Below are 57,671 nucleotides of genomic sequence, written 5' to 3'. Positions count from 1 at the left end.
TTACGCTCAATCAAGTTACTGAAAATTGTAATTTTTATGTGCTATACCTAATGGAAACAGGAGGATACATGCCTAAATCATTAAGATATCCATTAGCGGTGATTCTTGGCTGGATTATTGCCATCTTTATGGTTTATTCCGTAGAGCAGCTGGGACACCTAATTTATCCACCGCCGGCCGATTTAACCAGTCAGCAGCAGGTCAATGAATACATGAAAACTGCGCCAGTAGGGGCTTTGGTTTTCGTCATCATTGCATGGTTTGTAGCGACCTTTGTCGGTGGCATTGTCAGTTGCTTTATCGCCAAAGGCGCGAGCATGATGATGGCCTTCTTTGTTGGTTTGCTGATATTTTTTGGTGCCATCAGCAGTTTGATGATGATAGATCACCCTATTTGGTTTTCAGTGATCACTATGGTGGGTATCCCTATTATTGTCGCTTATACGGGACGGTATGGTAAACGTTTTGAGCAGCAGGTAGTGCTGTAGTAGGGTTAAAAAGTAACAAGGGAAGCTGATGCTTCCCTTGTGTTATTGGCTATTTTGACGCTGCGAGGTATTAATCACCAACGCTAATTAGGTCAATGTCGTTCAGCTCGTCAACGCTGTCGGTTAGACGTTGTTCAATATCATCCAGCTCTTTTAAGTTATGACAAAGATCTTCCGCTTGTTTCTCTAGTTCTTCGGCTTGCTCTTCGACGGTGCTTTCGATATCTTCACCCATTTTTTCCATTTTCTCGCCAAAAGCTTCCATATTTTCTTCAAAGCTACCATCACCTTCGGTCATTGCCGTACCAGCGGCAATAAGGATATCACCGACAAAGCTCGACACAACGCCTTCAATTTCGGCTTCTAATTCATCTTCTATAAAGCGATCAAACTCGTCAAAGTCTTGTTGCGCGACATAGTAACTGCCTTTGTCTTTATTAAAACGTTCGGCAACTTTTTGTTCAATACGAGCAAAGATTTTCTCCAGCTTTTCACTATTATCTGTATCTTCACCACTGAACGCCGTGGCGACATGGCTGATGGCGGTGAAGGCAATGCCTATGGCTTCGTTGGCCAAATTGACCACGTTCGGTACTTGCTCGTTGATTGCATCGGCGTAATCTGACAGTAATTGTTTTTGCTCACTGGTTAGACGAACCTGTTTGCCTTTAACAAATAGTTGGTCACCGTCATTGATTTGAATAATGGTTTGGTCTTTATCAATAAAGCGAATGTGTTGCTCTTCAACAACCACACCATAATTAACATTGACAGAGCAATGCTCTGAGCTGAAATTGTAGCTATCATCGTCATGGGCAAATGCACTACCCGAAGTCAGGGCAATGCTGGTCAGTCCCGCTAGTACAAATTTTTTCATGCTAAATATCTCTCCCGTGAGTCATTAATTATATTTATATACAGTAATTAATGAGCAATATCAGTGCCATAAAGTGAAATGTACTTATAAATCATGTGCTTACAATGTTTTTAAATGTAAGTTATATAACCTTATAGACAAATGACTGGTGATATTTACCAACTATTAGTCATTTTCATTAACATTTATTTTTGTTTCGGTAATTGACGTTCAGTAACGTATCTAGGCGTTTCATCAATATCGAGCACGTCGCGACGAATTAAATCTAATGCGGCATTAGCAACATAGGCTTGAAAGTAAGCTCGACCAGCTGGAAAATACAATTGAGTGGTTTGCAATGCATCTTTGTTGCCCCAAGCAAGCCATACCGTGCCAACGGGTTTTTCATCGCTGCCGCCATCGGGTCCGGCAATGCCAGAGACGGCAACGGCATAATCGGCATTACTTTTAGCTAACGCACCCTTAGCCATAGCAATAACCACGGGCTCACTCACCGCGCCATGCTGGGCTAAAAGCTCGGCGTCGACATCGAGCATAGCTTGTTTCATTTGATTCGAGTAGGTGACATAACCGGCTTCAAAAACCTGTGATGAACCAGCAACACTGGTCACTTTCGCCGCTATTAGGCCACCGGTGCAGGATTCTGCCGTGGTCATGCGCAGCTGTTTTAGTTGTAACAGCTGTACTAATGTTTGTTGTATGTTGGCACCATCTGTGTTGATTAAATGCGAACCAAATAGTGTTTTTAATTTGTTAAACCAGATTTGTCTTAACGTATTTTGGCTTTTTTCTCTGCTGGTAAGCTTTACTTCAAGCAGCGGCATACTGGCTCTAAAGCCCAACTCTAATGATTCCGGCCAATCGGGAAATGATTCATTGATCATTTTTTGTAAGCCTGATTCGCCAATGCCAAATACTTGCATTTTGTCGGTGACCACGTGTACTGAGTCTGGCAACATTTGCTTTAAAATTGGCTCTATCTGTTCGTTAAACATGGCTTTAAGCTCACGAGGTACACCTGGAGTACAGATGATCAAGCAATCGTTATGACGCAAGCTAAAACCTGGCGCGCTGCCAATTGGATTATCGACAATGTCACATTCCATCGGCAATAGGGCTTGCTTCATATTAGGGCCGGTGAGGCGGTAGTTACGTTTAACGCACCATGCTTTCACTTGCTCTAATGCGATGGGATGAATCGTTAAAGTACGACCACTCATCTCGCTTAACGCTTGTGCGGTCATATCATCTACAGTGGGTCCTAAGCCACCATTAATAATGACAACGTCGGCGCTTTGCGACAGGGTTTTCATCTGCTCGACCAACAGTGGCAAATTATCACCTACCGTTGTTTTTCGCGTTAACTCAACACCCATAGATTTGAGTTGTTGAGCTAGGAAAACCGAGTTGGTATCGACAATATCACCGCTCATTAATTCATTACCGGTGAGTAATAACTGCACATTTAACATATCAGCTTCCAGAAAATTAAAATTGTTTTTAAACCTTTTTCAAACTTACTGCATCATAACAGACAAAGAGATAGATTAATTGGAAAAATCAGATGAAAACAATCAATAAAATAATCCTACCTACTTTGTTACTTGCGTCGTTTGGCAGTATCGCTGCGGCCAATGAAACCAAAGAGCAACGCTTTGATTTAACGGGTAAAGGTCAGTTGTTACTGGAGAATGTTAATGGCGATGTTGAAATCACTTCATGGTCAGAAAAAGCGGTATTAGTCACCGCTAACATAACCGCAGATGATCAAGACGATCTGGACAACGTTAAAGTTATTATGAAACAAAATGGCAATCGCATCATTGTTGAGACCGAATACCAAGAAAGCGATGGTGGCTGGGGTCGCAATAGCAATAGTGGCAGTGTTGATTACAGCGTAAAAGTGCCAGAGAACATTGATTTACGTGAAATAGATTTAGTCAATGGGTCATTATTGGTAGAAAACGTTGCTGGTGAACTAAATGTCGATATTGTTAATGGTTCGGTAGAAGCAACTGGAATGGCTGCTGACGTTGAAGTGGATTCTGTTAATGGTGGCGTTGAGTTAACCTTTGCCGATGATGCCAAGAATGTGGATATTGAAGTAGAAACGGTTAACGGCGGTATTCGTTTGTACCTTCCAGAAAACTTTGGCGCAAATGTTGATGCCAGTACAGGCAATGGCTCAATAAAAACCGATTTTGGTATTAAATCCGTTAAAGGCGAATATTGGGGCACCGATTTAGAAGGCAAAATTGGCGATGGCTCAAGTGATATCGAATTAGAAAGCGTTAACGGTTCGATTCGACTGTTGAAAAAATAAATTTACAGTTGCTTACCTAAGCGCAAATAAAAAAGGGCTATGTTTCACATAGCCCTTTTTCTGTTTGTAACAAAGCTTAGTCGCTGATTTCCATTGTCATCAACGAGGCATTACCACCCGCTGCTGTGGTATCTATGGTAACGGTTTTTTCGGTTACCAAACGCTCAAATAAGTTGGCATTACTTTGTGCGGTAATGACAGGTAATATCGCGCCACTGCGAGCCGCAAGCTTCTCACTCACTAATTGTTTTAGGCGAGAGTTACTAGCGATAACTGCACCGGTCAAATGTGGATTTTCCAATACCGTTGGCAAGTGGTTCAGTGATACCGCTTGGAATATACCTGTAACAAGACCCAACTCAGTGAATACGTTCTCGCATTGCTGCGCTTGTTCAAGGTATTGTTCTTCAACCATAGCGATAACATTGTTACCGGTAGCCAAAGCAGAGACCACAGACAATAGCCAATATTCGAAACTGGTATCTTGATCACGGATTACAGTAAGTACGCCGCGCGATTCCATGTACAGTTTATTTGATTCACCTGTAGGACCTGGTAGCGTAATCGGCTTACTTAACGCTTTTTCAATCATGGTTAATTGTTTGCGTGCCGCTTCAACAACATTTTCTATTTCGCTCTGTTCTGAGGTAAATAGTTTATTCGCTGCAATTTGTGCCAATATTTGTCGACCAACAGAGATACGCACGGTAACGTCGGTATCACGCCACTTTAATTCATCGTTTTTGGCATTTTGCAATTTTGCACCAATTTTCCACGCTGACGTTGAGTAATCATTAAATTGATTCTCAAGTTGCGCTTTGTCGCTTTCGCTCAGCACATGTTCCGCAGCAGATGACGCTTCTTTAACCAAACGAGTTAAGTACATAGGACCACCAGCTTTAGGACCGGTACCTGATAGTCCGCGACCACCAAATGGTTGCACACCAACGACCGCACCAATCATGTTACGGTTTACGTAAACATTGCCGGCACGAGAGCGTTTTGCTAAATATTCACTTTTTTCTTCGATGCGCGTATGTATACCCATGGTTAAACCAAAACCGGTACCATTGATTTGATCAATAACGTTTTCCAGTTCATGGGCTTTGTAACGGATAACATGCACACATGGGCCGAAAACTTCTTGTTTTAGAACCGATAGATCGCTGATTTCATATAAACGAGGCGCAAAGAAGTAGTTACCGTGTTCGAGATTTGGCAACTCGCATTGATAATGCAACGTCGCTTTATCTTTTAAGTATTCTACGTGGCTATGTAGGGCGTTAAAGGCTTTCTCATCAATAACAGGACCTACATCGGTGCTTAGCAATGCAGGATCACCAACATGCAACTCTTGCATTGCACCGGTGATCATCTTGATGACTTTGTCGGCGATTTCGTCTTGCACAAACAATACGCGCAATGCCGAACAACGTTGACCTGCCGATTGGAAGCCTGAGGTAACAACATCGTCAACCACTTGCTCTGGTAAGGCTGTAGAGTCAACGATCATACAGTTTTGACCACCTGTTTCGGCAATAAGAGGCACTGGGTCGCCGCTACGTTCAGCCAGTTTTTGTGAAATCCAAGTACCTGTTTCAGTTGAGCCAGTAAACATAATGGCTTGAATACGTCCGTCAGGTACAATGTTGGCACCAACTTGACTACCACGAGCAATAACTGGAACGACAACACCTTTAGGTAGGCCAACCTCATGCATCAATTCAATGGTGCGTAAGGCAATTAAACTGGTTTGCTCTGCTGGCTTGGCAACCACAGTGTTACCGGTAACCACGGCAGCTGCAACTTGACCAAGGAAAATAGCAAGCGGGAAGTTCCACGGGCTAATACATAGCACAACACCGCGAGATTGCAGTCGCTCATCACTCATCATTTCTGTTGCGCGAGCAGCATAGTAGCGACAAAAATCGACCGCTTCACGTACTTCGGCAACACCGTCAGCAGGAATTTTACCGGCTTCTTTGATACACATGGCGATTAACTCGTCACGGTGTTCTTCAAGTTTGTCTGCCGTTTTCAAGAGAATGTCGGCACGAACTTGCACATCGACTTTTGACCAGCTAGTGAATGCGTCTTGAGCTTGCGCAAGAATGTCTTGCATTTTGTCAGCGCTAGCATGTTTAAGGTAACCAATCACTTGTTCGTGGTTCGCAGGGTTAGTGACCGGTTGAGCATCATCAACAACCTCACAATCACTGGCTTGTTCGAACCAAGTATTTAGCTGTTCACGCATTGCTGTGATCTGATCGATATTGGTTAAATCAATGCCTTTAGAGTTGGCACGTTCTGCACCATAAAGCTCAATTGACTGAGGGATCATTGGGTTGTACTTGTTTTGCCAACTGCGAACTTCTTCCACTGGATCGGTCAATAGTGACTCAACAGGAATGTTTTCATCAACGATGTTATTCACGAATGAGCTATTTGCGCCGTTTTCAAGAAGACGACGAACCAAGTAAGCTAACAGATCTGAATGCTCACCAACCGGCGCGTAGACTCGACAAGCGACACGATCACTAGTGACTACTTGATCGTATAACGACTCACCCATACCGTGTAGACGCTGGAATTCAAAACCGTGCTTGTCGCCAGCCATTTCTAAAATGGTTGCAACGGTATAAGCGTTATGTGTGGCGAATTGCGGGTAGATCGTGTCGCGGTATGACAATAGACGCTGAGCACAAGCGTGGTAAGACACATCCGTAGATGGTTTGCGACTGAATACTGGGAAGTCTTCAAAACCTTCAACTTGACTGATTTTCACTTCACTGTCCCAATAAGCGCCTTTTACCAAACGTACCATCATTTGACGTTGTGCTTTTAAGGTTTGCTCGCGCACCCAATCAACAACGTATAAAGCGCGTTTTTGATAGGCTTGCAATGCAATACCAAAACCATCCCAACCATCAAGATCTTTATCTAGGAATACTGCGCCAATCACATCTAACGATATATCTAGACGATCAGCTTCTTCGGCATCTACGGTAAAACCGATATTGTATGATTTGGCCAGTAACGCCAGTTCTTTCAAACGTGGAACCAATTCGCTTATAACACGTTCACGATGGGTAAATTCATAGCGAGGGTGAATGGCAGAAAGTTTAATCGATATGCCAGGGCTTTTTTGCGGACCTCGGCCTTTAGCGGCTTTACCAATGGCGTGAATAGCAGTGACATAGCTATCGAAATAACGATCGGCATCACTCATTGTGCGCGCACCTTCGCCTAACATATCATAAGAATAGGTATAACCTTTGGCTTCGGTTTTAACCGCACGGTCAACCGCGCCGTCGATATTGCGACCCATAACAAATTGAGTCCCCATGATTTGCATCGCGTATCTTACCGCTTTACGAATCACCGGCTCACCTAAGCGACCGACCGTTTTCTTCAATAGGCCAAATTGTTGTTTTTTCTTATCGTCAGAATAGTTAACGAGCTTACCGGTTAGCAACAAGCCCCATGATGAGGCATTAACAAAAATTGAGTCAGAGTTACCAATATGTGAACTCCAATCGCCTTCCGCAAGTTTGTCGCGAATCAAGCTATCGGCTGTCTCTTTATCTGGAACACGCAGCAGTGCTTCAGCAAGACACATAAGTACTACGCCTTCTTCAGTAGACAAAGAAAACTCATTTAATAAGGCATCTACACCGCCTTTACCGACTTGGTCCTTACGGATTTGGACAACAAGTTGACGTGCTTTTTCCCAAACTCGTGAACGGGCATTAGCGCCGATTTCGGCTAATGGTAATAACGTGTCAAGAACGTCATTTTCGTTTGCTCGGTAGTGGTCACGAATTTGTTGACGAATTGGATCGTCAGTGGTCAAGGTTCCGTTAAAAAGCATATTGCAAACCTATATAATAATTAATTGGAAATTTTTCGAATAATCGCAGATTCACCACAGAATGTGCTGATGAAATTTCAATTTATTTAGTGTAATATAGGGGGATATTAAAAAATAACCCTATTAAATTCTGAATGAGTTACAAAAGTAGAACACTTGACCGTATTGATTTAACAATCCTTGATACTTTGCAACGAAATAGCCGCATTTCTAATGTTGATTTGGCTAAGCACATTAACCTTAGTCCAAGCCCTTGCCTAGATCGAGTCAAACGATTGGAAAGCGAAGGCTATATAAAACGCTATGGCGCGGTGTTGGATGCCAAGAAGCTTGAACTTGGTATGTCTGCCTTTATTCAGGTAACGCTAGATAGAACAAAAGCAGAGGTGTTTAACCAGTTTCGCGACAACGTTGTCGATATTAAAGAAGTGGCTGAATGTCATATGGTTGCTGGTGGTTTTGATTACCTCGTAAAATTGCGGGTAACCGACATGGATAACTATCGAGAGGTGTTAGGTAAAGTGGTTGAATTGCCAGGGGTAAGTCAAACCCATACCTATGTGGTTATTGAAAAAGTCAAAGAAGACTTAGGGTTACCTGTTTTAGGCAAGGCAATTAACTAGCGTATTTGTTCCAAGTCTCTAAATAATAAAACAAAATATGCAATATTAAAATTTTATGCCATACTCAGGTTTGAGTTGTAAACTCATTGTTAACAATAGTATCAAATCGGAGTCGACAGAATGAAAAAGTTAATGACACTAACCGGTGCGGTTTTGACCCTAGCTTTGACAGGGTGCGTTACCTCTAGTGAATTAGAAAGCCACAGCAGTGATATGAACGCGAAAATTGACGGTCTTGCTGCACAGATGGAAGCTCTTTCTGGTGAGCATGCAAGCCTAAAAGCTGATCATGCAAAAACCATGGCTGAAGTACAAGAAGCAAAAGAAATGGCTGCTGCTGCCGCTGCTGAAGCGCAAAAAGCTAATGAGCGCGTAGATAACGTCGTAAGCTCATACAAGAAATAAACAGATTTAAACAAAGATAAAATAGCCGGCTAAGCCGGCTATTTTTTTGTCCGTAAGTAAATGGGGTTCAGTTTATATTGTCAGTTAAGCTTGTCACTCAATCATGGGGACAATAGTGGCTTAGACCGCAGATTATTCTGATCTGATCTCAACCGGCAGGCCGTTAGGGTCTAAAATCAATTCTTCCAATATCTCTAAATCTTCAGGATTATTGCCAATAAAGCGCTGTACGCCATTGGATATTGGCAATAAGCTCGGGATATTGCCTTCGTTATCGGTTAGTGGGCTATGAATTTCAATAATACGAGTATCTGGCTCAATATAAGTCATTTTAATCGGCGTATTGATGATTTTTACTCGTGTACCTGACGCTGATTTTTTAAATAACCATTCAATATCTTCGGGATGCATACGAATACAACCGGCGCTGGCGCGCATACCAATACCGAATCTTTGATTGGTACCATGAATTAAATAGGCACTGGTACCTATGCGCATCGCGTAATCGCCTAAAGGGTTATCTGGCCCCGCAGGGATCATCTTAGGCATTTCTTTACCGTGCTTTTCTAAATACTCTTCACGATGGTCCGCCGTCGGAAACCAATTTGGGTTTTTCCGTTTTTCGGTAATTTTATCGATTAAAGTTGGTGTCATATGACCAATGCGGCCAATGCCTACTGGAAACACATGAACTTTTTGTTTTTTAGTATCAAAAAAGTACAAGCGCAATTCGGATAGGTTGATGACTATACCCTCATGTTTGCCATAAGGCAGAATCATTTGCGTTGGAATAAGCAATTCGGTGCCAGGCTCTGGGCGTAAAGGGTCGACGCCTGGGTTTGCTTCCATTAGAGCAAGGAAGCCAACGTTAAACTGTTCGGCCAGTTTTTGAAAATAATCACCTTTTTTGGCAGTGTAATAAGTTAGTTCACCAACCAAACGACTTTTGTCTTGTGGTAAGTTAAATTCAAGGGCGTTGCTAGTAAAGCAGGTCAACAAAAGGCATACCTTTGTGAACCAAAAAGCGATTTTATTCATTTGTGTGCTAACTTAATGCCAAATACGATAGACGTAGGTCGTTATTTAAATATAAAGTAAGTTTACTCTGGCCTTTTCTGGATTACCAGTTTTGAGAAGCAAGCTGCCAAGTTTTAGTGGAAATTGCTGTTAATAAAGAGCAAAAAGAACATTTTTAATCATGGTATATAGGACGATTAAGTGTACAAATTAGTCGAGCGCAATTTACAAACAAAAGTCAGCGATATCGAGTGGCAAACGCGCCTAGATTTAGCCGCCTGTTATCGATTGGTCGCGGATATGGGTTGGGATGATTTAATTTATACCCATATTTCTGCCCGCATTGGTGATAGTGAGGAGTTTTTGATCAATGCCTTTGGTGTTGCCTTTGATGAGGTAACGGCGTCCAATCTGGTTAAAATTGATATTGACGGCAATATCCTTGATGGTGGTGAGTTTCAGATTAATCCTGCAGGCTTTACCATTCACAGTGCCATACACCAGGTACGCCATGATGCCGCATGTGTGTTGCATTTGCATACCCCAGCGACAATCGCCGTTGCATCACAATGCCAAGGGTTGCTACCTCTTAGCCAATACGCCATGTTTTCACTTCCAAGCCTAAGCTACCATAATTATGAGGGGTTAGCGGTAAATCCGTCGGAAAAGCAACGATTACAGCAAAACCTTGATAACAATAATCATATGTTACTGCGTAATCATGGCGGTTTAACTTTGGGCCCGTCTATCGCCGATGCTTTTATGCGCTTTTATGATCTTAATCGAGCCTGCGAGATTCAATTGCAGTTACAAGCCTCTGGGCAAGACTTGATCAATATTCCACAGCGCATTATTGATAATATTTATAAGCAGGCAAATATTGTTCATTCCGGTAAAACCGGTGGTCAAAAAGCCTGGCCAGCAATGATGCGCAAAGCCTACCGACTTGATCCAGGTTTTGCTAAATAACCTCGCAACTATTATTTGGATATCCTAAAACATGAAAATTAATCGAGTAGAAATTTTTGATATTGAGTGCCCTAAACGAGATGTATGGAACCCAGTATTCATTCGTATTCATACCGATCAAGGTATTAGTGGCGTCGGTGAAGCAGGGCTAGCCTACGATCTCGGCCACAGTGCCGCGGCACATATGATCAAAGAGATCGCCGAGGCCATGCTAATCGGACATGACCCATTTCAAACCGAAGCATTATGGACTCGCATGTTACGTGAAAGCTTTTGGGGCTTAGGAGGCGGACCGGTTATTTATGCGGCGATGAGTGCCATCGATACAGCGCTTTGGGATATCAAAGGGAAAGCACTTGGTGTGCCTGTTTATCAGTTGCTCGGCGGCAAGGTAAACCACAAATTGCGAACCTACGCGTCACAATTGCAGTTTGATTGGGATAGCGAAGTTAATCGACTATTTGCACCTGAAGATTATGGCAAGGCGGCACAAAAAGCGATAGGCGACGGTTATGACGCGGTTAAGGTCGACCCGATTATGTATGATGCTGAAGGCACCTGCTTTTTTGATCGCACCAAGTTATTCACTAATAAAGAAATGAAACTGTTCCGTGCGCGTTTGCAAGCGATTCGCGATGCTATTGGTGAAGATGCTGATATTATCTTTGAATGCCACTCGCTGCCGGGGGTTACTAGCGCGGTCCAGTTGGGTGAGTTAGTTGAAGAGTTTCGTTGTATGTATTTTGAAGAGCCGGTTAATTACCTAAATCCGGACTTGCATCGTAAAGTCGCGGATAAGGTCAATGTACCGATTGCCGGCGGTGAACGCTTATACAATCGTTGGGGCATAAAACCATACATGCAAGACATGTCGATAGATGTGTTACAACCCGATATTGGTTTGTCAGGTGGCTTCACGGAAACCAAAAAAGTCTGTGATTATGCGGACACATTCGATGTTCGAATTCAGGCTCATGTATGCGGCGGCCCTGTTGCCACGGCCGCATCGCTGCACTTAGAAACTGCGATCCCTAATTTTCTTATTCATGAACATCACACCTACGCCATAAAAGATTGGAACCGTGAATTGTGTGTTCAGGATCCGCAACCGGTTAATGGCTTTTTTGAGGTCTCAGAGGAACCGGGATTAGGCATTGAGCTGAATGATAAAATCGTCTATCGCTCACCACATATGGAAGTGAAATAAACTTAATCAAAGCGATATATTCGCTTAGCATTATCATGGCAAATCGCATTTATCGTCGTTTCCGACACGGGGATGGTTAAATAGCTTTGCCATAGTTGCTGATAACTGCGCGAAAATAAGGTCAATGGAAAGTTACTGGCGAGCATCACTTGTTGTTCGCCAAAGATGTCAAGCAACTGCAACACGATCTGCTGCATCTCGGCATCTTGCCATCGGCGATCACGCATTTCCCAGCCAGAGCATTTAATCGCAACCTGGCCAGTATTTGCTAACGCCCTTAAATGTTGATGCATTGTTGGCGTCAACTGATTTTCCTGTAAACCACAATGATTAACAACGACCTGTAAATTTGGGGTTGTGGACAAAACGTGCAACAAGGCGTTAATGTTTTGCTTATTATGCAGCGCCGCCTGACATTCAAAGAGCAGGTTTTGTTGTGCTAAATACGTCAAATTTTGCTGGCTAATGTTTTGTCCGAGAATGGCATGCGCCTGATCGCCAAGAATATGGCGAATGCCAACAACACTGCCTTGATTTAGCAACGTCTGGCACTGCTGAGCAAAACTTTGCGTGCTGAGATCAGCGAAGGCGATGCTTTTAAATGGCTTGTGCAAATGTTGTTGCAACCATTGAATTTCACGTTCTGGTTGGTTATTGTCGAAACCCGCTTCGAGATGCACCAACCCTGTTAACTTAATACTCGCCGGCAGCTGTAAATCATCTTCACTAAAATTTTTACGGATAACTGATTTATCAGGCCAGTGCGGTGGCTGGTCGGCATTAAGCCAGTGATAGTCACCAGCGCGTAAATCAAATAAGTGCAGGTGCGGGTCAATAATATTCATATTATTTGCTGGTGTAACCACCATCGATGACCTGCAGCGAACCGGTAATAAAGCTGGCTTTTTCGGATGCTAAAAATAGCGCGAAATCGGCAACTTCTTGCGGTTGACCAAGACGGTTTAATGGTTGCAGTGCCGCTTCTTCGGCGTGAACCTTATTTTTATCGGCACCACTGCTTTGGCAGTAGTTATCAATAGCCTTGTGATACAACGGGGTTTCTATGGTGCCAGGGCAAATGGCGTTGGCGCGAATATTAAAGCTGGCGTAATCCAGCGCCGTGGTTTTAGCCAGAGAGGCCAAGGCATGTTTTGATAAATTATACGCAAATGACGATGGCTTACCGACAATGGCTTGGTCTGAGGCGATATAAACAATGGCACCATTATGTTGCTGTTTCATCATCGGCAGCACCGCTTGTGTTGCCGCGATAGCGCCTTTAACATTGAGCGAAAACAGCTGCTCAAAGGCTTGCTCTGATGTGTTTTCAATATTGGCTGTGTAATGCATTCCAGCATTTGATATCAGCACATCAACGCGGCCATGGCTATTGATGATGTTGCCAATTGCGGTATGAACCTGTTGACTGTCGCGCATATCGCAATCTATAAAATGGCCGGTGTTTGACGTGCTAATATCGAGGTTGTAGACAATATAACCTGCATCAATAAATGATTGGCAAATGGCAAGGCCGATACCTGACGAACCGCCGGTGACAATGCATACTTTGTTTTGTTGTTGAAGGCTATCGTTATTCATTGTACTTTCTCACTTTTGACCCGTACTGATGTTAGCTGGCTTGACCATTAACGTGAAATCGTTGTTGATCGTTGATATTGCCCTGACGATCATATGTTTGCTCAAAAAAGCGTATATTACCGGATGTGTGTTTTAATACTAACGCACTGGAGCGGGTACCATAATCACTGGACGTGATAAAAATACTCGACAGCATTCGTTCCCAATCAAGACCTACGCCGGTATCCGGCAGTAAATGTTCTGGTGCTTGTTGTGTATCTTGTAATAAGCGCAACATTTGTTGGCAATCCGGAGCTTGTTGTTTGGCTTTAGCCTGTTTTACTAAAGCCTCTAGCGCTTGCTCACCGCGCGCCATTTTGGGCCAAACATCATCCATTTTGCCATTGCAAACCGCATGAAATCCTGCATTTAACGCACTTGAACGTGCCGTCATACTATTAAAGCAATACAGTGTGTTATTGGCGCTATATATCAAGTTAAATGGGTTGTATTGTTGATGATTCTGAGCAAGCCTTTGTGGCGTTATTTGCTGTACTAACGCTTGGCTTACCAAGTGACCACGAGAGAGCGCGTCATCTCTATGGGCTTTGGGCGCGCGAATGTTGGTCAGTGCAGCAAACTGTCCTTGTTTGTTTAAACCAAGCCAAGTGCCACCTTGTTGTAAATCTTTGCCGGCGATTATTCCGTCTGGTTGCTGCCAATGGTGCGCTGCTTGGGTTGGTCGAGCATGAAATTCATCGCGATTGGCAGCGATTATCAATGGATAATCTGGGTGTTGGTCAATGGCAATGAATAAAATACACATACGTGAGTTACAACGAACTTTTCGGTCTTAGCGCTACATTGGCAAATATCAACCCAGCGACTAGTGACATAAATATTAAAAAGGTTTGTGAACCAATTTGCTCGGTGCTGACAATCTGGCTACCGGTGATCATCGCATTAAGGCCGATATAAACTTTTGAACCCGGAACCAAAACGACCAAGCCTTGCAGCATCACCACTGTCGCTGGCGCTTTTATATAACGCGCGAATAAGTTTGAATAGATACCAATGGCAAAAGCACCGACAAAGGCACCTAAAGCGAAACCTAGGTATTTACCAGCCCAGAGGCTAGCAGCATAGGCAATAAAGCCACTTAAAATTCCCCAAAAGGCATGGCGTGGACGTGCATTAAAGATAATCACCAAAGACAGTGACAAAATAAATACTGCTAACCACGAACTCCATTGTGGCACCATGACAGCATCGATTTTATCTGCAGTGCCCCATAACAAGTTGCCCAAGGTTAGGCCCAAAATAGCCCCGAAATATAGTTTGAACATGACCATGGTGGCATCCATTATTTTTGCCGTACCCGAGATCAGGTTTTTTTCTGCCAACTCACTTAAGCCTGTGGTCAATGACAAGCCCGGTATAAATACAATGATACTCGACAGTATCACTAGCGGTGCATTAATAGAGGGGTCAATTAGGGTAATAACGCTCGCCAATATGGCGGTAACGATACTGGAAAGCGGCTCTAGAGAATTGGCGATTCCGCTGGAACGTTGTGACCACAGCACCAATAAAAACACCACAAAGCCTAACATCGTCGACCAAAACACATCATTCCAAGAGGTGTGCATCAACAACGCAAAGGCACCACCTGAGGCACCGAAACCTAAAAAGGTTAGTATGGTTGAATAGGGAGATGGCTTTTCTTCAATTTCGCGCAGTCGTTCAATGGCTTCGCTAAGGGTTCGTTGTCCTGAAGCCAACTCTTCAACCACATCATTGGTGCGCGACAATGCGGCCAAGTCAATATCGCCAGGGTTAACACGAACAATAAAGTTGTAGTCTTGCTGATCTTCAGGGTTGTAGAGAACAAAGGTCATTGATGTTGGCGTTAGAACGAAAGACGCCTGCACTTCGAGTAATTTAGACACACTTTTGAGATGATTTTCCAGACGATAAGCGGTTGCACCGAACTTATGCAGCATTTTACCTAAGGTAATAATAAAGTGACGTTTTTGTGTAAACGAGTCTGGTTTCAATGACGGAGCCCTGTATAACAAATAGTAATAATGAATTAGGCTAATTTTACTATCTATTTGCTAACTCTGTTAGCTTTTTTTGGTGCTTTTTGTGTTCTGGTAAAAATTGCTCGGTAATTTATATGTTGTTGAGCTGGTTAGTTTTATTAATTAGTTGCTGTGTTTTATATTACAGCTATAGTATGATTATTGACCAATTTGCAAGGAGCACACAAAATTGAAAAAATTGATCACCATTCCACTTTTATTTAGCTGTATCATTCCCATCTGTTTTGCCAACAACTCAATTGGTTTTGATAGCGTTGCTGACGCCTTGTCATCATTAAAAGAAAAGCAAGGTACCAGCTTTCGTACCTACAGCGGTTGGACCGTGGTCAACTACACCGAAGATAATTACTTTGTACTCTGGTCATTTACGCCAAAGTCTCATGCGGCGCATCCGAGCGCGATCAAAAGGGTCTTAATAGAAAATGGCAATCGTTTCTTTATTAATTCGTCAACCTTATGTCAGGCGGAGCAACAAGCTTGTGAACAACTGAAAACACAAATTCGTAATTCAAATAATGATATTTATAAAGTCATGGATGGCGATTTATCCGGCTAAATATCGGCAATAAATTCATTAAAAAGGGTCGCTTATGGCGACCCTTTTTAATGAATTGGTTAGCAACAATCGATTAATCGGCTAACATCATTTGGCGAATGATAGGTACCGGTGAGCTACCATAACTTAAAAATTTATTATGGAATTCGGTTAAATTGAAGTCGTCGCCCATTTTTTGCTTCATCTCTTCACGTAAATCATAGATCTCAGAGTAACCGGTAAAGTAACTGGTTAATTGTACCTGTGACAATGTCGCACGACGCCATTTACCTCGAGCTTCCGCTTCTTGTTGGAATGCTTGGTTGATCATTAAGTCCAATGCTTCTTCTTCACCGATGCCTTTTACTTGAATCGAGTAATCAATGATAGAATTCATAATGACACGCAGGTTCCACTTGTAGTACATCAACCAAAGTTCAGGCTCAAAACTGCCGTAGCCTTCTTCAAGCATCATGCGCTCTGTGTAAACCGCCCAGCCTTCGACCATGGCGCCATTACCAAAGATCGATTTAACCAAAGATTTTGATTTATTACTGTGTACCAATTGGGTGTAATGACCCGGTACCGCTTCGTGAATGTTCAGTATCTGCAAGATCCAATGATTGTATTCGCGTAAGTAACTCTCCGCCTGCTCATCATTAAAGTTATCCAATGGGGTAACGTTATAGTAGGTGTTAGCACCACTGTCATATGGCCCTGGCGCACTGATTGATGCACCAGCAAAACCACGCATGTAAGCCGGAGTTTCACGCACCACCAACGGCTTGTCGGCATCCATTTCAATCAGGCCTTTTTCCATGACAAACTGTTCAAGCTCTGGGATTTGCGCCTTGATTGCGTCAACAAAATCGTCGCGCTTAACGTGTTTTACGGATAAGTGATCAATCAGTTGTTTCACGGCGACCAACTTGTCTTCTGGCATTGCTTGCTCGGCAAAATATTTTGGCCATAACTCTTCAGTCAGCTTAATGACCTCACCATGAACTCGCTCTTTTTCCGCTAGCGCTTTTTGGTAAAGTTGTTTTGCGGTTAAGCCTGAGTAAATATCAAATTTAAATTTCTTCTCATATAAGTCTTCACCGATACGAAAATCACGGGCATTGCCGGAGGTCTTCATCTCTTCAAGTTTATTGCTTAAAAAGTCAATATAATCGTTTATCGCCGCGGTAGATTCAGCAAGACGCGCATTGAAATCAGCCTTTTCCTGCTCAGATAATCCTGAGTCGGTAACCGCTTGCAAAATGGAGTTGTTAAACAGAGCCGCGGCACCTTGGTTTTGCTGAATTGCTAATTCGGTATGAGTAATGGTTGGATTCATTAGGTTGTCTTTTGCCGCTTGATAAAACGCAGGTACGTTTTGCATGCGACGGTAAATGGTGCGTAAACGCTCCTCCATCGGTTTGTAATCGGTGTTAAGAATCACGCCAAAAACACCGGCTACATTGTAGTTGGATGGGTCCCATTGATAGCTTTTCAGCTCTTCAAAGGTAAAGATTTGAGATTCTAAGTGGTTTTTCAGTATGTAGTAATCACTGGCGTTACTATCGTTTAGCTGGTTGACATCCATTGCCAATAATTGTGCTAATTTTTCTTTCGCGACGGCAATTTCACTTTTTAATATGTCTTCACTTGGAACCGTCATTTTGTCATCGTATTTGTAGTAACCGACATAAACTGCGTAACCTGGGTTAAGCTCCCACAACTTTTCAATTAAGTCTTCAGAAAAACGACTAAACTGCGGATTCAAATCTTGCTTGGCTTGGCTGTCTTTTGGCGCAGCTTCGCTGACTTGTGCTTCAGCTGTTGCTTGCGGCTTTTTTTGCTCATCAGCAGGTGAACAAGCGGTTACAGCCATAATGATGGCGCTGGCGAGTATGTGTTTTTTCATGGTAATCGACCCATTGAGTTGGTTTTAGTGTTCCTACCTTGCCAATAAAATACTGGCAAATCAATATGAACAACTGAATCAGATTGCATTATAATAACGCCAATACAAATGTTTAGGAGTTAAAATGCGAGTTTGTGGCGTAGAAATAAAAGGCGATGATGCCATTATCTGTTTGGTGGCACTTGAGAATAATTTATACGATATCCCTTATATGCGTGTACCAAAAATCAGTTTACAAAAAGGAACCGATGCCGAAAATATTCGCAAGTTTCAGTTTACCTTTGCCAAGTTGGTAGAAGATTACAAGATTGATGCAGTGGTTATCAAAGAGCGCGCGACTAAAGGTAAGTTTGCAGGTGGTTCACAGGGCTTTAAAATTGAAGCGGCGATCCAGTTGATTGATGATCTGCGTGTTGATCTGGTGCGTGCTAACGTAATTAATGAAAAATTAAAGAAATCACAGGTGAGTATTGATTTTAGAGATACTGGTCTAAAGCAATATCAGCAAGCAGCGTTCGAGACAGCCTTCACATCGTTTAATCCTTAGTAACACTGTTGCTTACTTAAACCTTAAAAAGGTCCCTATATAAGGGACCTTTTTTACATTCTCTTTTACATTTGTAGGATTGCCGTGAGCTTATTTTAGCTCGATGCCGATATGATAAAAGTGTCGCTCCGAGGCAAAACTATCATTAACATGTTGCTCTTCTAAGGCATCTTTGCCAGTGGCGTAGTAGTCGACATAGTCGTCATAATCACCGCTATCATAACTTCGAATCAAGTCGACGAAAGTACCTTTAATACTGGTATCAGTGCCTATGATATCTTGATATCCTGGTAGGCCATCAATAATCGGTAGGGCACCTGCAATTGGTGCATAGATTTTCCATCTAGCTGGCATATCTAGCTCTGTTTGCGGATCTTTCGCGCGATACACAAAGGTAAATACCGCCATTTCATGGTTATTCACTGAACCGTAATCGTATAAACCATCGTCTTGAATTTCAGTTAAGCGATCAAGATCGATATCGGGCTCACTTTTACTTGGCTTTAAGTCCAATGCATCGTTGTAGTTATCGGAATAAATACTATGTTCTGAATAAACGCTGACGTTACCGAAAATAGACGATGTATCATCAAATACAATCTGTGCGTTACCTGAGTAAACCGACTCCGCACTGTATTCATGGTTGTCAAAAATCAGTACTTCACCGGCATCTTCTTCGACGGTGATGGCAAAGTGACGAACCCCATTAAACACCTGATCTGTGTATAGCTCTGGATTACTGGATGATATTTGAATCATAGCGGCTGATTCAAAGGCATTGACGTCTTCTAAGCCTGTGCCAAATCCGCCTAACGCCACCAAGTTACCGTTGTTGTCGCTACCTTGCACGGTAAATGAGTGAGTCGCCCAAGGTTGTGAACTGTCACGACAAACTTTAACATCTTTAAATATGGTACTGGTACCACTGATAACCTCAATATCTGCAAATTCGGCGCTGCTGTTGGCTTGTGTTAGGGCATCGATACGCGGGTGATTTAAGGTTAAATCTTGGCTATTGCATTGACAATTTTCGTTAGTGGTTTGGCCGGCATGGGTTGCGTAATAGGTGGCAGCAACATCCGCGTCGACTTGATGAAAGCTTACCGCTTCAATGCCTTCATCATCATCACCTTGTTGATAGTTGGCAACCAAGGTGTAATTGATACGTTGGTTAATCACGTCTACAGCAAAGGCACCTTGTGCGTCGGGATCGTGTCGGCTAATCACCTGCCAATTTTCATCTTGCAGGATCAACTCTACATTGGTAAATGGACTTTCGCTGCCACAATCATTAATGACTTTGGCTTGCAAATTAAAGGTTACCGGCACGGGTAAAGGTTTATTTTCGATATCTTTGGAGCCGCCACCGCCACCACAAGACATCAACAAAATAGACGAAGCTAATACAGAAAAAGAAAATTTTTTCGACATGTGTTATCCGTAATATCGATTATTATTGTCATTTCTGGGCGAAGAAATAGTCGATAGCCCAGTTATTTAGCGCATTTTTGTACGTTACAAACTATCTTACCTTGCAGCCATATAGGAAGGAACAATAAAATCGAAATTTTTTGTTAACAACATGATTTACATTACTTGAGCTTTTTCAATTCTTCTTTATCAGCCTTGTCGATTACTTCTTTGGCAGCCTTCTCTGGATCGGTGCTGTCCTTGCTTGCTTGTTTTATTTTTTCGCTTGAATATGCGCCGGCAACGCCCTCACCAATAGAGGTTGCTTGTGCTTGCAGTTTTTTGCCTTCGGCTTCTCCTGCTAGCCAGCCTTGCTTGTATGAATCATCGCTATTGAACTTTTCTTCATCGCGAATATAGCTTTCATAATTATTACCAGCTTCTTGCAAGCCACTGTGTCGGCCATCATGGAATCCTTGTACGTATGATTGGTCATAGCCAGCCTGACGTAATTCACTATCCGATGTACCACAGCCATAAAATAGGGCGCAACACAGCGCCATAACGATTAATCGCGTCATAATCTTCACTTTTCATTTGTTAGTTTAGATATATCAAATATAGTAGATATTTGCGCATAGATGAATGCGGCTGCTGTGGCATTGACTACAAAAAAACGGTTACCTGAGGTAACCGTTTTTGTTTTAGGGCATTGCAGAGTCGGATTTGCAGACTACTTTTGCGTGGCTACCCATGCATCAATTTTGTTGGCCAAAACAGGCATTGGCAAAGCGCCATCAATCAAAACTTGGGTATGAAATTTGCGTACATCAAATTTATCACCAAGATCCGCTTGCGCTTTATTACGCATATCACGAATTGCTCTTTGACCGGTTTTATAAGCCAGAGCTTGACCTGGTATCGAGATATAACGTTCTACTTCAGCGGTTATATCAGATAAAGCCATAGATGAATTGTCGGCCATAAATTGGATCGCCTGTTCGCGGCTCCAACCAAAGGCGTGCAAGCCAGTATCGACAACCAAACGCATAGCACGCAATTGTTCATCCACTAAACGGCCATACCATTGGTATGGGTCACTGAACATCCCCATCTCTTTACCTAAACTTTCAGCATAAAGAGCCCAACCTTCAGCAAATACCGTGTAACCACCAAATTTTCTGAATTTAGGTAGGCCTTCAACTTCTTGTTGAATGGTGATTTGAAAGTGATGTCCCGGTGACGCTTCATGAATGCTCAGGGTTTCTAACAAGAACTTTGGCTGCGCTTTTAAGTTATAGGTGTTGATATAAAACACACCAGGGCGCGAACCATCCGGTGCTGGCGCCTGATAGCTGGCACCGGCGCTTGATGCGGCACGGAACGCTTCTACGGGCTTAACAACGTAATCAGCTTTTGGGAAAACATCGAATAGCTGCGGCAAGCGAGCATCTATTTTTGCTTTTACATTGACATAAGCGTCAACGACTTCTTGTTCCGTTTCCCAGTAAAACTGCGGATCATTTTGTAGGAAGTCGAAAAATGCTGGCAAATCACCTTCAAAGCCAACCGTCTCTTTCACTTTGGTCATTTCACCTAATATACGGGCAACTTCTTTTTGTCCATATTGATGAATATCTTCAGCAGTCAAAGGTAAAGTGGTGTTTACTTCAATTTGATGTTGATACCAAGCTTTACCATTTGGCAATGCTGATAAGCCAACGCTATCTCGAGCCACTGGCGCATATTCATTTTCTAAAAATTCTGCAAATCGAGTAAATACTGCTACCAGATCGTTTTCAATCATCGCCTGATAGGCACTGCTTAATTGTTGCTTTTGTTCGTCACTGAAGTCTTTATCTTGTAATTTATTAATCGGGCCCCAAAATACGCTATCACTGGCGGCTTCAACCATGTGAGCCTGCATTTGTGGTAGGACTTTGGCAACAATGGCTTTTGGTAACACCATATCGTTTTCCATACCCTTGCGCATCGCTGCTATGGCGCTGTCCATGTAAACCACAAAACCTTCAGCACGTTTTAGAAAGTCTTGATAGTCTTTTACGGTATTAAATGGTTGAGCACTTTCTCCTGAACCAAGCGCGGCGAATGTATTGTGGATACCGTACATTTGGTTTAGTGGCATCATGTAACCATTAAACTGGTAACCTTTAATATTCAGTTCGCGGTCACGCTCAAAGATTTCAAAGCTAAGTAGGTCTTGACCTTGCAGCTTGCTTTTATCGATAGCCCGCAGTTTGTCCAAGTATTTCTGTTCTAGCGCTTTGCCCGCGGCTAGGCTTTGCTCAGAAATCGGCGGGTTAAATTGGTCATTATATTGGTATTCACCGACATACACCGCGTACAAAGGGCTTAACGCTAAACTGTCGTTAAAGTAATCTTCAAATAATTGATTTACTTGTTCAGCGGCAGATACCTGGCGGACGGCGTCTGTTTGGCTTTGTTGTTGCGCTGCGGCATCTGTTGTTGCCGGCTTAGGCGTTTCTTGTTGACCACATGCTGCAAGTACTGCAACAAGCGAGGCGGCGATGGTTGATTTTACCAAAGGTTTCATAGTCACTACCTGTAATTTACGGATTGTTAAAATTTCGCCTAACAGGGTAAACCATCTGAAAATTTTTTTCAGTGAGTGTGGCTAAATAGTGATTATTTTTTGAAAAACGTTTTATTCTTGATCTGGATCAGTATAATGCAAATGAGAATTATTGCTATTTAGCTTTTGCTCTTCTATTATCAGAGCAATAAATAGACTTAAACAAAAAAATTAATACAAGGTCAGAGCATGTTAACAAAAATGAAGTGGATTAAATCGACATCGGCCGCGGTGCTAACCCTGATGGCTGGTTCAATCTTTGCCAGCGCCAACGCTGAAGAAGTTAATATATACTCCTATCGTCAATCGTTTCTAATTGAACCTATTTTAAGCAAGTTTACCGAACAAACGGGCATCAAAACCAATGTTGTGTTTGCCAAAAAAGGTTTGGTTGAAAAATTGAAAAAAGAAGGCCAATACAGTCCAGCTGATGTATTGCTTAGCTCTGACTTTTCTCGCCTTATGGAAATGACATCAGCAGGCTTAAGCCAACCGGTTAACAGTGATGTATTAAATAAAAACATTCCAAGCCAGTTTCGTGATGTTGATCAACATTGGTATGCATTAACCAAACGCGTACGTAATGTCTATGCCTCAAAAGAGCGTATGGGTGAACTTACCGGTATCAGCTATGAAGCTCTAGCCGCACCTGAGTACAAAGGCAAAATCTGTATGCGCAGCTCTAAGCACCCATATAACATTGCCCTTATTGCCTCAATGATTGCACACCATGGTGAAGCACAAACGAAAACTTGGTTAGAAGGTTTAAAAGCTAACTTAGCACGCAAGCCACAAGGTAATGACCGTGCGCAAGTTCGTGCTGTGAAAGAAGGTGAGTGTGATTTAGCTCTGGGGAATAGCTATTACTTTGGTGTTATGCAGTCTATTCCAGAACAAAAAGTGTGGGCCGATGCGGTCAATATCTTGTTCCCTAATCAAGGCGATCGTGGTGCTCACGTAAATGTCAGTGGTATCGCCATGACCAAATACGCACCGAATAAAGACGCTGCAGTTAAATTGATGGAATTCTTGTCATCTGAAGTTGCCCAACAATCTTATGCGTCAGTGAATATGGAATACCCGGTAAATCCGCAGGTAAAACCATCTGAGATTGTTGCCAGTTGGGGCGAGTTTAAAGAAGACACTATCGCATTGTCAGAGATATCTAAACATCGCAAAACCGCAATTAAATTATTGGATCAATTGAAGTTTGATCTTTAAAAGTACGACAAGGCGCAAAGATTAGAGGTATAATTGCGCCTTTAATTTTTACGATGAACAGAGTTTATTTTGCTCACTCCTAAATGGTACTCACCCTGGTCGGTGGCTAGTTATACAACAGCGGCAATTCTGGTTTTGCCGTTGCTGGCATTGATAGCTCAGTCATTACTACCTGATACCGAAGTCTTCTCTCATCTGTTTGATACCGTATTGCTTGATTATGTCATCAATACGGTTTCTTTGATCTTACTGGTCATCGTTTTTTGTTTGCTGATTGGTGTGCCATTGGCGTTTTTACTCGCCAACTATTCTTTTACTGGTTCCCAGTTTTTCAATTGGGGTCTGTTGTTACCTTTGGCAATGCCTTCGTATGTGATGGCGTATATATATACTGATTGGTTAGAGTATGCCGGTCCGGTACAACGTGTTTTACGTGATGTATTTGCATGGCAAACAAAACAAGATTATTGGTTTTTTGAAATACGATCGTTATTTGGCGCCGCTGTGGTGTTGTCGTTTGTGCTATTCCCTTATGTGTATTTAATTGTTAAGACAGCGTTTAAAGAGCAGTCGCAATCATTAACTCATGCCGCGACCATGCTAGGTAAATCGCCAATAACGGTATTTTGGCAAGTGTCTTTACCGCTTGCCAGACCGGCGATTGCCATTGCTGCATCACTGGTGGCGATGGAAACCTTGGCTGACTTTGCTGCGGTGAGCTATTTTGCGGTGAATACCTTGACCACCGCGGTATACGACACCTGGCTAAGTTATGGCAGTTTGACGGCCGCGAGTAAAATATCGGTGTTGATGCTGCTGATGGTGTTTTTGTTTATTTCTCTCGAACGCTTTAGCCGTAATAAACAACGCAGCTATCAAACTGCAAAACAAGCACAAAATAAACGCTTAACAGGTTATCGAAACTGGTTAGCTTTTTCCGCTTGTTTACTGGTGCTGGTATTGGCATTTTTGTTACCGGTTATATACCTTGCCAAGATGGCATTTACCTACCAAGAGCAAGCACTAAATAGCGATTTCTTTCAGTTTGGCTTTAATAGCTTGAGCTTATCTTTGATTGTTGCCTTTATTTGCGTGGTATTGGCGTTGGTGGTGGTGATTGGCAAACGGTTTAATCAACGTTTAGCTGGTGTAATGCCAATGCGTTTTGCCAGCAGTGGCTATGCTATGCCGGGTACCGTGTTAGCCATAGCGGTATTGATACCGCTGACGATAATGGATCACTCGCTTAACGACTATCTGGTGTCGCTTGGACAAAAGCCGATAGGGCTCATTTTTACCGGCACTATTTTTGCGATAATTTTTGCTTACGTGATTCGTTTTATCGCCGTTGCTATTGGTTCTGTAGAGTCAAGTTATGAACGTATGCCGCCAAGTCTTGATCAGGCCTCGTTTACCTTGGGGCGAAATCGTTATATCACCATGGTGAGAGTACACTTTCCATTACTAAAACGTGGTGCGTTTACCGCGGCGTTGTTAGTATTTATTGAGTCAATGAAAGAATTACCGGCAGCCTTATTGTTAAGACCGTTTAATTACGATACCTTGGCAACGTATGTCTTTCAGTATGTCTCTGATGAACAACTGGAATTAGCCTCGATGGCGGCCATTTCAATCGTTATTGCCGGGTTATTGCCAATTATATTGCTCAATCGCAGCATGGAACGCTATCAACATTAAAGAGTAACGCTTTACCTATTATGAGTTTATTGACCGTTAATCAGTTAAGTTGCCATTATCATAAAACCTCGGTTTTAGAAGGCTTATCGATCGAATTAAAGCAAGGCGAAATCTTGTGTTTACTTGGCCCGAGTGGTTGCGGAAAAACCACCTTGCTGAAAGCGGTTGCTGGATTGATTGAAACCGAGCAGGGGTCAATAACCTTAAATGAGCAAACCTTACTTGATCATGAAAATAATATTAATATCAGTGCCGACAAACGTGGTTTAGGGATGATTTTCCAGGACTATGCATTGTTTCCGCATTTGTCAGTTAAAGACAATATTTGTTTTGGTATCAGCGAGTTAGATAAAAAAGAGCAGCAGCGTATAATCAAAGAACTGCTGACTTTGGTTGATCTTGAAGGACTTGAACAACGTTACCCACATCAATTGTCCGGTGGTCAGCAACAGAGGGTCGCAATTGCCAGAGCCTTGGCGCGTAAGCCTAAAGTGTTATTACTGGACGAGCCGTTCTCAAATATTGATTCTCAGCTACGAATGCCGCTTATCAAAGACATTCGGGAAATATTAAAACGCAGCGGCATTGCCGCCATATTCGTGACCCATGCTAAAGACGAAGCGTTTGCCTTAGCCGATACCATGGCCTTGTTAAATGAAGGTCGTATTATGCAAAAAGGCCAACCGCAACACTTGTATCGAAATCCGCAAAATCGATTCGTCGCGGACTTTCTCGGTCAAGGAACGGCTTTGTCTGGTACCTATCTTGGCAATGGTACGGTGCGCTGTATTCTTGGTGATGTTGCTATTGATCAACAGCAATTTGATAGTTTAGGCGTGTCATTGAATGACAAGCAGGCGGTTGAGGTGTTTATTCGTCCGCATCAATTTGATATCAAGATGGCAGATGATGAGCAGCCTGATTGCGCGGAAATATTGCAACTGCAATTTCATGACGATGGCTTTCGAGCTCAGGCATTGTTAGAGCAAAACTTGCTTGATGTTTGGATTCCAGGCCACCTACCGGTATCGGTAGGTAGCAAGGTTCAGGTGAGATTGACGCCACAACCTGTGGTGATGTTTAAAGCCAGTTAAGCTGACTCGCGTCGCTTTAAAAGCTGGCGGTTACCTCGTATGAGGTGAATTTTCGAATATTAATTACGCCGCTATCGAAATATAAATACTGACCTTTAATACCCATTAAAGTGCCACTCACTTCTGGGTTCTTATCAAAGTTAAATGATGAAATCTTGGTTGGGTATTCCAGTACAGGAAAATCAATTTCGACCATCTCTTCATCTAATAAAGTTACCGCATCTTCACCAAACTCCAACTTGATACCGGCAAGCTTTTCTTCGATTTGCGGAATCAATAGTTTGGCTCGCTCTTGCAAATCGATAGGATCGGCTTTGCCTTTAAGCATATTACGCCAATTAGTTTTGTCGCTGATAAATTCTGCAAGGGCTATTTCAACAAGGCCAGACTGTAAGCGAGTGTTCACTTTGAAAATTGGTAACGCCTGATTAGCCCCTTGATCTATCCAACGTGTTGGTATTTGCGTATGTCGGGTAATACCGACTTTTATGGCTGTGGTATTGGCTAAGTATACGTAATGCGGCACCATGCAATGTTGTTCTGCCCAGTCTGGTTCACGACAGGTACCTTGGGCAAAATGACAGGTTTCAGGCTTCATGATGCACATGTCACACTTAGCTAGTTTGATCATGCAGGGATAACAAAAACCTTGCGAGTAACTTTTCTTGGTTTTTTTGCCACATTCCTGACAATTGATATTGCCGGTAAATGTCAGTGATAAATGTTTGCCAATCAGCTCATTCATATCAATCGATTGTTCACCAACTGGCAGTTGATAATGGGCTAGACCGTCTTCGAGTTTGCTGGTCATCTTACGTAAGTGACCGGTTAGGCTATTTGTCATAATCGTTGTGTTTATTCAGCTTAAATTCGTATTTTGCCACGATTAGATTTTATCTGACCGCGTTGGGTTTTTTTATCCATGCGCTTGCGTTGTGAGGATTTGCTCGGCTTAGTCGCTTTACGCACTTTCGTTACTATGGTGACAGGGGTGATCATTTCCCGCAAGCGTTCTATCGCATCTTGACGATTTTTTTCCTGAGTGCGGTGGCTTTGTGCCTTAATGATTATCACCCCATCTTTGTTAATGCGACTGTCTTTTAAGGCAAGGATTTTTTCTTTGTAATAGTCGCTGATGCTGGCGTTTTTGACATCAAAACGCAAATGGATCGCAGACGATACTTTATTGACGTTTTGACCACCGGCGCCTTGCGCTCTTATCGCCTGTAATTCGATTTCTTCTTCTTTAATAATCAGTCGAGGGGTTATTCGGATATCTGCCATAAATTACCATTGCTGTTATGCGAGTGATTGCATATAAACACTAATGATATTAACCTGCCTGAGTGTGCAATCCCAGAAAAACATCAACTTATGAATCAACCATGGTACGTCTATATACTCAAGTGCGCTGATGATAGCTTATATGCTGGCATCACTACCGATCTCGAGCGCCGAGTAAAAGAGCATAATCAAGGTGGTAAGCTTGGCGCTAAATACACTCGAGTGCGTCTGCCAGTTAGCGTGGTTTATCATGAAACGTGTCAATGTCGTTCTAGCGCCAGTAAAAGAGAGGCGGCGATAAAAAAATTAACGCGCAAACAAAAATTAGCGTTGATCGGCTAAACTGGTCTTATATGTTGATAAGTTCATGAATAGTGCGGCGAAGATTGGTAAACTAGCGCCCGCGTAAATCTCAAGACAAGGTAAGTTAAGTCAAAAATGTTTATAGAGCAATTTTATAGTGAACAAAATCAGAAAGTTAGTTTTACTCGTCAACAAGCGAGCGATTTTGCCAAACAAGTAGCTGATGATTTCAATCCAATTCACAACCTAGATGCCAAGCGTTTTTGCGTACCAGGCGATTTATTGTTTGCAATTATTTTGCACAAGTCAGGCTTAAGCCAGCACATGCATTTTGATTTTTGTGGCATGGTTACCGATGGTATCGAACTGACATTCCCACAACAACACGTTGATGCCGCTAAAGTGGTGGACGATAATGGTAAGGAATACCTCAAGGTGAGCGCTAACGGTGATTATAACTCGTGTGAAACCTTGATTGAGTCATTAATCCGCTCTTATGTTGGCTTTTCAGGTCACACCTTCCCTGAGATATTAAACGACCTGATGAAGCGTAATAACGTGATGATCAACCCAACACGACCAATGATCATGTATGAAAGCATGGAAATAAACCTGAAACGCGTTGATATGAAAGATATTTCATTGCGATTTGACGCCGAGCAAACGGTTCTTAATGTTGATGGTAAGCGTGGTCAGGCTAAGTTGAAGTTTGACTTGCTTAGTGGTGATGAAGTCGTTGGCGACGGTGTAAAATACATGGTATTAAGCGGTTTACGTGAATATGACCAAGGTGTTATCGACCAAATCTGTGAAGATTATCAGCAAATGAAAGCCGACTATAAAGTCGCTAAAGTGTAGACACACAACAAAGCGGATTTAACACCGCTTTATTGAACACGTCTAAAGCAAATTATTTAGATAAAGCCCGTCTAATATCATCGCGGGCTTTTTTATGCTCGCATTTTACGATTACGCCAGTGGTATCTGCCCGCTTTGATCATATCATCCGTTTTATTGGCGGCTTTTCTGCTATAACGTTGATATTTTCGTAAATACACTTTTGCCACTGGGAACTGAGCGCTTAATAGCACAAGCCCTAATGGGATAAATAAAATTGCCGGACCAGGCAGGACGATAAATAGAATACCGATAAACAAACATATTGCACCTAGCACTGTTTTGGCATGCAATTTAAGCGTTTCCATGATTCTCTCCACTTGAATATTTAATCATAACCATTATTGCTTAATACAAAGCAATGGCCGTGCCATAAAATTAATATTATTAAAAACAGTGGTTTATGATTTTTCTAGCACTTTTTTGAGCATGGGTTTAGTGAATTTAACTAAGATTTAGTCATCCTGTTCACTTTTTTCTTCCATTGTTTTAACTGTTTGTTATCAAGTTTGTTGTTGATACATAGCCACCAAACACGCTTAATTTGTTTTTCTTGATATTTCAGTCGTTCGCCTTCTTTTGGGCCATAGCCATAGCGTAATTTACTGCGCACTTGATCGAGTTTATTGTCAAAATATTGGCATTGTTGTTTACTAAACGCATAGCTGTTCGCTGAAAATAATAACATTGAGAGGGGCAGTAGTAGGGCGCGAATAAACGCCAATTGTAGAGTATGTTTCATGTGACATTCCTTGTCTTAGTGAGTGATACAATATCAAGATTAGACCAACATTGGTTTATTGCCAGTTGTTGACTAAACTGAGGTTGGGCTAATAGAAAAAGGACTTTCTATGTTTCACACAACCTCAATAAACTTCAGTAAAATCAAACCTAAACTCAAAATTTCACTAACCTTGATAGGCCGTGCTCTGGTGATCAATGTGATCTTTTATGGTGTGCTGATTGTGGCCAATATCGCATCCGCAAAGCCAGTTGACATGCAACCTGCGATGCAACATGGCAAAGCTTATCAAGGTGATGTGCAACTGAGTGAATACTTAGTCAGCGAAAAGCTTGATGGGGTTAGGGCGCGTTTTGATGGCCGACAATTGCTCAGTCGTAATGGCGTGGTATTTAAGGCACCAGATTGGTTTTTACAAGGCTGGCCTGAGCAGGCACTTGATGGCGAACTGTGGATAGATAGAAATCAGTTTTCAAAAACATTAAGCGTAGTGTCCAAAGAGCAGCCACATGATGGTTGGCAAAGTGTGCGCTTTATGGTGTTCGACATGCCAGGCAGCATTAAGCCATTTGTTGAGCGTGTGGTTGATATGAATTACATCGTTGATGCCAGTAATAGTCGCTATTTAGCGGTCATTGAACAACAAAAAATAGACTCTGTAGCAGCGTTGCAAACTCTTTTAGACCAGGTAATTGTCAAGGGTGGTGAAGGCTTAATGCTACACAAAAAACAGGCATTATATAAACCGGGTCGCAATGCCAATGTGTTAAAAGTAAAACGCTTTGCCGATGATGAGGCGGTTGTTGTGGCTCATCATGCAGGCAAGGGCAAGTTTGCCAATATGATGGGATCGATAACGGTGCGCAACAGACAGGGGCAAGAGTTTAAAATTGGCACCGGTTTTAATCGTCAAGAGCGCGTGAATCCGCCAGCAATTGGCAGCACAATTACCTATCGTTATTGGGGCAAAACCGTTACTGGTCTGCCTCGATTTGCTTCCTATTGGCGACCCAGAGCATTGATAAATCTTGCCCCACAGCCATGATAGTTATTTTTCGCTTTGCTATTGCTGGCTGTGTGATACAGTACAGCTTAAATTGCATTTTGAGGTAAAAAAATGGCACTAGAGCTTTGGTTATCACTGGTACTAGTTTGTATGTTAGGGGCATTATCCCCTGGCCCATCATTGGCGTTAGTGGTGAGAAATACCATGTTAGGTGGTCAACGTGCTGGCTTAGCAACCGCCATTGCGCATGGCATCGGTGTCGGCTTATATGCAGCAATCGCTGTTACTGGTATTGGCTTGGTCATTGTTAACTCACCAACGTTATTTTCAGTGATTCAATACTTGGGTGCAGGCTTTTTGTTGTACATGGCTTACCAAGCATTAACCAGTAAAGGCGCCCAAGTAAACCTCGACACGCCAGAGCAACAAGCAAGCGTCCACGGTTGGCGCGATGGTTTCTTAATTGCTTTTTTAAACCCCAAACTGGCGATTTTCTTTATAGCTATTTTTAGTCCTTTTGTTGACGTCAATGCAACCACCACACAGTTAACGATTATGGTGCTGACCGTCGGTATCATTGACACCGTTTGGTACTGTATTGTCGCTTGGGGTTTATCTCGTGGGCCGGTATTAAATAAGCTAAGAGCGAAAAGCCAGTTACTGGATCGAATCACGGGCGTGGTGTTAATTGCCTTAGCATTACGGGTCGCTATTTAGAGTCGGCTTGTGTGTCTGATATTAAGCTAGCCTAAGATGGATAGCGGAATAACAATACTTTTAAGCCTTTACCCGCTTGAGCTTCTTTGAATACTTGAGGCGGCTCAACACGACCAATAAATTGACATTGTGGGCAATGCTCAGCGATCATCTCGAAGATAAATTCTTCGCCTAAGTCTGGTGAATTTAGGCATAGCATTAGCTCAGCGCCTGGGTTCATTAACTCAGATAAGCGTTTGATGATTTTTGGATAATCTCGTTTTACGTCAATGCTGCCTTTTTGGAATGACGGCGGATCGGCAATCAACAAATCATATGGGCCATGCTTTTTTAATCGTGCCCAAGACTTAAAGATATCAACCCCTTCAAATTTTACTTTGCTTAGTTGGTGATCATTCAAGCGATGATTATCACGGCCTTTGGCGAGAGCTGCTTTAGCGATATCTATATTGACCGCTTGTTTGCCGCCACCGGCGATACAGACGACTGAAAAAGCGCAGGTATAGGCAAACAGGTTAAGAACATTGCGGTCTTGGCTATTTTCCATTACCCATTGTCGGCCATTACGCATATCCAAAAATAAGCCAAAGTTTTGGTTTTGGCTGAAATTTAGATGATACTTTAGACCATGTTCTATGGCATTAAGTTGTTCAATTTCATCCCCTAACAGCTGCTCAAACGGTGCCCTTGGACGACAGCGGTATTGTACTTTGACAGAGCGACATCCTTGGATATTTGCCATCAGTCCGTGGGCATTCTGGTCAAGCCATTGTGCTGACTCTTCTTGGTATAAGGTGATTAACGCCAGCGGTGGGAAATAATCAACACTGACATGCTCAAGGCCAGGATAAGCATGACCACGGCCATGAAACAAACGTTGGCATTCAATGCCGTCAATAGTGTCGAAATCGATATGTTCGAGCATAGCTAACAACTAATAGAGGAAATTATATAGCGACTATTTTAACGGAAAAACCCGGCCGAAGCCGGGTTTTTTATATCAGTTGAGCGATTAGCCAAATACATTATAGCCGAAATATATTTTCGCTACGGTATTGATCAGGATAAGCGCCAAAATAACCGGTATAAATGTACCTAATGAGAAGTCGACATATTTGGCTAAAAAGCTTTTGCCAAAGCTATCGTTACCTTCACTTAGTTCGGCATTCAAATTATGTTTCTTCCAGCGGTAGGTAACAAACAAACATATTAGCAAGCCGTTTAGTGGCAAAATCGTATCGTAGAACATGTCATAAATGACATCGAACAACGACTTGTCTGCGCCACCGTAGGCGACAAACTTGGTTAGGAAAGGTACCAAGCCAAAGCTCAATGTCGCCAAAATCGCTAACACAGAGCCACTGATAAATACCGTTCTTAAGGCTTTTTTACGACTATGTTTCTTCTCGTCAATAAAGTACGACACGGGTACTTCAATGATCGAAACCAATGAGGTTAATGCGGCAAAAAATACCAGCAAGAAGAAAATAGAGGCGATAACGCTGGCGAAGAAAAAGCCAATACTGGTTTGTAAGGCAAGGAAGATCTTCGGTAGAAATACAAAAATCATCGATACCGAGCTGTCACTAAGTTCGTCAGGATTAATGTTTGGATTAAAACTGAATATCGCTGGTAGCACCATTAGACCGGCGATAAAGGCAACACTGGTATCGGTTATTGCAACCAATTTTGCCGAACCTTCAATATCGGTTTTCTTCGATATATATGAGCCGTAAGTAACCAAGATACCCATACCCAATGATAGTGAGAAGAATGCTTGTGACATGGCGCCACTGATCACTGCTGGGGTAATTTTGTCAATCTCTGGAATCAAGTAAAACTTCAGTCCGCTTACCGCATTATCTAAAGTTAATACAAAAATAACCAATAGTATCAACATGATAAATAGTGATGGCATCATGATTTTCGCGGCGCGTTCTATACCGTCTTTAACACCAAAGTTAAGAATTCCGGCGATTAACGCACCAACGACCACCATAGATGAAAATAAATAATATGGGTTATTAATGATTTCGCCAAAGCCTTGGCCACTGGCGAGGTAGTCGAGTTGACCGGTGACGGTCATGACTAAATAGATAAAAATCCAAACGGTAAGTACGGTGTAAAAGACCGCAATCATAAACGGCGTAATAATACCGAGCAGACCGGCAATACCCCATTTAGAGTTTTCACCTGCTAGCGCTTTGTATGCACCAACTGGGTTTTTTGCCGCTTTGCGTCCGACAGCCATTTCCGCCATCATCACCGGTAAACAAATCGCTAAAACGAAGATAGCGTACATAAGTAAAAATGCACCACCACCATTTTTTGCGGCGTTTACTGGAAAGCCAACGATATTACCGATACCAACAGCAGAACCTGCTGCTGCTAAAATAAATCCGAGTTTCGAACTAAACTCTTCGCGAGGAGCGCCCATAATAATTCCTGACGTATCAATGTATATTTATTATATAGGCCATTGTTATACCAATAACAGGCCGATTGTTATCTGATTGATGCTATCAAGTATTGATGTAAAAGTCTGTATGAAATTAAAGCAAAAGAGTTTATCGTGTGCTCAAGCTGTAAACATTCCCTTAGCCAGTACAAATAACTGGCACAAAGAGCTGCTATGCTGAGGTAGCTATTCAAGCTTTTCAAAGAATAACGTAACGTTGGCGACATTGAGGCCAAATTTGAAGATTTTAGCGGTATTGATCATGTGGTTTTCATCAATCAGCACCATGGTATCGTCAAAGCTGACTTCATAGTCTTCGCCATCTACCGTTAAAATCATATCGTATTGCCAGATTAATACCGCACCATGTTGTTGACCGGTGGCGGTACCGAGAATATCATCGGCCTCGCCTTGATAGTTATTGGCATCAAGTTTTTTCAAACGCCACTGGCGGAATTGTTTTTCACCATCGTTGTAGACAAAGTATTCATCGAGAACGCCGCTATCGCCTTGCCAAGACGCGTCGATATCAACCACAAAACGACGGGTTATTTCATCGTTAAAGCCGGTAATCAACCCATAGCCTCTGATTTTTCCGTCAAAAAATGTTTCGAGTGTAAATACTGGGGTGGTATCTTGATACTCGCTGACATCAGTAGAGCAGCTAGTGAGCCACAGTAGTGATGACATTATCAGTAGGCGTATGGTATTCATCCTTAATCCTTTTGCGGGTTTTGGCCGGTCAATTTGGTCATTAATTTAGGTCGTGTACTTTTATCGGATAGCCAAATAGCGAGAAATTGGTTTAGCTGCACGCTTGGTTCGAAGCGATAAATCAAATTTTCATTATGCAATAAATAACCGACATCATTATCGTCAAGCACCATGGTCAGTGAGTCATTTTCTTGCAAGTCTGGAAAGACTTGTTTTAGTTGTCTCAACCAGGTGTTGTTATCGGCGTGTTCAAATTGCATTTCTTGCCACTGGTTACCTGTTTCTTCAGCAAGGTCTGCACCATCTATATCAATATAATAGGTTAAATGTAATTTTAACGGACCTTTTATGCCTTTGAAGTTGCCATCAGGTGTGTATAGCCGAGCTTGATACACATCCCAAAAAAGTACTTCAAGCTTAGCCTTGCCAACTTGACGCCAGCTATGTTGTTCCAGCGCTGAAATGGTGAATGTCAGAACCAGTAGGGTGACAGCGACGAGCGCTATGCCAATATTTCTGAGTTGCATTGCAACCTCCTTAGCAGGGCTTGATACAGTGGCAACACCACCGCCCAAAAAAGCAGAAATAACACAGTCAATGGCAGCAAATTCCAAGAGATGCTCACCGCACCTAGTTTGGCGGCGGCCCAGTAGCTTGATGGACCGCTAATCACGCCCAACAAAGCCAGTTGCCAAAGAGTGAATGTCTTGTGGTAAAAGAAAATGGCGCAGTAATATGAAAATGCTGCCCACAAAGTTATTAACACATAGGCAGGCAATACTTGATTATCGAATGTAATAAAGCCGGTTTGTACCAGTAGGGTGTCGACCAAAAGACCTAGAGCAAAGGCTAGGCCAACGAAGATTGGTTGGGGCCGGCTTGGTTGCGGGTAGTAAGCCCAAACAACAACCATAGCGAACCCCAGTAAAGGTTGTTTCGCCAACACGGCAGTCAGCCATATTGCATTGAAAACCAGTGAGTTGAGTATCAGAGCCATAGTCAGGTGCCATACGATAACTTTGAATATGTAGGGTTATACGCATAAACGGTCTTTTGGGATGACTATCGGCTGATTTAATTCGTTTTTTTAACAATGTGAAAAACAGCACGTTAAGACCTAATTATTTACCGCGCATAGACTCTGAAAGGTTTGCTTAGCAGTGCGGATTATCGTGCTTTGTTAGTGATATGTTGTCGAGCATTATTGTTTGCGTTTTTTGCGTTTTTTGCGTTTTTTGCGTTATGTCGTTGCGATAGGTGCTCAGCAGTTAAGCAGGCCATTAAATTCATTAACTGGCTTGTAAGTAACGCTGGTAAAGAATTTGCACTCGTTGAACATAGACCATGGTCTCAGGGTAGGGTGGAATACCTTTATATTTCGCTACTGCTGTCTCTCCGGCGTTATAAGCGGCAGCTACTAGGTGGATTTGGCCATTAAATTTATTAAACAGATGAGCAAGCAGCTTTGTTCCACCGGCTATGTTTTGTTCGGCATTAAAGCTGTTTTTAACACCCATTGATGCAGCCGTTTTAGGCATTAACTGCATTAAACCAATTGCCCCAGCTTTGGATACCGCATCGGCTTGAAAGTGAGATTCGGCATGCATGATGGCGCGGATCAACGCCTCTTGTACTTTATGTTGCTGTGCATGCTTCGCCACTTGTTGGGCAAAGGCTTTTTGATTAAGCGGTGTGGTATGCCAATCGACGCGAGAGCCTGGCTTACAGGCGTAACAACCATTATCAATGACTTGAAAGTCACCATGGCTAGGCTGAGTGTCGGAAAAGCTAGGTATGCCATTGCTTTGATACTTATAGACGCGCGGATGATTATCAGCTGCCTGCAGTGAGGCAATACAGAATAAAAAGCTGCTCAGCATGAATATACGCTTGGTTAGTATCGGCAAGGTCAGTCTTATTTTTGTTAGAAACTTTGTTACAGGTTACACCTTTAGAGTGAGTAAATAAAGGCTCATCTGTATGCTTGCAAAAGCACTTGTACAAGAGCTTATTGCGGCAGTTCGTTATCCCGTTTTTTTTCGAAGTCAGCAATGACGATGCGCAACGCTTTAATTGCCACATCAGACTCTATTTTATTTTCTTCGAGCAGTTGGATCAGATCAATAGCTAGCTTGATTTCATCAGGGGCTGATTCTAATGACATTATTGCACCTCCTCATTGATGATTTTAGCTAATATTTGTTGCCATGATTCAACCGGATGCGCGCCACTGATCAAATACTGACCGTTAATAATAAATGCGGGAACCGCCTGAATGTTTTGTTGCTGAAACTGTTGTTGCAGGCTGCGAATATCATCAAGGTAACGATCTTCATGCAATACGGCCTCACACTCGGTCAATGGCAGGCCAACTTGCTGGCATATGGTCATCAGTACTTGATGATCCGATATGTCGAGACGCTGACTGAAATAGGCGTCAAACAGTGCCATTTTTAATGCATGCTGTAAGCCATGAGCTTTGGCGTGATGCAATAATTGATGCGCTGCTAAGGTATTAACAATGCGCATATCGTCGCTAAAATTAAATTCTATATCGAGTTTAGCACCGACTAGGCGCAAGTTTTCACGGGCGTTTTGTGATTCTTCAACACTGATTTGGTATTTACCGATCAAATGCTCACGCAGATTTTGGCCATCGTTAGGCATATCGGGATTCAGTTCAAATGGGTACCAGTTAATTTGGTATTCGACTTGCTCGAATTGTTTTAACGCTTGCTCGAGACGTTTAAAGCCGACAATACACCAAGGGCAAACAACATCGGAGACAATATCAAACGACAATGTTTTCAACATAATATGAGATTCACAAAGAATGATATTAATAAATATGGAGGTTTGCTGCTGACAAAACAAGGGCTATCACTGCCGATAGTGTTTTTTAGGTCTAAACTAAAAAGCAATCGACATTTATTGGTTTAATAAGGAGTTATTATGCAAGAAGTTATTTTAGCAACCATCGCCGGCTTTTCTGTTGGGATCTTATTTTCATTCCTTAAGCTGCCTATTCCTGCGCCTCCAGTATTACCGGGTGTTATGGGCATTGTTGGTGTGTATCTAGGTGGCCTGTCTTATATTTGGATCGTTGAACGATTTTTCAGTAATTAACCTGCTTATCGCAACAATTGCTAAGCACTTTTCTTTTGGCCGCTACCTGACTTCTTGCGGTAGCGGCGTTTAGGTTTAAAGGCTTTTTTTGGTAAACCTGAAAAATCCTGCTTTTGACCGGCTTGAATAAAGTCGTTAATGGTCAGCAATAATGGTTGCATAAATTGTTGGTAACCCATTTGCTTTTCACAGATGGCATTCAAGCTAGACTCCCATTTGGCGGTTAAGTCTGGTTTTGTTGCAGGCTCTGGTAGGGCATTGATGAGTGCTTTTCCTACCAAAGTTGCTTTAATTTGTTTGCCGTTGCGTTCTAGGTAGCCGCGTTTAAATAACAACTCAATAATTCCTGCTCGGGTCGCCTCTGTACCCAAGCCATCATTCTCTTTTAATATTTGCTTAATGTTTTTATCGGCAACAAATCGGGCAATATTGGTCATCGCTTCGAGTAAGGTTGCATCAGTAAAACTGGACGGTGGTTGAGTATGCTTTTCTAATAAATCACCACTTATACAGTGCAGTCGCTGACCTTTTTGATACTGATTAAAGTCAACGTTTTGCAATGGTTCGCTGTCATCGGCACTCGTTGGTCGTTTGCTTTGATACATTTGCTTCCAGCCCAATTGTTGCTCATGTTTTGCTTTGGCTACAAATCGACCACCAGCAATATCTAACGTCAATTGCGACTTATTAAACACATAATTAGCAAGGAACTGGGCGATGTATTGCCGACAGATCAAGCTATAAACTTTTTCTTCTACGTCAGATAGTGTGATATTTTTTGCTGATTTTAACGTTGGCACTATGGCGTGATGGGCACTCACTTTACTGTCATTGAAGGCTCTACTTTTTTGTTTGCTATCCGCTTGCTCTGCAAACGACATGTATCGGCCATTATTGCTGGCTAAGTTGGCTAATATTTTAGCGGCATCCGCGTGATGCTCTTTTGGTAAATAGCGGCAATCAGAACGAGGGTAAGTAATCAATTTTTGTCGCTCATACAGACTCTGACAGGTATCGAGTACGGTTTGTGCTCTAAGTGAAAATATCTTCGCCGCGTCAATTTGCAAGCTTGATAAATTATAAAGCAATGGCGCGGCTTGCTTGTGCTGCTTGTCGCTAATATTGGTGATTTTCGCGGGTTGATTGGCTATTCGCTGGACCACGTTTTCAGCAAGCTTACGCACCAGTACATGACCTTGTTCGTCCATGTAAGGCTGACATGCCTCACTTGGTTGCCAGCGTGCCTTAAAAGTGGTGCCTTTGTCGTCTGCGACGATGGCATCGACTTGAAAATAAGGCTTAGATAAAAACTCATCGATTGCTTGGTCGCGCATGACAACTAAGCCTAATACCGGTGTTTGTACTCTACCGACCGATAACACTGAGTTGTATCCGCTTTTTTGACCCGCCAATGTATAGGCTCTGGTTAAGTTGATGCCATAAAGCCAGTCTGCACGGGAACGAGCCAGAGCAGAGATCGATAATGGCATAAACTCGGTATTTCGCTTTAATTGAGACAGTGCCCGTTTTACTGCGCTAAGGTTTAAATCGCTGATTAATAGTCGTTGGCAATCGGATTTCTTTTGTTCACCGATGTTAAGATAGTCGAGCACTTCATCAACCAGTAGCTGACCTTCTCGGTCAGGATCGCCGGCATGAATAATTTGCGGGCATTGTTTTACCAACTTTCTTAAAACTGCTAACTGCGAACGCGTTTTATATTTTGGTGTTAATTGCCATTGCTCTGGCACAATAGGCAAATGTTCAAATTGCCATTTTTTAAACGCAGGATCGTATTTTTCTGGTTGCGCTTGTTCAAGGATATGGCCGATGCACCAACTGACCAAATCGCCATTGCCGACCTGGTAGTAGCCATCGAGCTTTTTATGAGGTTTAGGCAAAGCGGCAACAATCGCGCGGGCCAAACTTGGTTTTTCAGCAATATAAAGTTTCACAAAACCATATTTATTAGTTGGGACTGTATAAAAATACAGTTTAATATCACTGATGTAAAGTGAATAAATGAGGCAAAGTGGTTGCAGGATTGGTTAAAAATAAAAACCAAAGGCCAGACCATAAACATCCGCTCCTTGATTATCACTAGCTAAATTGGCATTAGAATAATGCTGCCAAAATAGAGTCAATTGATGGTCTTGTTGGTACAGGAGGTTTAATTGGACTTTATCTTCGAACATCCATCGCGAGCCAAGTTTGGCATAGCCCCAATTATCATCATTTTGATAGCTAACACCGATACCAAAGCCAAACTGCAGTAACCAACGATCGTCAAACTGGTAGACGGGAAATTTTATTACTGGGGTCACTGATAAGCCATAAATATCGTCATACCATTGGTCTGCAAAACTGCCGTAACGTTTACTGTTGTCGCGCCATTGATTAACTGAGGCTTCCAAATCAAAAGTCAATGAAAAGTCATTGCTGATATCAAATATGCGCGGTTCTATCCAAGTAATTTGATAAGCATCGTTGTCATCGTGACTGGCATATCTTGGTGGTGACGTGCCAACAGACAGCATCAAGCCGCTTGCCAAAGCTAAGCTAGATTGAAAAATAAATAGAACAGTCAATAAAATGCGTTTAGATATCATAACTAACTAAAGTGTATACACATTTTCAATAATTATGAGGTTTTTGTGAGGGCTTTTTACGATTGCAATAGTGGCAAAAACGCCACTTAACGCTAGTCTTTAATAGAATAAATATGAACAGAAAGAGGCATAGCATGCGCCATATTGTTGCCGGTATTTTCATTATTGTGATTGTTTTTTTCGCCAGCACGTTTAGTGTTGACGCGAAAGATCAGTATAAAAACGCGCAAATGACCTCGACCAAGGCTGTAAAAAATGGCTTTAAGCTCGAACAAAAGCAACTTAAACAGCAACAACTCTTTCAGCGTTTACATTCCCGAGCAATGATATCGCCAACACCTGGTTTGTCAGTATTGTTGTCGGACAATGAAAAAGCATCAATCAATCAAAACAAAGGCTCAGTGCAACGCAAAGGCATCGAGTTTAAGCAGCAAGTAGGTCTGGTTCGAGACATAAACAAAGAGGTCAGCTTTACTCAGTTTCAAACCGCGCAGTTTAACAGTGCCTCACAAAAGTTTGCTGTCGGTATGATGCATCGCAAAGGGGGCGCGTATACATGGACCGCAACCATAAACGCCATTGATGCCAGCGCGATGCGTATTCACTTTGCTGGTTTTTCTCTTCCTGATGATGCCAAACTTTATATTTTCAATAATTCTGGGCAGGCATTTGGCCCTTATAGCGGTCGTGGTCGTAATAATAGCGGTCAATTTTGGTCACATACGGTATTTGGCGATACCCTACATTTGCAAATTGAGTTTGGTAGCCTTACCAGCGAAAAAGATATTCAAGCAACCCGTTTTGTAATCGCTGGCGTGGGCTATATTGGCAGTAAATTCAAACTGCTCGATTTATGGTCGCAATGCGAATCGGTCGCTAGCTGTGTAGTAGCCGCAGACAATCAACAAGGGGTTGAAGTTAGCGATGCGAAAAAAGCGGTTGGCCATATGCAATATGTCTCAGGTCGTTATATCTATATTTGCAGCGGTGGATTAATTGCTGATACCGCAGATAGTGGTCGAAATTATTTTCTCACCGCCAATCATTGCGTCAGTAAAGGTGGTGAAGCAAACTCCCTTGAAACCTACTTTTTCTTTCAAAGTTGCGGTAATGCCAGCGCACCACCAAGTGTGTTAGGGGCATCGATTTTATCGACCAATCGCAGTAGTGATTATACCTTACTTGAGCTTAACGGCAGTTTACCAACGGGCACGGTTAGACTTGGATGGGACGCGACACCTGTGGCGTTTAATGATGGCGATACGCTGTACCGAATCAGCCACCCACAAGGTTATAAGCAGGCATATTCGCAACACAATGTCGATACGGATAAAGGTACTTGTCGCAGCTGGCCAAGAGGTGACTGGATATATAGCAAAGACATAGTTGGGGCAACTCAAGGCGGCAGTAGTGGCTCACCGGTGTTAAACAGTCAAGGGCTTATTGTTGGTCAGTTATCTGGTGCTTGTGGCTATGATCTCGAAAATGAATGTGCGGTTGATGCCAATGCAACTGTAGACGGTGCGTTGGCAGCTTATTTTTCTAGAATAAGTCAATGGTTGGCACCATCTGGCGTGCCTGATCCTGACCCCGATCCAGAGCCCGAACCTGAGCAAATGGTCGAAGTCGGGTTATCAGCAAGCTCTGAACCGGCACGACGAAATCGCTGGAACGCAATCGTCGATGTGCAATTAACACCGGTTGTCGCTGGCGCTTTGGTTAGCGGTCAATGGAGTGGCAGCGCTAAAGGTTCAAACAGTTGTACAACCAATGCTCAAGGCCGCTGTAGCTTAGAGAAATCTAATATTAGGGTAGAGCAAAATGCCGTGTTAAGCATCAGCTCAGTAGAGCATCCTGATTACGGTTATGCGGATAGTGATTCGATAATCATTAGTCCGCCATCTTCTAATTGATAAAATGAAACCAGTAATTCGATTAGAGTTATTTCAAGCGCGAGTTACTTCTTAAAAGAGCTTGCTCACATGCGAGCGTACTTATATATGAGCGAGACGTAACAACAAATTAAATTCAAATAAAACAACCTCTTTGCCAATAAGCAAAGAGGTTGTTTATTATCAGTTGTAATGACGTTTAAAAAACCGATCTAAAGGACGAACCACCGCGACGTCTCGATGAACGACGGTTACGCATTCTTGAATGCAATTCACGTCGTTTGGCATCCAACCAATCTTCCTTGGTAATGGTTTCGGTTGCTCTATCCTTTTCTCGGTCACGGTAGGCACAAAACTCGTCAAAGGCATCAATGTCGTCTTTTAAATCTTCGGCGACCAATTCAATCATGATGGCATCATCAAGAAAGCCAAGTGCAGGAATGTCATCAGGCACCAAATCTTCGGGTTCACTGAAATATGCTAACGCACTTAAAACATCATTGCGTTCTTCTTCCGGAATTTGCCATTCACCGTCTTCGATCATGGCGATTAAAGTTTCTAGCTTGCCAATTCTTTCTTTGACAAATTCAGGCACATTGCCATGAATATCGGTGATCAAATTCTTTGCGTTAGCCAGAATTACATTCTCACTTAAATGCTTGGCGCTGTCTTGAGCTTTACGCATTACACCGCGAAAATGCTCTAAGTCAGAGTCTGTTAATTGAAAGGTCACTTCAAACGCCATTGTCGTTCTCCTTATATGGCTGTTATGCAGGAAGGTTTTTCCTAAGCTAATCCTTTAAATTTAACAGAGATTTTGGTTTTCACCAATTAACCAGCAGATTGTCGCTAAATTGCTAATAATTATCGTGTTTATTGCACAATGTATTTTAGAGCTATTTTGCAGTAATTTAAATGAACACTAACTTAAGGCAGGTTAATAACACTTCTTCGGTTTAGCGATTATAATTTGACAGTGCGTAATTATGTTCAAAATGTAATACCGTTAGCATGTTTGCTTCAGGGGAAAATTGGCTGCCTTGAAGACATGGATTATTGGAGATAAATACGGGCGAGGGAGCTCAATTATAGCGCGCATCAGTTACAGTCAATTTGCCTTCATAATTCGTTTGCTTATCGGAGCTGCCCTCCTTGTTAACTATGGCAAGTGTCAACCTGCGTCAGTGTTAGCCGTATCAATATCACGACACCAAAGTTTATGACGTCAGGGTGACCTTAAAGGACAACGTTATGAATAAATTAATCCCTTGTTTGTGGGTAGCCATGACATGCACTCTTTTTGCGTGTAGCGACGATAAACCGGCGCCCAGTCAAACCAGCCAAACTGAGGAAAAAGCGCCGCAAACCACTGAACCGGTAGCTGCGCCTGATGTTGCTGCCGACAGTGATCAAAACTTTGAAGAAAGTCAGGCCGTGGTTTTATTATCCAGCTTACCGACATTAGACAGTACGGACAGTATTGCTATTGTTGAACTGGATCCTGAGTCAGATAATTTTGGCAATATCATCTATGAATACCCGTTACCCAATTACGATGCACCACTGCATCATATGTATTACAGCCCCAATGGACGTTTATATGCCACAGGATTAGGTGCCCAGTGCAGCCTTGCTGAGATAGGTTTGGTAAGAAATGCTAAAGCAGAACCTGAAATCACCGGTGTTGAGTGCCTTGATACGCAAGGTCAGCAAGTCGGTGAAGATATTATGTGGCATAGCGTCAACGGCAAAAATTATATGTTTGTTACCTTTATGGGCGGGACAGGTGTTGATCAAACCGATGCCGGTTCCATTGGTGTATTCGATCCACAATCGAATGACGTCGTTAAGATCATCGAAGCGAGAAAATCGCAGTTAGAGGAAGGCGAACCGTATATTATGTACCCACATGGTATTTCTGCTTACGGCGATCGTATGGTGGTTACCTCGACAGTACACCCTGACATGACGTCAGGTGTCGGTAATGCCGTAACCATTATTGATTTGAATACCTTTGAACCGATTGAAAATATCATCACCGAAGATGCTAAGCCGGTCGGTTTCCCGTCATCTCCGGTTGAGGTGCTGTTTGTTCGCCCAAGCATTGTTGCAGGTGCTGAGCCGGCGGTATTGGTAAATACCATGTTTGGTTTTGAAACCTGGAAAATCCCCTATAATGAGGTGGATAAAAGCTTTGGTGAACCAGAAAAAATCTATGATGGCGCAACCGAAGGTACAGGCGTACCACTTGAGTTTTATGGCAATGAAACGGAAATGTTCATCAGCCATGCGGTACCAGGCGTTGTTAAACGTTATGACTTGCAAAAACTGCCTGACCTTGTCTCTTCAGGGGACGATATTAAAACCGAAGCAGGCGCGCATCATATGATTTTTTATAAATCCGCATCAGGGCGCGAACTCATAGCGGTACAAAACAATCTGCTTAATCTCGGTAATGCCGAAGACAATGACCCAACAGATGTGGATTTTATTGCTAAGGTGAATACTCACTCGGTTACCGTACATGATCTAAAAACTGGCGAAAGATTGGGTACGGTTAATTTCAAAGACAAGTATCAAAAAGGCATCGACAATATCGAAAGCCTGTTTGGTTCCGGTTTTGTGCATCATCACTAACGACGATATTTAGCAATGTTTAAGATTATCGTTACAGCAATAGTGCTCGCTATTGCTGTTTCTATTTTTTGGAATATCAGTAAACTCAAGCCCGAGACAACTTTGGTTGAGTTTACCGCGCCTTTTGTTTTTGGACGTTTTTATATTCCTGAGGATAATCCTTATACCAATGAATCCGTCGCGTTGGGGCGTCGCTTGTTTTATGACAGCAAGCTATCGGGAAACAATGATATTTCCTGTGCCACTTGTCATAAGCAAGAGCAGGCCTTTACTGATGGCCTGCCAAAAGCAGTAGGCGCATCCGGTAAACCACTGTCATTTAACTCGATGAGCCTGGTTAACCTGATGTGGGGGCCTCGTCATTTCTTTTGGAACGGTCGGGTTGCCACTTTGGAACAACAGGCGTTAATGCCGATTGCTCATATTGATGAGATGGATCAAGACATGGATGAGTTAATGGATGAGTTGCAAGCCGATAAAACCTATCAACAGATGTATGCCATGGCTTATGGCAACATTAGCCCTGAGAATACCGCCAAAGCATTAGCAAACTTTCAACGCTCGTTGATATCTGCTAATTCCAAATATGATCAATATTTACGAGGTGAAATAAACCTTACCGAGCAAGAAGAAGTTGGCCGCAAGTTGTTTATGGCACATCCTGATACCAAGGTATCGTTACGTGGTGGCAATTGCATTGATTGTCATAGTCAATTTCTTACCTCTGGCTTTGCTACTGGCTTCGATGGCTTTAGTAATAATGGTTTGGATGATGACAACAATCTTGCTGACGGTCTTTATGAAGTTACCCAAGACGAATCACATAAAGGCTTATTCAAAGTGCCATCGTTAAGGAACATCGCCGTAACCGCACCCTATATGCACGATGGTCGTTTTAGTACCTTGCAGCAAGTACTGGAACACTATAATTCCGGAATCAAGATGAGCAAAACCTTGAGTCCGTTAATCATTGAAGCGGACAATCTGGAGAAGCTCGATAATCAGACGGTAAGTTTGCATTTAACCGATGAGGAAATGGCAGCCATTATTGCCTTTTTACACACCTTGACTGATGAGAGCTTTTTAACAAATAAGGCGTTTTCTAACCCTTTTGTTGCGGAGGCTGAAGATGACTAAGCGGGCAAGCAACATATTACTGTTTTTAACCATATTGGTTGTGGTGGGAGGATCTACATGGCAGTTTTTTGCGGCAAAGTCTCTAACCATCAGATTTTACCCGTACATGGGAGATAAACCATTGCTTCTTAACGAGCAAATTTACCCTAATCCAGGTGGCCCAGGGCAGTTCAAAATTCGTGATTTACAGCTATTTATCAGTAATGTGCAATTGCAAAATGGCCAACAACAATATAGTCAAAAAGACAGTTACCATTTATTGCGTTTCGACAATGAACAAGGTTATTTCGATATCGTCATTGATGATGTCGCTGTTCAACAATTTGATACTTTGCAAATGGGCATAGGTGTCGATGATACGGCTAATGGCAGTATTGTCTTTGCTGGAGATTTAGATCCCAATGGCCGCATGGCCTGGAATTGGCAGGTTGGATATAAGTTTTTGCTGCTGGAAGGCAGTTTGCAAACCGAGCAGGAATCCATTCCTTTGGTTTATCACATTGGCTTTGATGAAAGCTATACCAAGATTCAATTTGCCATGCCTGAAGCCAACGCCTTTTCTGATCACATCATTGAATTGAAAGTGAACGTGTATCAATTGTTTGACCAACAACAGCCAGTGAATATGGCAGACATATCGACGGTAAAGTTTGATCCTGACAATGTCAAAACCATAGCCAAAGCCTTTCCGCAACTTATCTCTGTAAAGCGGTAGGAATTAAAATTATTTATAACAAAAGCTTAGGGAGAAACAATCATGAATAAACTGGCTCTAATTGCTCTAACCTTTTTCGCTTTGGCGAGCGGTATTACGTTTGCTACACAAAGCGACGCTGAAGCAAATAATAGCAAACCATCAGTACAGTTTTTGAATAGTAAACCGGCAGCCAACACCTTACCGTTTTCAGAGGCGGTAAGGGCTGGCAATATCTTGTTTTTATCGGGACAAGTCGGCATTAACCCGCAAACCAATCGTCTTGCCAATGGTGGATTTAAAGCGGAAACCCTGCAGACTCTGGTCAATATCAAAAATACTCTGCAAGCGCATGGCTATAGCATGGATCAGGTAGTGAAATGTACGGTTATGCTTACCGACATTAACGACTTTGCTGAATTTAACAAAATTTATACGCAGTTTTTTTAAAGCACCATATCCAGCGCGTAGTGCCTTTGCAGTAAAAGCTTTGGCCCTAAATTCATTAGTAGAAGTGGAGTGTATTGCCGCTGTTTAAGCTTTAATTATTGGCCAAGCGTAACCATTAATTACACAGGCTTACAATAAACTAAGGATTCGCAAAAAACGGTTTTGTTAAAATGAGCAGCAATTGCTATTCAAATAACAACACAGGTTTTTTATGTCCTTTGATCAATTACTGTATATTGCCCCTATCGTCATCGTGATAACTTTCGTTGTCCTGGTGGCAAGAGAGTTTGCTTGCTGGTACTTTAAAGTAAATCAGCGAATTCAGATTCAAGAGGAAGTGCTTGAAGAATTAAAAGCGATGCGTGCTTTACAACAACAATTGTTGACAAAAGTGAATGGAACAGAGTCATCGTCTCAAGATAAAGTGAATCATGAGGAAGTTGAGACCAATGTTCAGCCTTCGGTTAATAAACAAAATGGCCGAGGCGCTTTGCAAGAGGGCAATGCTTCGTCTGATTTGATACCCATGTTCGCGACTCGTGAGTAGCTAGTTTTATTTTTAACATGTGTCGCAATGTTATGACGGTCATGATTTCCTTAATAAAAAGCCCCATCATTGAAGGGGCTTTTTATCATTACGGTTAGCCATTTGAGGCGACAAAGGCATTGGCAACATCGAGATATAAAAGCCGCAGGGGAGAACTGCGGCTTTTATTGACTTGGTTGGCAACAAGATTATGCGTTTCTATTTCTTCTTAACATTAATAATGCTAATAGAGACAAGAAGTGCAAACTACCACCTGATGAGCTATCGTCTTTAGGCGGTGGTGGAGGCGTTTCTTCCTCTTCCACTTCAATAACGATAGAGAAAGATGTTGAAGCTTCGGCTTCGCTATCTTTCGCCGTTACGGTTACGGTTAAATCAGCGGCAGAAGATAATTCAACTATCAGCATATTGCCGTCTAAAATCGCACCTTCCACATCATTTATCGTGTATGTCAGCTCATCACCATCTGGATCAGTGAATACTTCAGATAAATCGATTTCAACACGGTATGAATCACCTTTATCAATGGTTTGGTTGATATCATCAACTTTGCCACTAAGCTGAGGGGCTTTGTTAAACTTCACATCTTCTGTGGTCAATTTAATTAACGTAGAACCGACATTGCGTTTCAGATCTGACGTGGTACCTACTTCTAATAAGCCGTAATATGTGCTGTGCGGATCAAGGTTTACCAACTCATCGTTAAAGCTTTTATAACCGTTAACCGTTAAGTTAATGTCAAACTTCTCGCTGGTGTCGACTTGAGAAGGCGCGTTGATATCAAAGCTTTCTTCGTATGTAAACTCTATAGCCGTGTAGCGAATAGTGACAGTATCAGGCTCATCGTCCACTGTACCTTGGAAGTTATGCGCGACTAACCAGTAGTTACCAACTGGTGGTCTCTCAATAACGCAGATTTCCTGTGAATCAACGCGACCACTGATGCAAATCGTTGAATAGTACGCTTCAAAGACATCAGGTTGACCATCGTTATTCTCATCAATACCTACATATAAATCCATATCTGGCGCTGTAGTATTGGTGATTTCAACAATCAATCGCTTAGTATATGGCTTAACGATGATCTGATGGCTAAACAAGGTTTCTAGATTATTAGTAAACTGGCTTTTCTCTGAGTCATTTGACGTGCCAATTGCACTACCTGTGACCGATTGCGCTTTAACAAAGCCAAATCCATTGACCTGCAAATTATCACTACCAGTTGTTTCGATATCTGAGATATTAATGTTGTTATCACTGTAGGTTTTTTCCAAAATTTCTGGCACATAACCGGCGATAAAACCTACGGTTGCTTGCAGATGTGAATCACTGATGTTTTCACCTTCAGCCGTCAAGTTTACATAACCGTGAACATACTCATCACGCAACCCACTGTTTGCTGCTGCGGTGATGGTTAACGTTTGTTTTTCACCGGCTTTTAAGCTGAATGATGCAGGGCTAACAGATAAGGTAAAACCTTCATTCAAGTATTCATAGCTTGCCGTCCAAGTACCGTCTTTCGTCGCTTCGACAACACGAGTCCACTCACAGCTTTGCAAACATTCACTGTTAACCATAGAGGTTGAATTAAGCAGTTTAGGGTCGCCACCATTATCTGGATCTGCATTTAGATACTCTTGTTCAGTGATATCTAAAATAAGGCCTGCATTTAGGGCTTTATCAACGCGAATGCTACCAGCACCTTGGTCAAAGAAGTCAGAGCGTTGTTTAACGCCGTCAAAGTCATCATCTTTGTAAGTTTCTTGGTGTGCGGTCGACATCACAGCCGATTGCACTTGTGCAGGTGTCCATGTTGGGTGTGCTTGGTGCATCAACGCCAGCACACCGGCTACGTGTGGGCTCGACATTGACGTACCGCTCATTGTTGTATAAGGGCTGCCTTGATCTTCATCAACAAATGGCGTTTCTTCGTTACCCGCTGCGTAGATATTCACACCAGGGCCTGCGATATCAGGGGCAAAGATGTTTGGATATGGTAGGTTAGGGCCTCGAGAGGTAAAGTAACCTGCAATATCGCCAAGTTCTGCATCGCGCACTTGCTCGGCTGCATTGATGGTTGCAATATGCTCTGTGCCAGCGGCTAGCCAATTAACCACGACTTGGCCATCGGTTGCATTTAAATGAATCGCTGGTAATAAATGGGTATCCGCATCAACAGATTCTGAACCACCGTCAACGTTGATTAAGATCAGACCGCCAGCACCACCTTCTTTGACATTTAAGCCTTTACGAACACGGGCGATAGTGCCACGTTCACAGACAACAATCTCACCGTCAAATGTTCCTTCAGGGAACGGTTCCATACATTGCGCATCACCAAACGTATCGGCATGAACGACATTACCGGTATAGGCTTTTGTTGCGCCTTTACCAACAAGATCAGCTGCTGGCGCAGAATCTCCACCGCTAAAACCTGTTAGCGCTTTATCGGCAAAACCACCGTCGTGAGAGTATGCAGCAACGGTTGTGATCCACGGTGCGTTACCAGGACTACCAATGGTTTCGGCTCCTGGGCCACTATTACCAGCAGACGTGGCAATATGCAAGCCTGCGGTTCGGGCGTTCAAAAATGCCAAGCTATCGGCAGTGGCCCAAGGGTTATCAGCACCGCCACCAATAGAGTAGTTAATAACATCAACGCCGTTAGTAATCGCATGCTCTAGGGCGCGGATCGCCATTTCTGGCCAGCATCGACCTAAATGATCACACACTTGATATGACACAATATTGGCATGAGGTGCAACACCGCTGACTTGCTGGTATGAAAAATCAGTTTCAGCGCGAATTGTACCTATGTCATCAGCAACCGCCATATGGTGCGGAACATCATTTAGAATATTACCTGCTGCGGTTGATGCAACGTGAGAGCCATGACCATTAAAGTCATAGCCGACTTTCATCTTATCTTCAAAATCTTCATAGCCATGATCGATTGCATCGGCAGGTCGAATTTCAAGGATTTCTGGGTAGCTGACGACACCGATAAGTTTGTCATTACAAAACTGAGCGTATTGTAGACAGTCGCCTAAGTAATTGCCTTCACCCAATGGGTTGGTATGGTCATAACCATCGCCACCGACATCAGCAAATGATGGATGAGTTGCATTGATACCGGTATCAATGATACCTACGACAACGCCTTCACCTTGATGGCTGGTGTGGCCTTCGACACCTTGCCATACTTTCTTAGCACCAATAAATTCAGGTCCTGCGTATGTTTGTAGGCGGTGATAGCCAATTTTTTCAACACTGGCAACTTCGTCCATGTTGGCAAGTACTGCCGCTTCTTGGTCGCTAAGTTGCACAGCCATGCCGTTTAACGCGATCTGATATTGCAACTTTGCCGCTAGCGGTCTTTTTAACATCTGGCTAGCTTTGCTAAGTACACCAGATTGTTTTTGTTTTAATCGATTGATATATGATTGACTTGTGGCACTGTTCACGTCTAGTCGAGGAGAAGACTGATTACCAGTCGACGTGATTGAAGAATACGGATTATAGTTAGCCAGTGCTTTGTCTTTTAGTAACACATAATACATAGAGTCTTGACGCATTTTATCAGCGACAATGTTTTCTATTTTTTCCTTACCCGGAATGATAGTACGTCCGTCAATTCCATTATTTTGGCCAGCAATAGCAGGGCCAATTAAAATACTTGAGGCAAGTAATGCTAGGGGTGAAAGGTTAAATTTCATAGTCTTTCCAAATTTGCCATAAAAAGGAAGCTACAGGATTGCAGCTTCCATGGAGAGTTATAATGGTTATGAACGTCTGCGTAGACCAGCTAGAGCAAGCATTAGGGCAAACATGCCACCAACACTACCACCACTGTCTTTTTCTTCTACGGCTGTAGCAACAACAGCAAAGTCAGCGCTTACTTCGTTTGCACCATCAGAGGCAACAACGGTAAGAGTGTAATCACCAGCGGCTTGTACATCACCAGTTACCACAAAACCGTCGATTTGAACGTTAGCAATACCAGCACCTGACGCGGTAAAGGTAAGCATGTCACTTTCAACATCTGAGAAGATATCGCTGAAATCGATAGAGAAAGATTGTGTTTCATCTTTGTCGATTTCTAATTGAACAACTGGCATTTCAGCTAGCTTGCCGGTGTCAATTTTTGGCGCGATGTCATTTACATTGTTGATGTAAACCATAACGTCAGTTGGCATACCCATAGAGTTACCTTGTTGCGTATTAACGGTTAACGTCACTTCTTTAACCATTTCATAGTCAAGTGCTTCTGGGTTTTGCACGTAGATCTCATAGGTGTCTTGGTCAATTGCAAACGGCGTACCGGCAACGGTATTAACGATAGACACTTCAAGAGGGTAATACTTTGAACTACCAAAACCGAAGAAACCTGCCGCATCTAAGTCGATGGTGCCCACAACAGTGCCCATAGGCGCGTTTTCATTAACGTTGAACGATTGCTCTTCGGCAATTTGCACAACAGCAGAACCGCCACTTATTGCGCCAACCGCACCTAAGTGCATAAAATCATCAGATGTACTTATCACCATAAACTCAGTGTCAGGAGCGTCCCAACTAGCCTGTTGCAGAGCAACAATCGTCACTTCTTCACCAGGCTGTGCGGTATAGACATGGCTAAAATCAGCTTGTGTTGTGGCGTCAGCTAGTGCCTCGGCGTAGGTTTGCTCTTCGGTTGGTACAATCTCACCTACATTAGCAAAGCCAACTACATTTGATAGATCTGTTACGACTGTTTCACACCACTCGTTACCAAACCAGTCGGTACCACAGACGTCTTCTTCAGTGTAGTAACCACCTTTTATTGGGTTAAACTGGGTGACTGGTGCGAACTTTTCGGCTCCCGCATCACGGTCGGTTTCGATGTGGAATCCAAAGTTTTGATCAAAATCTGCCAACTCATCTAACTCATGATGGAATAACTCTTCCACACACAGTTGCGATACCACGTTGTGGCCATTACCAACGAAACGTGCAGGTAACTTTGACTCTACGTATCGACCATATGGGTCAGCCCAATCGTACGCTTTGTTGTAATCGATATAGTACGTGGCAGGTTGACCTTTGGCGTTTAATTGCACAAACGGTTGGTTGACAGTTTGCTCATCACTCAACCAAACACCGCCAAAGCTTTCATCAAGACCGAACTCTTCAACCACGGCTTCAGAAAACATATCGTAGTAGAATAATGGTGGACCCATTTTGTCGGTAAAGTTGGCCATTGCGGTTTGTACTTGGTTGTGGAAGTTAACTGCAACAACAAGTTTTTTACCGGTTACTTCACACATGGCTTCATCATAGATGGAACCACCAACGGCGCGAATCTTATGGCCTTTTACATCAACGATGTCGTCATCAACATGTGGCTTAGAGATAAGCACTGGATATGCTTCAAACGTTGTTGCTGTGTTCGATTCGTTAACGAATGTTGCACCATTACCTCGGTAGTTAGGGCCTCCCCATTGGTCCGTGCCATAGCGTTCATCACCTAGTGGTAACACGCCCCATTCAGTTTGACCTAAATCAGGGTTCCAACCTTTGTAAATTGGGTATTCCGCGGCAATTGGGTTTTTATTGATGCTAGTACCTGGACGTGCTTGTAGCATCCAAGCAAGGGCGATATCAGGGTTGTTTTCAGACGTTAAGTTAAAGTAACCATTGATCTCGTGTTGCGTCAGGTTCTCATCGGTGTAATCGGCAGTCTCAGTCAAGCCCCATGCCGGTAGCATAGTACCATCAATAGTAACGGTAACTGGAATTTCAACAGCATGATGTGCCGGAACCGTCACTGTTTGCGGGTGACTAATGGTTAGCGCTTGGTGAGTGTCTTTGTCGCCATTGAACGCAAAACTCATTGCATAAGATTGCATTGAATCAGACATGTTTCTGATCACAAGGCTCTTAACGATGGTTTTTTCATCCATGACTTCGTGATGGCCAAACTGCACATATGGCTGAGCATCTTGCTTATTAACAACATATACTGGCGAGCTAACCGCTGAGTCTACGTCTTCTACACCGTGACCTTTAGCCAGTAGATTGGCTTCCATTGTCGCGGCAGAGTTTAAAATATTTTCAGCTGATGCCGTATTTGCTAGCAACGCTTTGATTTCAACAGGGCCAAGATTTTGGTTATTGCTTTTGATAACCGCCGCCGCTGCAGCAATACGAGCTGCTGCTGACAGCGCATCAGTACGCATACCTGTCGTTGCTGACGTTGAATCAGCATTGCTAATTTTAACAACAGGGATATCATCTGCTTTAGTAACAATTTCAGGTTTTAATGCCATTGAGCCACGAACAGGGCCCATTGGTGACCAATCTGCGATACGAACACCCATGTCATCGTCAGTATTTACCACTGAACCAACGGCAATTGTTGCCGTTGGTGCTGCTTCATGGGCAATCCAACCACGGTGTTTTGCTTCGGCTAAGTCCATGGTTGCCCATTCACCGCCAGCACCTGCTGGAGTCACAATTGTCACACCCATCGCTGATGCTTTGTCGATCATCATGTTTATTAACGAGATACCGGCTTGTGAGTGCGCATCATAAAACGAAGCGGCACCTAGAGAGTCAATTAGAATCACGTCGAGGTGATCTGAAACATCGCCATCTTGGTTAGGATCCATGGCGTGTTCAATAGCTGAAATAACGTTGCCTTGAGTTGGCCATTGCACGGTCAAGGTGTCAGGATCCCAAGACGCAGGTGATACGTTAGCGATTTTATAAGCGTGCAATTTTGCACCTGGCGCAAGCTGGTGAACGATACTTGCTAATTCAGTACCTTCACCTGTGTTATATACCGCACCATTCCAGTTAACGTATTCGTAGTTTTGGTCGATTGGGTTTTCATCCATTCCCCAGTTCTCTGATGCGAAATCCATACCACCAACAACGGTTTCTGTTGGGAAACCATCAAAGGCGATTGCACCATTTTCTAATGCATCTAGGTAACTACCCGCTACTGGTGGTGTTTCTGGATCGTTATCTTCACCGTATTCACCTGTTCCACCAAAGAATGCCAAAGTGTAATCGATACCGGTAGAAACGATACCTACGTGTACACCTTCACCAGCATTTTCGTTCGCTGTGTAGGCGGCCATTAGTTCTTCCATTTCGCCTTCGCTTGAAATGGTGGCATTGGTTTGGGCTTTTAATGCTGATTTTGGAATAAATGCTTGAGCGTTGTTAACATCAATGTGGCTAACACCGACAAGCGTTTCAAGTTCGCTGATACGATCTGAGGCAATGTTAACGGTAATGAAGTTAGCGAGTAATCCAGCACGACTTGTGATCGATGCATTAGAGTCTATTGCTAAAACATGTTTGAAGAATTCGTCTTGCGCTTTGTTTATGGCGCGTAAGTCGTTTTTAAAGTTGGCTTTACCGTTAGCATAGCTACTTGATGCCGGTTCGCCTTGAAGAAAGATAGTGACTTGTTGAGTCGCTTTTTCCTGCTTTCCAAAGGTGGCTTTTTGATCAGTTTCTGCGTGAACGAATGATGTACCAGCTGCAAGTGAGCTGGCAATACAAATCGCTAATGCGCTTTTTTTCAACTTCATAGAGTATCCCCGATTTATTTAATGGATATGCACTTTGTAATTTCAGTGTTGTATTTTTGTGCATTGCCATTGGTTTTAAACGGCTAGCAAAATGCAAACAAGAGAAGGGCTGGCAAATTAATGTCAAAATAACGTCATATTCAATAAGGACTATGTCTAATAAATGTCAAAAGTCTTCTGTGATAAGGGGCTGGGAGGTTTTCGCTCGGCGTTAGTTGATAAGGTTTTTTCACTGTTTTTTTTTGTAAAAAAGCGATATTTACCTTTTTATCCGAGTTATTAATCGAATTTTTCGAATCAGTGATCAGGCTTTTGATCGTGAATAACACAAAGCAAGTTTTGCTTGTAGTGCTTTTCTATTAGCGAAAGGAGCAAGGTGAATCGTTTTTACGACGATAAATGTGTTTATAAAGATGCAGATAATAACCGGTAAATCGTTTTTATTATGTATTTAATATTTGAACGGTTTGAGCTATTTGAACGATTTAAATTGTTAGAGTGATATGAATTGTTAGCAAAGATAATGCCCGGCACTTAATGTCGCGCCAGGCATAAATGACATCGATAGTTTGTTATTAGAATGACAAACGAGCGGATGCAGACATGGTGTCGATTTCATCAGCAACGGCGTAACCAAGGCCGATCGAGAAACTCTCATTGATATGGTAGTAAGCTGACGCTGACAGAATAGTGTCTGTTTCATCATCGATATCAATGTGAGCGATTTCAGCGCCAAGCTCAAATGATGGTGTTAGCATTGAACGAACGCCAAGGTGCAAACCGTAACCACTGTCATCAATAGACTCAGAGTCTGCTTCAAGCTCAATGTATTGATATGACACTTTACCAAAGATATCCGTTGTCGCTGTCGCGCCGTAGCGATAGCCAAGGTGCGCTTCACCTTGCATTAAGTCAACATCAATACCGTAAATGTCGTCTGAAACGGAGCTGTAACTAGCACCTAAGATTACGTTTTCACCAATTAACGTTGAACCGGCAATACCAAATCCATCTGGTTCATAATCAATGTCAGAGTCATCTACTTCAGCCGAGACATACGAGCCTTCGATAAATCTCCAGTTTGGTGATTCTGCAGCTGCAGAGGCAAATGAAGCGAATGATAAGGTAACTAGGGAAGCAATTGTTGTGAGTTTTTTCATTTCAAATCCTTATAAAATATACGCCATAACAAATTATAATGGCGCGTGAACGTTAGCATTATCAATTTACCTAGGCAATAATCTATTGAAATTGTTCGCTTTATTTTTGTAACTATTTATTTGGCCATAGCTAGCCGCAAATATCTAAAGTGTTAATTAAGCTGGTTAAAGCTGGTAATGACAAAAGCCTGATTCACAGAACGCTTGCCAAGGAGTTGTTATTGAAAATTAGTAAACAGTATTTGACAAACAGTATACTGATGACCCAATGACGGCTAAAATTAAAGCAAGGTAGGAGAATGAAATGCACAAATTATTAACCCTAATGGTCGCGGTGCTACTCGCGTCATGTTCGAATACGACAGAAAAACCCTCAAGTGTTTCTGCTACGGATAGATCGGCTACCGTCACCTTGCTAAACCCCAGTGACTTTAATGATATAGACACTGGTAATATCGGCATACAGTCTGATTTCGAGCAGAGGGTAGCTGATAAGTTGGCGGAAGCGTTAGCGGATCACTTTGACGGTAAAGACGTCACCATTGATATTAAGTTCACCAATATTGATTTGGCTGGTGAGACTCGATTCAATATGCAGGAGATACGTATATTAAAAGACGTTTATATTCCAAAAATGTCATTCGAATACGTTATCAAAGATAGCAGTGGCAAGGTGGTTCGAGAAGAGAGTGCCGATATCAAAGATATGGGCTACCTGAGTCGAACTCTGTTCGGCAGAGCCGCGGATGAAATGATTGGCTATGATAAACGTATGCTGGTTGAGTATTTTGAGAAGGTAATGCCATAGGTAGTCATTAGGTTTTGTATTTCGACACAAAAAAAGACGCTCTAGGGCGTCTTCTTGTTCCTAAATGGTGGCCTCTCCCTGACTTGAACTGGGGACCTACCGATTATGTCAATGGAAATAATTAGTTGGAAATCTAGTGAGAGATTTGCTAACTATTGATAATATTGCGTTTTTATTTAATGGTGAATTCTAAGAGTTGTAAACATGGAGTTGTTGAAAATTTATGGCTAGAAAAAATCAAGGATTGATAATTGATGTTCTATTTGCGCTTCCTTGGTGGGTTACTGCGCTGTTGAGTCCAATTTCATATTACTTTTTTAAATATGAGCTGCCGAGTATAGTGAGTTCTTCTCATATTGCTCAATCTTTCATCCAAGTATTGTCCTCCTATGCTCATATCATTGCAGGTTTGATTGCTT

At 42.6% G+C, this 57,671-nt stretch carries 54 protein-coding genes (1 of these 54 cut by a window edge); 24 read left to right on the top strand and 30 right to left on the bottom strand.

Annotated features, from left to right (window positions below):
* The first annotated feature begins 68 nt into the window (after positions 1-68).
* Positions 69-488, top strand: coding sequence for a hypothetical protein (locus HII16_RS02605; RefSeq protein WP_169127196.1), 420 nt, complete (start codon positions 69-71; stop codon positions 486-488).
* 70 nt (positions 489-558) lie between these two features.
* Here HII16_RS02605 and HII16_RS02600 read toward each other — a convergent pair whose 3' ends face one another.
* Together HII16_RS02600 and HII16_RS02595 are read right to left on the bottom strand one after the other, a co-directional pair.
* On the bottom strand, positions 559-1,365 hold the full coding sequence (locus HII16_RS02600; protein WP_169127194.1) for a YggN family protein: 807 nt from the start codon (positions 1,363-1,365) through the stop codon (positions 559-561).
* Positions 1,366-1,550: 185 nt separating this feature from the next.
* Complete coding sequence (locus HII16_RS02595) at positions 1,551-2,837, bottom strand: CinA family nicotinamide mononucleotide deamidase-related protein (RefSeq protein WP_169127192.1); 1,287 nt, start codon at positions 2,835-2,837, stop codon at positions 1,551-1,553.
* Positions 2,838-2,929: 92 nt separating this feature from the next.
* On the opposite strand from HII16_RS02595, the gene HII16_RS02590 reads away from it, so the two are divergent.
* Positions 2,930-3,688, top strand: coding sequence for a DUF4097 family beta strand repeat-containing protein (locus tag HII16_RS02590; protein WP_135438043.1), 759 nt, complete (start codon positions 2,930-2,932; stop codon positions 3,686-3,688).
* A 76-nt stretch (positions 3,689-3,764) separates the two neighbouring features.
* Here the strand turns inward: HII16_RS02590 and putA are convergent, their stop codons facing one another.
* Entirely contained in the window at positions 3,765-7,559 is a 3,795-nt protein-coding gene (gene putA / locus HII16_RS02585) for a bifunctional proline dehydrogenase/L-glutamate gamma-semialdehyde dehydrogenase PutA (RefSeq protein WP_169127190.1), read from the bottom strand.
* A gap of 134 nt (positions 7,560-7,693) precedes the next feature.
* Here putA and HII16_RS02580 point away from each other — a divergent pair, with 134 nt between their 5' ends.
* Positions 7,694-8,182 (top strand): winged helix-turn-helix transcriptional regulator, encoded by a 489-nt coding sequence (locus tag HII16_RS02580; RefSeq protein ID WP_169127188.1) that lies wholly within the window; start codon positions 7,694-7,696, stop codon positions 8,180-8,182.
* Between the two features lie 120 nt (positions 8,183-8,302).
* Positions 8,303-8,587 carry an Lpp/OprI family alanine-zipper lipoprotein gene (locus HII16_RS02575; RefSeq protein WP_135438040.1) on the top strand — a complete coding sequence of 95 codons (285 nt, stop codon included), beginning with the start codon at positions 8,303-8,305 and terminating at the stop codon, positions 8,585-8,587.
* Positions 8,588-8,719: 132 nt separating this feature from the next.
* On the opposite strand, the gene HII16_RS02570 is transcribed toward HII16_RS02575, so the two are convergent.
* Positions 8,720-9,586 (bottom strand): L,D-transpeptidase family protein, encoded by an 867-nt coding sequence (locus HII16_RS02570; RefSeq protein WP_211183367.1) that lies wholly within the window; start codon positions 9,584-9,586, stop codon positions 8,720-8,722.
* A 219-nt stretch (positions 9,587-9,805) separates the two neighbouring features.
* Between HII16_RS02570 and HII16_RS02565 the strand changes: the two genes are divergently transcribed.
* Both HII16_RS02565 and HII16_RS02560 read left to right on the top strand, forming a co-directional pair.
* Complete coding sequence (locus tag HII16_RS02565; protein WP_169127184.1) at positions 9,806-10,573, top strand: class II aldolase/adducin family protein; 768 nt, start codon at positions 9,806-9,808, stop codon at positions 10,571-10,573.
* Positions 10,574-10,604: 31 nt separating this feature from the next.
* Complete coding sequence (locus tag HII16_RS02560; protein WP_169127182.1) at positions 10,605-11,780, top strand: mandelate racemase/muconate lactonizing enzyme family protein; 1,176 nt, start codon at positions 10,605-10,607, stop codon at positions 11,778-11,780.
* A gap of 2 nt (positions 11,781-11,782) precedes the next feature.
* Here the strand turns inward: HII16_RS02560 and HII16_RS02555 are convergent, their stop codons facing one another.
* Genes HII16_RS02555 through HII16_RS02540 form a run of 4 tightly spaced genes read right to left on the bottom strand, consistent with a single transcriptional unit; the run spans position 11,783 to position 15,415 of the window.
* Entirely contained in the window at positions 11,783-12,625 is an 843-nt protein-coding gene (locus HII16_RS02555; RefSeq protein ID WP_169127180.1) for an amidohydrolase family protein, read from the bottom strand.
* 1 nt (position 12,626) lies between these two features.
* Positions 12,627-13,379, bottom strand: a complete 753-nt coding sequence (locus tag HII16_RS02550) for an SDR family oxidoreductase (RefSeq protein WP_169127178.1) — start codon at positions 13,377-13,379, stop codon at positions 12,627-12,629.
* A 31-nt stretch (positions 13,380-13,410) separates the two neighbouring features.
* Entirely contained in the window at positions 13,411-14,184 is a 774-nt protein-coding gene (locus HII16_RS02545; RefSeq protein ID WP_169127177.1) for an NRDE family protein, read from the bottom strand.
* Positions 14,185-14,191: 7 nt separating this feature from the next.
* Positions 14,192-15,415 carry a threonine/serine exporter family protein gene (locus tag HII16_RS02540; protein ID WP_169127176.1) on the bottom strand — a complete coding sequence of 408 codons (1,224 nt, stop codon included), beginning with the start codon at positions 15,413-15,415 and terminating at the stop codon, positions 14,192-14,194.
* Between the two features lie 217 nt (positions 15,416-15,632).
* On the opposite strand from HII16_RS02540, the gene HII16_RS02535 reads away from it, so the two are divergent.
* A complete protein-coding gene (locus tag HII16_RS02535; protein WP_169127175.1) occupies positions 15,633-16,019 on the top strand; it encodes a molecular chaperone DnaJ in 387 nt (128 codons plus the stop codon).
* A 73-nt stretch (positions 16,020-16,092) separates the two neighbouring features.
* Here HII16_RS02535 and HII16_RS02530 read toward each other — a convergent pair whose 3' ends face one another.
* On the bottom strand, positions 16,093-17,907 hold the full coding sequence (locus tag HII16_RS02530; protein WP_169127174.1) for a DUF885 domain-containing protein: 1,815 nt from the start codon (positions 17,905-17,907) through the stop codon (positions 16,093-16,095).
* Positions 17,908-18,031: 124 nt separating this feature from the next.
* Between HII16_RS02530 and HII16_RS02525 the strand changes: the two genes are divergently transcribed.
* The gene (locus HII16_RS02525) at positions 18,032-18,454 is read left to right on the top strand and encodes a DUF3010 family protein (protein WP_169127173.1); all 423 of its coding nucleotides are present in this window, start codon (positions 18,032-18,034) and stop codon (positions 18,452-18,454) included.
* A 90-nt stretch (positions 18,455-18,544) separates the two neighbouring features.
* Here HII16_RS02525 and HII16_RS02520 read toward each other — a convergent pair whose 3' ends face one another.
* The 3 genes from HII16_RS02520 to HII16_RS02510 all read right to left on the bottom strand — a co-directional run bounded on the left by HII16_RS02520 (position 18,545) and on the right by HII16_RS02510 (position 22,439).
* The gene (locus tag HII16_RS02520; protein ID WP_169127172.1) at positions 18,545-19,885 is read right to left on the bottom strand and encodes a hypothetical protein; all 1,341 of its coding nucleotides are present in this window, start codon (positions 19,883-19,885) and stop codon (positions 18,545-18,547) included.
* A gap of 161 nt (positions 19,886-20,046) precedes the next feature.
* Positions 20,047-20,445 carry a hypothetical protein gene (locus HII16_RS02515; protein ID WP_211183366.1) on the bottom strand — a complete coding sequence of 133 codons (399 nt, stop codon included), beginning with the start codon at positions 20,443-20,445 and terminating at the stop codon, positions 20,047-20,049.
* Between the two features lie 152 nt (positions 20,446-20,597).
* The gene (locus HII16_RS02510) at positions 20,598-22,439 is read right to left on the bottom strand and encodes a DUF885 domain-containing protein (protein WP_169127170.1); all 1,842 of its coding nucleotides are present in this window, start codon (positions 22,437-22,439) and stop codon (positions 20,598-20,600) included.
* Positions 22,440-22,679: 240 nt separating this feature from the next.
* Between HII16_RS02510 and HII16_RS02505 the strand changes: the two genes are divergently transcribed.
* The 3 genes from HII16_RS02505 to HII16_RS02495 all read left to right on the top strand — a co-directional run bounded on the left by HII16_RS02505 (position 22,680) and on the right by HII16_RS02495 (position 26,491).
* Positions 22,680-23,699, top strand: a complete 1,020-nt coding sequence (locus HII16_RS02505; protein ID WP_169127287.1) for a Fe(3+) ABC transporter substrate-binding protein — start codon at positions 22,680-22,682, stop codon at positions 23,697-23,699.
* A gap of 102 nt (positions 23,700-23,801) precedes the next feature.
* Positions 23,802-25,397, top strand: coding sequence for an iron ABC transporter permease (locus HII16_RS02500; RefSeq protein ID WP_348981376.1), 1,596 nt, complete (start codon positions 23,802-23,804; stop codon positions 25,395-25,397).
* 20 nt (positions 25,398-25,417) lie between these two features.
* Positions 25,418-26,491: an ABC transporter ATP-binding protein gene (locus HII16_RS02495; protein WP_169127166.1), complete on the top strand. Its 1,074-nt coding sequence runs from the start codon at positions 25,418-25,420 to the stop codon at positions 26,489-26,491.
* A 16-nt stretch (positions 26,492-26,507) separates the two neighbouring features.
* Here the strand turns inward: HII16_RS02495 and HII16_RS02490 are convergent, their stop codons facing one another.
* Entirely contained in the window at positions 26,508-27,335 is an 828-nt protein-coding gene (locus HII16_RS02490; protein ID WP_169127164.1) for a DUF2797 domain-containing protein, read from the bottom strand.
* A gap of 20 nt (positions 27,336-27,355) precedes the next feature.
* A complete protein-coding gene (arfB, locus tag HII16_RS02485) occupies positions 27,356-27,775 on the bottom strand; it encodes an alternative ribosome rescue aminoacyl-tRNA hydrolase ArfB (protein WP_135438024.1) in 420 nt (139 codons plus the stop codon).
* 90 nt (positions 27,776-27,865) lie between these two features.
* On the opposite strand from arfB, the gene HII16_RS02480 reads away from it, so the two are divergent.
* Together HII16_RS02480 and HII16_RS02475 are read left to right on the top strand one after the other, a co-directional pair.
* Positions 27,866-28,117: a GIY-YIG nuclease family protein gene (locus HII16_RS02480; protein WP_135440407.1), complete on the top strand. Its 252-nt coding sequence runs from the start codon at positions 27,866-27,868 to the stop codon at positions 28,115-28,117.
* A gap of 96 nt (positions 28,118-28,213) precedes the next feature.
* Positions 28,214-28,936, top strand: coding sequence for a DUF3581 family protein (locus HII16_RS02475; protein ID WP_169127162.1), 723 nt, complete (start codon positions 28,214-28,216; stop codon positions 28,934-28,936).
* Between the two features lie 92 nt (positions 28,937-29,028).
* On the opposite strand, the gene HII16_RS02470 is transcribed toward HII16_RS02475, so the two are convergent.
* On the bottom strand, positions 29,029-29,283 hold the full coding sequence (locus tag HII16_RS02470) for a PGPGW domain-containing protein (protein WP_135438022.1): 255 nt from the start codon (positions 29,281-29,283) through the stop codon (positions 29,029-29,031).
* A 140-nt stretch (positions 29,284-29,423) separates the two neighbouring features.
* Positions 29,424-29,717 carry a hypothetical protein gene (locus tag HII16_RS02465; protein ID WP_169127160.1) on the bottom strand — a complete coding sequence of 98 codons (294 nt, stop codon included), beginning with the start codon at positions 29,715-29,717 and terminating at the stop codon, positions 29,424-29,426.
* Between the two features lie 109 nt (positions 29,718-29,826).
* Between HII16_RS02465 and HII16_RS02460 the strand changes: the two genes are divergently transcribed.
* Together HII16_RS02460 and HII16_RS02455 are read left to right on the top strand one after the other, a co-directional pair.
* Positions 29,827-30,762, top strand: a complete 936-nt coding sequence (locus HII16_RS02460; RefSeq protein ID WP_169127158.1) for a DNA ligase — start codon at positions 29,827-29,829, stop codon at positions 30,760-30,762.
* 72 nt (positions 30,763-30,834) lie between these two features.
* Positions 30,835-31,440, top strand: coding sequence for a LysE family translocator (locus tag HII16_RS02455; RefSeq protein ID WP_135438019.1), 606 nt, complete (start codon positions 30,835-30,837; stop codon positions 31,438-31,440).
* A 31-nt stretch (positions 31,441-31,471) separates the two neighbouring features.
* Here the strand turns inward: HII16_RS02455 and HII16_RS02450 are convergent, their stop codons facing one another.
* The 8 genes from HII16_RS02450 to HII16_RS02415 all read right to left on the bottom strand — a co-directional run bounded on the left by HII16_RS02450 (position 31,472) and on the right by HII16_RS02415 (position 37,426).
* The gene (locus HII16_RS02450; RefSeq protein ID WP_169127156.1) at positions 31,472-32,365 is read right to left on the bottom strand and encodes a class I SAM-dependent methyltransferase; all 894 of its coding nucleotides are present in this window, start codon (positions 32,363-32,365) and stop codon (positions 31,472-31,474) included.
* Positions 32,366-32,452: 87 nt separating this feature from the next.
* Positions 32,453-33,877: a sodium-dependent transporter gene (locus tag HII16_RS02445; protein ID WP_169127154.1), complete on the bottom strand. Its 1,425-nt coding sequence runs from the start codon at positions 33,875-33,877 to the stop codon at positions 32,453-32,455.
* Positions 33,878-34,084: 207 nt separating this feature from the next.
* Positions 34,085-34,612 (bottom strand): DUF3833 domain-containing protein, encoded by a 528-nt coding sequence (locus tag HII16_RS02440; RefSeq protein WP_169127152.1) that lies wholly within the window; start codon positions 34,610-34,612, stop codon positions 34,085-34,087.
* A 2-nt stretch (positions 34,613-34,614) separates the two neighbouring features.
* Positions 34,615-35,139, bottom strand: a complete 525-nt coding sequence (locus HII16_RS02435; protein ID WP_169127150.1) for a hypothetical protein — start codon at positions 35,137-35,139, stop codon at positions 34,615-34,617.
* On the bottom strand, positions 35,115-35,609 hold the full coding sequence (locus HII16_RS02430; RefSeq protein WP_169127148.1) for a DUF2878 domain-containing protein: 495 nt from the start codon (positions 35,607-35,609) through the stop codon (positions 35,115-35,117). The genes HII16_RS02435 and HII16_RS02430 overlap by 25 nt, the downstream gene beginning before the upstream one ends.
* 292 nt (positions 35,610-35,901) lie before the next feature.
* Positions 35,902-36,492, bottom strand: a complete 591-nt coding sequence (locus HII16_RS02425) for a lytic transglycosylase domain-containing protein (protein ID WP_169127146.1) — start codon at positions 36,490-36,492, stop codon at positions 35,902-35,904.
* Between the two features lie 128 nt (positions 36,493-36,620).
* Positions 36,621-36,776 (bottom strand): DUF2496 domain-containing protein, encoded by a 156-nt coding sequence (locus tag HII16_RS02420; RefSeq protein ID WP_169127143.1) that lies wholly within the window; start codon positions 36,774-36,776, stop codon positions 36,621-36,623.
* Positions 36,776-37,426 (bottom strand): DsbA family oxidoreductase, encoded by a 651-nt coding sequence (locus HII16_RS02415; RefSeq protein WP_169127141.1) that lies wholly within the window; start codon positions 37,424-37,426, stop codon positions 36,776-36,778. Before HII16_RS02415 ends, HII16_RS02420 begins: the two co-directional genes overlap by 1 nt.
* A 138-nt stretch (positions 37,427-37,564) precedes the next feature.
* On the opposite strand from HII16_RS02415, the gene HII16_RS02410 reads away from it, so the two are divergent.
* Positions 37,565-37,738 (top strand): DUF1427 family protein, encoded by a 174-nt coding sequence (locus HII16_RS02410; RefSeq protein WP_135438010.1) that lies wholly within the window; start codon positions 37,565-37,567, stop codon positions 37,736-37,738.
* Between the two features lie 20 nt (positions 37,739-37,758).
* On the opposite strand, the gene HII16_RS02405 is transcribed toward HII16_RS02410, so the two are convergent.
* Positions 37,759-39,693, bottom strand: a complete 1,935-nt coding sequence (locus HII16_RS02405) for a DNA topoisomerase III (protein ID WP_169127139.1) — start codon at positions 39,691-39,693, stop codon at positions 37,759-37,761.
* Positions 39,694-39,786: 93 nt separating this feature from the next.
* Positions 39,787-40,326 carry an acyloxyacyl hydrolase gene (locus tag HII16_RS02400; protein ID WP_169127137.1) on the bottom strand — a complete coding sequence of 180 codons (540 nt, stop codon included), beginning with the start codon at positions 40,324-40,326 and terminating at the stop codon, positions 39,787-39,789.
* Between the two features lie 134 nt (positions 40,327-40,460).
* Between HII16_RS02400 and HII16_RS02395 the strand changes: the two genes are divergently transcribed.
* Positions 40,461-42,260 carry a serine protease gene (locus HII16_RS02395; protein WP_169127135.1) on the top strand — a complete coding sequence of 600 codons (1,800 nt, stop codon included), beginning with the start codon at positions 40,461-40,463 and terminating at the stop codon, positions 42,258-42,260.
* A 178-nt stretch (positions 42,261-42,438) separates the two neighbouring features.
* On the opposite strand, the gene HII16_RS02390 is transcribed toward HII16_RS02395, so the two are convergent.
* Positions 42,439-42,984: a YkvA family protein gene (locus tag HII16_RS02390; RefSeq protein ID WP_169127133.1), complete on the bottom strand. Its 546-nt coding sequence runs from the start codon at positions 42,982-42,984 to the stop codon at positions 42,439-42,441.
* 506 nt (positions 42,985-43,490) lie between these two features.
* On the opposite strand from HII16_RS02390, the gene HII16_RS02385 reads away from it, so the two are divergent.
* The 5 genes from HII16_RS02385 (at position 43,491) to HII16_RS02365 (ending at position 47,704) form a co-directional block, all read left to right on the top strand.
* The gene (locus HII16_RS02385) at positions 43,491-44,876 is read left to right on the top strand and encodes a selenium-binding protein SBP56-related protein (protein WP_211183365.1); all 1,386 of its coding nucleotides are present in this window, start codon (positions 43,491-43,493) and stop codon (positions 44,874-44,876) included.
* Between the two features lie 15 nt (positions 44,877-44,891).
* A complete protein-coding gene (locus HII16_RS02380; protein ID WP_169127131.1) occupies positions 44,892-46,013 on the top strand; it encodes a cytochrome c peroxidase in 1,122 nt (373 codons plus the stop codon).
* A complete protein-coding gene (locus HII16_RS02375) occupies positions 46,006-46,728 on the top strand; it encodes an MbnP family protein (protein WP_169127129.1) in 723 nt (240 codons plus the stop codon). Before HII16_RS02380 ends, HII16_RS02375 begins: the two co-directional genes overlap by 8 nt.
* Positions 46,729-46,770: 42 nt before the next feature.
* Positions 46,771-47,157: a Rid family hydrolase gene (locus HII16_RS02370; protein WP_248289470.1), complete on the top strand. Its 387-nt coding sequence runs from the start codon at positions 46,771-46,773 to the stop codon at positions 47,155-47,157.
* A 211-nt stretch (positions 47,158-47,368) separates the two neighbouring features.
* Positions 47,369-47,704 carry a hypothetical protein gene (locus HII16_RS02365; RefSeq protein WP_169127127.1) on the top strand — a complete coding sequence of 112 codons (336 nt, stop codon included), beginning with the start codon at positions 47,369-47,371 and terminating at the stop codon, positions 47,702-47,704.
* Positions 47,705-47,892: 188 nt separating this feature from the next.
* Here the strand turns inward: HII16_RS02365 and HII16_RS02360 are convergent, their stop codons facing one another.
* The 3 genes from HII16_RS02360 to HII16_RS02350 all read right to left on the bottom strand — a co-directional run bounded on the left by HII16_RS02360 (position 47,893) and on the right by HII16_RS02350 (position 56,444).
* Positions 47,893-51,420, bottom strand: a complete 3,528-nt coding sequence (locus tag HII16_RS02360) for a S8 family serine peptidase (RefSeq protein ID WP_169127125.1) — start codon at positions 51,418-51,420, stop codon at positions 47,893-47,895.
* A gap of 66 nt (positions 51,421-51,486) precedes the next feature.
* Positions 51,487-55,284, bottom strand: a complete 3,798-nt coding sequence (locus HII16_RS02355) for a S8 family serine peptidase (RefSeq protein ID WP_169127123.1) — start codon at positions 55,282-55,284, stop codon at positions 51,487-51,489.
* Positions 55,285-55,859: 575 nt separating this feature from the next.
* The gene (locus HII16_RS02350; RefSeq protein ID WP_169127121.1) at positions 55,860-56,444 is read right to left on the bottom strand and encodes an outer membrane beta-barrel protein; all 585 of its coding nucleotides are present in this window, start codon (positions 56,442-56,444) and stop codon (positions 55,860-55,862) included.
* Between the two features lie 304 nt (positions 56,445-56,748).
* Here HII16_RS02350 and HII16_RS02345 point away from each other — a divergent pair, with 304 nt between their 5' ends.
* Together HII16_RS02345 and HII16_RS02340 are read left to right on the top strand one after the other, a co-directional pair.
* Entirely contained in the window at positions 56,749-57,252 is a 504-nt protein-coding gene (locus tag HII16_RS02345; protein ID WP_169127119.1) for a DUF3016 domain-containing protein, read from the top strand.
* Between the two features lie 223 nt (positions 57,253-57,475).
* A protein-coding gene (locus HII16_RS02340; RefSeq protein ID WP_169127117.1) for a DUF2034 domain-containing protein crosses the window boundary here: on the top strand, positions 57,476-57,671 show its 5' end (the start). It continues 602 nt past the right edge of the window; 196 of the gene's 798 nt are visible here — the first part of the coding sequence; the start codon lies at positions 57,476-57,478; the stop codon falls past the right edge of the window.

The sequence above is a fragment of the Thalassotalea sp. Y01 genome (assembly GCF_012932945.1).
Lineage (GTDB): Bacteria > Pseudomonadota > Gammaproteobacteria > Enterobacterales > Alteromonadaceae > Thalassotalea_A.
This window is presented reverse-complemented; position numbering and strand designations above follow the sequence as displayed.

What these genes read in the sequence shown, in the direction of transcription:
- HII16_RS02605 (WP_169127196.1), top strand. Translation starts at nt 69, where the DNA reads ATGCCTAAATCATTAAGATATCCATTAGCGGTGATTCTTGGCTGGATT.
- HII16_RS02600 (WP_169127194.1), bottom strand. Translation starts at nt 1,365, where the DNA reads ATGAAAAAATTTGTACTAGCGGGACTGACCAGCATTGCCCTGACTTCG.
- HII16_RS02595 (WP_169127192.1), bottom strand. Translation starts at nt 2,837, where the DNA reads ATGTTAAATGTGCAGTTATTACTCACCGGTAATGAATTAATGAGCGGT.
- HII16_RS02590 (WP_135438043.1), top strand. Translation starts at nt 2,930, where the DNA reads ATGAAAACAATCAATAAAATAATCCTACCTACTTTGTTACTTGCGTCG.
- putA (WP_169127190.1), bottom strand. Translation starts at nt 7,559, where the DNA reads ATGCTTTTTAACGGAACCTTGACCACTGACGATCCAATTCGTCAACAA.
- HII16_RS02580 (WP_169127188.1), top strand. Translation starts at nt 7,694, where the DNA reads ATGAGTTACAAAAGTAGAACACTTGACCGTATTGATTTAACAATCCTT.
- HII16_RS02575 (WP_135438040.1), top strand. Translation starts at nt 8,303, where the DNA reads ATGAAAAAGTTAATGACACTAACCGGTGCGGTTTTGACCCTAGCTTTG.
- HII16_RS02560 (WP_169127182.1), top strand. Translation starts at nt 10,605, where the DNA reads ATGAAAATTAATCGAGTAGAAATTTTTGATATTGAGTGCCCTAAACGA.
- HII16_RS02555 (WP_169127180.1), bottom strand. Translation starts at nt 12,625, where the DNA reads ATGAATATTATTGACCCGCACCTGCACTTATTTGATTTACGCGCTGGT.
- HII16_RS02550 (WP_169127178.1), bottom strand. Translation starts at nt 13,379, where the DNA reads ATGAATAACGATAGCCTTCAACAACAAAACAAAGTATGCATTGTCACC.
- HII16_RS02545 (WP_169127177.1), bottom strand. Translation starts at nt 14,184, where the DNA reads ATGTGTATTTTATTCATTGCCATTGACCAACACCCAGATTATCCATTG.
- HII16_RS02530 (WP_169127174.1), bottom strand. Translation starts at nt 17,907, where the DNA reads ATGAAAAAACACATACTCGCCAGCGCCATCATTATGGCTGTAACCGCT.
- HII16_RS02525 (WP_169127173.1), top strand. Translation starts at nt 18,032, where the DNA reads ATGCGAGTTTGTGGCGTAGAAATAAAAGGCGATGATGCCATTATCTGT.
- HII16_RS02520 (WP_169127172.1), bottom strand. Translation starts at nt 19,885, where the DNA reads ATGTCGAAAAAATTTTCTTTTTCTGTATTAGCTTCGTCTATTTTGTTG.
- HII16_RS02515 (WP_211183366.1), bottom strand. Translation starts at nt 20,445, where the DNA reads ATGACGCGATTAATCGTTATGGCGCTGTGTTGCGCCCTATTTTATGGC.
- HII16_RS02510 (WP_169127170.1), bottom strand. Translation starts at nt 22,439, where the DNA reads ATGAAACCTTTGGTAAAATCAACCATCGCCGCCTCGCTTGTTGCAGTA.
- HII16_RS02505 (WP_169127287.1), top strand. Translation starts at nt 22,680, where the DNA reads ATGAAGTGGATTAAATCGACATCGGCCGCGGTGCTAACCCTGATGGCT.
- HII16_RS02495 (WP_169127166.1), top strand. Translation starts at nt 25,418, where the DNA reads ATGAGTTTATTGACCGTTAATCAGTTAAGTTGCCATTATCATAAAACC.
- HII16_RS02490 (WP_169127164.1), bottom strand. Translation starts at nt 27,335, where the DNA reads ATGACAAATAGCCTAACCGGTCACTTACGTAAGATGACCAGCAAACTC.
- arfB (WP_135438024.1), bottom strand. Translation starts at nt 27,775, where the DNA reads ATGGCAGATATCCGAATAACCCCTCGACTGATTATTAAAGAAGAAGAA.
- HII16_RS02480 (WP_135440407.1), top strand. Translation starts at nt 27,866, where the DNA reads ATGAATCAACCATGGTACGTCTATATACTCAAGTGCGCTGATGATAGC.
- HII16_RS02475 (WP_169127162.1), top strand. Translation starts at nt 28,214, where the DNA reads ATGTTTATAGAGCAATTTTATAGTGAACAAAATCAGAAAGTTAGTTTT.
- HII16_RS02470 (WP_135438022.1), bottom strand. Translation starts at nt 29,283, where the DNA reads ATGGAAACGCTTAAATTGCATGCCAAAACAGTGCTAGGTGCAATATGT.
- HII16_RS02465 (WP_169127160.1), bottom strand. Translation starts at nt 29,717, where the DNA reads ATGAAACATACTCTACAATTGGCGTTTATTCGCGCCCTACTACTGCCC.
- HII16_RS02460 (WP_169127158.1), top strand. Translation starts at nt 29,827, where the DNA reads ATGTTTCACACAACCTCAATAAACTTCAGTAAAATCAAACCTAAACTC.
- HII16_RS02455 (WP_135438019.1), top strand. Translation starts at nt 30,835, where the DNA reads ATGGCACTAGAGCTTTGGTTATCACTGGTACTAGTTTGTATGTTAGGG.
- HII16_RS02450 (WP_169127156.1), bottom strand. Translation starts at nt 32,365, where the DNA reads ATGCTCGAACATATCGATTTCGACACTATTGACGGCATTGAATGCCAA.
- HII16_RS02445 (WP_169127154.1), bottom strand. Translation starts at nt 33,877, where the DNA reads ATGGGCGCTCCTCGCGAAGAGTTTAGTTCGAAACTCGGATTTATTTTA.
- HII16_RS02440 (WP_169127152.1), bottom strand. Translation starts at nt 34,612, where the DNA reads ATGAATACCATACGCCTACTGATAATGTCATCACTACTGTGGCTCACT.
- HII16_RS02435 (WP_169127150.1), bottom strand. Translation starts at nt 35,139, where the DNA reads ATGCAACTCAGAAATATTGGCATAGCGCTCGTCGCTGTCACCCTACTG.
- HII16_RS02430 (WP_169127148.1), bottom strand. Translation starts at nt 35,609, where the DNA reads ATGGCTCTGATACTCAACTCACTGGTTTTCAATGCAATATGGCTGACT.
- HII16_RS02425 (WP_169127146.1), bottom strand. Translation starts at nt 36,492, where the DNA reads ATGCTGAGCAGCTTTTTATTCTGTATTGCCTCACTGCAGGCAGCTGAT.
- HII16_RS02420 (WP_169127143.1), bottom strand. Translation starts at nt 36,776, where the DNA reads ATGTCATTAGAATCAGCCCCTGATGAAATCAAGCTAGCTATTGATCTG.
- HII16_RS02415 (WP_169127141.1), bottom strand. Translation starts at nt 37,426, where the DNA reads ATGTTGAAAACATTGTCGTTTGATATTGTCTCCGATGTTGTTTGCCCT.
- HII16_RS02410 (WP_135438010.1), top strand. Translation starts at nt 37,565, where the DNA reads ATGCAAGAAGTTATTTTAGCAACCATCGCCGGCTTTTCTGTTGGGATC.
- HII16_RS02395 (WP_169127135.1), top strand. Translation starts at nt 40,461, where the DNA reads ATGAACAGAAAGAGGCATAGCATGCGCCATATTGTTGCCGGTATTTTC.
- HII16_RS02390 (WP_169127133.1), bottom strand. Translation starts at nt 42,984, where the DNA reads ATGGCGTTTGAAGTGACCTTTCAATTAACAGACTCTGACTTAGAGCAT.
- HII16_RS02385 (WP_211183365.1), top strand. Translation starts at nt 43,491, where the DNA reads ATGAATAAATTAATCCCTTGTTTGTGGGTAGCCATGACATGCACTCTT.
- HII16_RS02380 (WP_169127131.1), top strand. Translation starts at nt 44,892, where the DNA reads ATGTTTAAGATTATCGTTACAGCAATAGTGCTCGCTATTGCTGTTTCT.
- HII16_RS02375 (WP_169127129.1), top strand. Translation starts at nt 46,006, where the DNA reads ATGACTAAGCGGGCAAGCAACATATTACTGTTTTTAACCATATTGGTT.
- HII16_RS02370 (WP_248289470.1), top strand. Translation starts at nt 46,771, where the DNA reads ATGAATAAACTGGCTCTAATTGCTCTAACCTTTTTCGCTTTGGCGAGC.
- HII16_RS02365 (WP_169127127.1), top strand. Translation starts at nt 47,369, where the DNA reads ATGTCCTTTGATCAATTACTGTATATTGCCCCTATCGTCATCGTGATA.
- HII16_RS02360 (WP_169127125.1), bottom strand. Translation starts at nt 51,420, where the DNA reads ATGAAATTTAACCTTTCACCCCTAGCATTACTTGCCTCAAGTATTTTA.
- HII16_RS02355 (WP_169127123.1), bottom strand. Translation starts at nt 55,284, where the DNA reads ATGAAGTTGAAAAAAAGCGCATTAGCGATTTGTATTGCCAGCTCACTT.
- HII16_RS02350 (WP_169127121.1), bottom strand. Translation starts at nt 56,444, where the DNA reads ATGAAAAAACTCACAACAATTGCTTCCCTAGTTACCTTATCATTCGCT.
- HII16_RS02345 (WP_169127119.1), top strand. Translation starts at nt 56,749, where the DNA reads ATGCACAAATTATTAACCCTAATGGTCGCGGTGCTACTCGCGTCATGT.